General features: G+C 36.8%; 59 protein-coding genes, 1 tRNA gene, 1 pseudogene and 2 riboswitches (2 of these 63 only partly in view). Of the genes and pseudogenes, 51 read left to right on the top strand and 10 right to left on the bottom strand.

Annotated elements, in window-relative coordinates:
• The 24 genes and pseudogenes from prmA to AB1284_RS16670 form a co-directional block, all read left to right on the top strand.
• Nucleotides 1–574 carry the 3' portion of a 50S ribosomal protein L11 methyltransferase gene (prmA, locus tag AB1284_RS16785; protein ID WP_429753826.1) on the top strand. It extends 365 nt beyond the left edge of the window, so 574 of the gene's 939 nt are visible here — the last part of the coding sequence; its start codon lies off the left edge, out of view; it ends in the stop codon at nucleotides 572–574.
• Nucleotides 575–751: 177 nt separating this feature from the next.
• Complete coding sequence (locus AB1284_RS16780) at nucleotides 752–1,501, top strand: 16S rRNA (uracil(1498)-N(3))-methyltransferase (RefSeq protein WP_429753827.1); 750 nt, start codon at nucleotides 752–754, stop codon at nucleotides 1,499–1,501.
• Nucleotides 1,502–1,507: 6 nt separating this feature from the next.
• Nucleotides 1,508–2,860 (top strand): tRNA (N(6)-L-threonylcarbamoyladenosine(37)-C(2))-methylthiotransferase MtaB, encoded by a 1,353-nt coding sequence (gene mtaB / locus AB1284_RS16775; protein ID WP_429753828.1) that lies wholly within the window; start codon nucleotides 1,508–1,510, stop codon nucleotides 2,858–2,860.
• A 164-nt stretch (nucleotides 2,861–3,024) separates the two neighbouring features.
• Entirely contained in the window at nucleotides 3,025–3,690 is a 666-nt protein-coding gene (gene deoC, locus AB1284_RS16770) for a deoxyribose-phosphate aldolase (RefSeq protein ID WP_429753829.1), read from the top strand.
• A gap of 435 nt (nucleotides 3,691–4,125) precedes the next feature.
• Nucleotides 4,126–4,299: a 30S ribosomal protein S21 gene (gene rpsU, locus AB1284_RS16765; protein ID WP_020062243.1), complete on the top strand. Its 174-nt coding sequence runs from the start codon at nucleotides 4,126–4,128 to the stop codon at nucleotides 4,297–4,299.
• A 15-nt stretch (nucleotides 4,300–4,314) separates the two neighbouring features.
• Nucleotides 4,315–4,758 carry a GatB/YqeY domain-containing protein gene (locus AB1284_RS16760; RefSeq protein WP_429753830.1) on the top strand — a complete coding sequence of 148 codons (444 nt, stop codon included), beginning with the start codon at nucleotides 4,315–4,317 and terminating at the stop codon, nucleotides 4,756–4,758.
• A 106-nt stretch (nucleotides 4,759–4,864) separates the two neighbouring features.
• Nucleotides 4,865–5,158, top strand: coding sequence for a sporulation protein YqfC (gene yqfC, locus AB1284_RS16755; protein ID WP_154710175.1), 294 nt, complete (start codon nucleotides 4,865–4,867; stop codon nucleotides 5,156–5,158).
• 189 nt (nucleotides 5,159–5,347) lie between these two features.
• Entirely contained in the window at nucleotides 5,348–6,547 is a 1,200-nt protein-coding gene (gene yqfD, locus AB1284_RS16750) for a sporulation protein YqfD (protein WP_429753831.1), read from the top strand.
• Between the two features lie 7 nt (nucleotides 6,548–6,554).
• Entirely contained in the window at nucleotides 6,555–7,514 is a 960-nt protein-coding gene (locus AB1284_RS16745; RefSeq protein ID WP_429753832.1) for a PhoH family protein, read from the top strand.
• A 179-nt stretch (nucleotides 7,515–7,693) separates the two neighbouring features.
• Nucleotides 7,694–9,835, top strand: coding sequence for an HD family phosphohydrolase (locus AB1284_RS16740; RefSeq protein ID WP_429753833.1), 2,142 nt, complete (start codon nucleotides 7,694–7,696; stop codon nucleotides 9,833–9,835).
• Entirely contained in the window at nucleotides 9,836–10,306 is a 471-nt protein-coding gene (gene ybeY / locus AB1284_RS16735) for an rRNA maturation RNase YbeY (RefSeq protein ID WP_429753834.1), read from the top strand.
• Nucleotides 10,303–10,656: a diacylglycerol kinase family protein gene (locus tag AB1284_RS16730; protein WP_429753835.1), complete on the top strand. Its 354-nt coding sequence runs from the start codon at nucleotides 10,303–10,305 to the stop codon at nucleotides 10,654–10,656. The genes ybeY and AB1284_RS16730 overlap by 4 nt, the downstream gene beginning before the upstream one ends.
• A 55-nt stretch (nucleotides 10,657–10,711) precedes the next feature.
• Entirely contained in the window at nucleotides 10,712–11,110 is a 399-nt protein-coding gene (locus AB1284_RS16725) for a cytidine deaminase (RefSeq protein ID WP_336481694.1), read from the top strand.
• Nucleotides 11,103–12,011, top strand: coding sequence for a GTPase Era (era, locus tag AB1284_RS16720; RefSeq protein ID WP_336481693.1), 909 nt, complete (start codon nucleotides 11,103–11,105; stop codon nucleotides 12,009–12,011). Before AB1284_RS16725 ends, era begins: the two co-directional genes overlap by 8 nt.
• A 260-nt stretch (nucleotides 12,012–12,271) precedes the next feature.
• A complete protein-coding gene (locus AB1284_RS16715; protein WP_429753836.1) occupies nucleotides 12,272–12,415 on the top strand; it encodes a YqzL family protein in 144 nt (47 codons plus the stop codon).
• A 33-nt stretch (nucleotides 12,416–12,448) separates the two neighbouring features.
• A complete protein-coding gene (gene recO, locus AB1284_RS16710) occupies nucleotides 12,449–13,195 on the top strand; it encodes a DNA repair protein RecO (RefSeq protein WP_429753837.1) in 747 nt (248 codons plus the stop codon).
• Between the two features lie 104 nt (nucleotides 13,196–13,299).
• A complete protein-coding gene (locus tag AB1284_RS16705; protein ID WP_429753838.1) occupies nucleotides 13,300–13,932 on the top strand; it encodes a helix-turn-helix transcriptional regulator in 633 nt (210 codons plus the stop codon).
• 29 nt (nucleotides 13,933–13,961) lie between these two features.
• Nucleotides 13,962–14,774, top strand: a complete 813-nt coding sequence (locus tag AB1284_RS16700; protein WP_336481691.1) for a pyruvate, water dikinase regulatory protein — start codon at nucleotides 13,962–13,964, stop codon at nucleotides 14,772–14,774.
• Nucleotides 14,775–15,029: 255 nt separating this feature from the next.
• A pseudogene (locus tag AB1284_RS16695) lies at nucleotides 15,030–15,487 on the top strand (YaiI/YqxD family protein).
• Nucleotides 15,488–15,525: 38 nt separating this feature from the next.
• Nucleotides 15,526–17,322 carry a DNA primase gene (dnaG, locus tag AB1284_RS16690; RefSeq protein WP_429753839.1) on the top strand — a complete coding sequence of 599 codons (1,797 nt, stop codon included), beginning with the start codon at nucleotides 15,526–15,528 and terminating at the stop codon, nucleotides 17,320–17,322.
• A gap of 59 nt (nucleotides 17,323–17,381) precedes the next feature.
• On the top strand, nucleotides 17,382–18,503 hold the full coding sequence (gene rpoD, locus AB1284_RS16685; protein ID WP_230574877.1) for an RNA polymerase sigma factor RpoD: 1,122 nt from the start codon (nucleotides 17,382–17,384) through the stop codon (nucleotides 18,501–18,503).
• Nucleotides 18,504–18,888: 385 nt separating this feature from the next.
• Nucleotides 18,889–19,248, top strand: a complete 360-nt coding sequence (cccA, locus tag AB1284_RS16680; protein WP_429753840.1) for a cytochrome c550 — start codon at nucleotides 18,889–18,891, stop codon at nucleotides 19,246–19,248.
• 588 nt (nucleotides 19,249–19,836) lie between these two features.
• Nucleotides 19,837–20,544: a tRNA (adenine(22)-N(1))-methyltransferase gene (locus AB1284_RS16675; RefSeq protein ID WP_429753841.1), complete on the top strand. Its 708-nt coding sequence runs from the start codon at nucleotides 19,837–19,839 to the stop codon at nucleotides 20,542–20,544.
• Entirely contained in the window at nucleotides 20,541–21,662 is a 1,122-nt protein-coding gene (locus AB1284_RS16670) for a Nif3-like dinuclear metal center hexameric protein (protein WP_429753842.1), read from the top strand. The genes AB1284_RS16675 and AB1284_RS16670 overlap by 4 nt, the downstream gene beginning before the upstream one ends.
• Before the next feature lie 79 nt (nucleotides 21,663–21,741).
• Here AB1284_RS16670 and AB1284_RS16665 read toward each other — a convergent pair whose 3' ends face one another.
• Both AB1284_RS16665 and vrrA read right to left on the bottom strand, forming a co-directional pair.
• The gene (locus AB1284_RS16665) at nucleotides 21,742–22,683 is read right to left on the bottom strand and encodes a 4-hydroxy-3-methylbut-2-enyl diphosphate reductase (RefSeq protein ID WP_429753843.1); all 942 of its coding nucleotides are present in this window, start codon (nucleotides 22,681–22,683) and stop codon (nucleotides 21,742–21,744) included.
• 90 nt (nucleotides 22,684–22,773) lie between these two features.
• Nucleotides 22,774–23,469 (bottom strand): VrrA/YqfQ family protein, encoded by a 696-nt coding sequence (vrrA, locus tag AB1284_RS16660; protein ID WP_429753844.1) that lies wholly within the window; start codon nucleotides 23,467–23,469, stop codon nucleotides 22,774–22,776.
• Nucleotides 23,470–23,647: 178 nt separating this feature from the next.
• On the opposite strand from vrrA, the gene AB1284_RS16655 reads away from it, so the two are divergent.
• The gene (locus AB1284_RS16655; protein ID WP_429753845.1) at nucleotides 23,648–24,958 is read left to right on the top strand and encodes a DEAD/DEAH box helicase; all 1,311 of its coding nucleotides are present in this window, start codon (nucleotides 23,648–23,650) and stop codon (nucleotides 24,956–24,958) included.
• Between the two features lie 97 nt (nucleotides 24,959–25,055).
• The gene (locus AB1284_RS16650; RefSeq protein WP_429753846.1) at nucleotides 25,056–25,952 is read left to right on the top strand and encodes a deoxyribonuclease IV; all 897 of its coding nucleotides are present in this window, start codon (nucleotides 25,056–25,058) and stop codon (nucleotides 25,950–25,952) included.
• Between the two features lie 22 nt (nucleotides 25,953–25,974).
• On the opposite strand, the gene AB1284_RS16645 is transcribed toward AB1284_RS16650, so the two are convergent.
• A complete protein-coding gene (locus AB1284_RS16645; RefSeq protein WP_429753847.1) occupies nucleotides 25,975–26,229 on the bottom strand; it encodes a DUF2624 domain-containing protein in 255 nt (84 codons plus the stop codon).
• Between the two features lie 146 nt (nucleotides 26,230–26,375).
• On the opposite strand from AB1284_RS16645, the gene AB1284_RS16640 reads away from it, so the two are divergent.
• The 4 genes from AB1284_RS16640 to AB1284_RS16625 all read left to right on the top strand — a co-directional run bounded on the left by AB1284_RS16640 (nucleotide 26,376) and on the right by AB1284_RS16625 (nucleotide 29,443).
• Complete coding sequence (locus tag AB1284_RS16640; protein ID WP_429753848.1) at nucleotides 26,376–27,254, top strand: YitT family protein; 879 nt, start codon at nucleotides 26,376–26,378, stop codon at nucleotides 27,252–27,254.
• Nucleotides 27,255–27,412: 158 nt separating this feature from the next.
• The gene (locus AB1284_RS16635; protein ID WP_429753849.1) at nucleotides 27,413–28,186 is read left to right on the top strand and encodes a metal ABC transporter ATP-binding protein; all 774 of its coding nucleotides are present in this window, start codon (nucleotides 27,413–27,415) and stop codon (nucleotides 28,184–28,186) included.
• Nucleotides 28,183–29,016, top strand: a complete 834-nt coding sequence (locus AB1284_RS16630; RefSeq protein WP_429753850.1) for a metal ABC transporter permease — start codon at nucleotides 28,183–28,185, stop codon at nucleotides 29,014–29,016. The genes AB1284_RS16635 and AB1284_RS16630 overlap by 4 nt, the downstream gene beginning before the upstream one ends.
• A gap of 13 nt (nucleotides 29,017–29,029) precedes the next feature.
• A complete protein-coding gene (locus AB1284_RS16625) occupies nucleotides 29,030–29,443 on the top strand; it encodes a Fur family transcriptional regulator (RefSeq protein WP_098308046.1) in 414 nt (137 codons plus the stop codon).
• 53 nt (nucleotides 29,444–29,496) lie between these two features.
• Here AB1284_RS16625 and ispG read toward each other — a convergent pair whose 3' ends face one another.
• From ispG to AB1284_RS16610, 3 genes are all read right to left on the bottom strand, one after another.
• On the bottom strand, nucleotides 29,497–30,588 hold the full coding sequence (gene ispG / locus AB1284_RS16620) for a flavodoxin-dependent (E)-4-hydroxy-3-methylbut-2-enyl-diphosphate synthase (protein WP_413789174.1): 1,092 nt from the start codon (nucleotides 30,586–30,588) through the stop codon (nucleotides 29,497–29,499).
• Between the two features lie 155 nt (nucleotides 30,589–30,743).
• Nucleotides 30,744–31,085 carry a hypothetical protein gene (locus AB1284_RS16615; RefSeq protein ID WP_429753851.1) on the bottom strand — a complete coding sequence of 114 codons (342 nt, stop codon included), beginning with the start codon at nucleotides 31,083–31,085 and terminating at the stop codon, nucleotides 30,744–30,746.
• 65 nt (nucleotides 31,086–31,150) lie between these two features.
• Complete coding sequence (locus AB1284_RS16610) at nucleotides 31,151–31,918, bottom strand: DUF1189 domain-containing protein (protein ID WP_429753852.1); 768 nt, start codon at nucleotides 31,916–31,918, stop codon at nucleotides 31,151–31,153.
• Between the two features lie 226 nt (nucleotides 31,919–32,144).
• Between AB1284_RS16610 and AB1284_RS16605 the strand changes: the two genes are divergently transcribed.
• The 15 genes from AB1284_RS16605 to AB1284_RS16535 all read left to right on the top strand — a co-directional run bounded on the left by AB1284_RS16605 (nucleotide 32,145) and on the right by AB1284_RS16535 (nucleotide 47,956).
• Nucleotides 32,145–32,218, top strand: a tRNA-Ile gene (locus AB1284_RS16605).
• A 224-nt stretch (nucleotides 32,219–32,442) separates the two neighbouring features.
• Nucleotides 32,443–33,054: a superoxide dismutase [Mn] gene (gene sodA, locus AB1284_RS16600; protein WP_429753853.1), complete on the top strand. Its 612-nt coding sequence runs from the start codon at nucleotides 32,443–32,445 to the stop codon at nucleotides 33,052–33,054.
• Between the two features lie 188 nt (nucleotides 33,055–33,242).
• Complete coding sequence (locus AB1284_RS16595; protein WP_429753854.1) at nucleotides 33,243–34,520, top strand: MFS transporter; 1,278 nt, start codon at nucleotides 33,243–33,245, stop codon at nucleotides 34,518–34,520.
• Between the two features lie 108 nt (nucleotides 34,521–34,628).
• Complete coding sequence (locus AB1284_RS16590; protein WP_429753855.1) at nucleotides 34,629–36,761, top strand: peptidoglycan D,D-transpeptidase FtsI family protein; 2,133 nt, start codon at nucleotides 34,629–34,631, stop codon at nucleotides 36,759–36,761.
• A 409-nt stretch (nucleotides 36,762–37,170) separates the two neighbouring features.
• Nucleotides 37,171–38,061, top strand: coding sequence for a PstS family phosphate ABC transporter substrate-binding protein (locus AB1284_RS16585; RefSeq protein ID WP_429754437.1), 891 nt, complete (start codon nucleotides 37,171–37,173; stop codon nucleotides 38,059–38,061).
• Nucleotides 38,062–38,088: 27 nt separating this feature from the next.
• On the top strand, nucleotides 38,089–39,039 hold the full coding sequence (gene pstC / locus AB1284_RS16580) for a phosphate ABC transporter permease subunit PstC (protein WP_429753856.1): 951 nt from the start codon (nucleotides 38,089–38,091) through the stop codon (nucleotides 39,037–39,039).
• 1 nt (nucleotide 39,040) lies between these two features.
• Complete coding sequence (gene pstA, locus AB1284_RS16575) at nucleotides 39,041–39,907, top strand: phosphate ABC transporter permease PstA (protein ID WP_429753857.1); 867 nt, start codon at nucleotides 39,041–39,043, stop codon at nucleotides 39,905–39,907.
• Nucleotides 39,908–39,937: 30 nt separating this feature from the next.
• Complete coding sequence (gene pstB / locus AB1284_RS16570; protein WP_429753858.1) at nucleotides 39,938–40,753, top strand: phosphate ABC transporter ATP-binding protein; 816 nt, start codon at nucleotides 39,938–39,940, stop codon at nucleotides 40,751–40,753.
• 104 nt (nucleotides 40,754–40,857) lie between these two features.
• On the top strand, nucleotides 40,858–41,514 hold the full coding sequence (gene phoU, locus AB1284_RS16565) for a phosphate signaling complex protein PhoU (protein WP_429753859.1): 657 nt from the start codon (nucleotides 40,858–40,860) through the stop codon (nucleotides 41,512–41,514).
• A 550-nt stretch (nucleotides 41,515–42,064) separates the two neighbouring features.
• Nucleotides 42,065–43,255, top strand: a complete 1,191-nt coding sequence (locus tag AB1284_RS16560; protein ID WP_429753860.1) for a glycosyltransferase family 4 protein — start codon at nucleotides 42,065–42,067, stop codon at nucleotides 43,253–43,255.
• 6 nt (nucleotides 43,256–43,261) lie between these two features.
• The gene (locus AB1284_RS16555) at nucleotides 43,262–45,619 is read left to right on the top strand and encodes a sugar phosphate nucleotidyltransferase (protein WP_429753861.1); all 2,358 of its coding nucleotides are present in this window, start codon (nucleotides 43,262–43,264) and stop codon (nucleotides 45,617–45,619) included.
• 70 nt (nucleotides 45,620–45,689) lie between these two features.
• Complete coding sequence (rpmG, locus tag AB1284_RS16550; protein ID WP_012095458.1) at nucleotides 45,690–45,839, top strand: 50S ribosomal protein L33; 150 nt, start codon at nucleotides 45,690–45,692, stop codon at nucleotides 45,837–45,839.
• A 50-nt stretch (nucleotides 45,840–45,889) separates the two neighbouring features.
• On the top strand, nucleotides 45,890–46,468 hold the full coding sequence (locus AB1284_RS16545; protein ID WP_429753862.1) for a 5-formyltetrahydrofolate cyclo-ligase: 579 nt from the start codon (nucleotides 45,890–45,892) through the stop codon (nucleotides 46,466–46,468).
• A 152-nt stretch (nucleotides 46,469–46,620) separates the two neighbouring features.
• Nucleotides 46,621–46,815: a YqgQ family protein gene (locus AB1284_RS16540; protein WP_141524992.1), complete on the top strand. Its 195-nt coding sequence runs from the start codon at nucleotides 46,621–46,623 to the stop codon at nucleotides 46,813–46,815.
• Between the two features lie 163 nt (nucleotides 46,816–46,978).
• Nucleotides 46,979–47,956 carry an ROK family glucokinase gene (locus AB1284_RS16535; protein ID WP_429753863.1) on the top strand — a complete coding sequence of 326 codons (978 nt, stop codon included), beginning with the start codon at nucleotides 46,979–46,981 and terminating at the stop codon, nucleotides 47,954–47,956.
• 136 nt (nucleotides 47,957–48,092) lie between these two features.
• On the opposite strand, the gene AB1284_RS16530 is transcribed toward AB1284_RS16535, so the two are convergent.
• Entirely contained in the window at nucleotides 48,093–48,266 is a 174-nt protein-coding gene (locus AB1284_RS16530; RefSeq protein WP_429753864.1) for a DUF2759 domain-containing protein, read from the bottom strand.
• Between the two features lie 162 nt (nucleotides 48,267–48,428).
• Here AB1284_RS16530 and AB1284_RS16525 point away from each other — a divergent pair, with 162 nt between their 5' ends.
• Both AB1284_RS16525 and AB1284_RS16520 read left to right on the top strand, forming a co-directional pair.
• Nucleotides 48,429–49,058: an MBL fold metallo-hydrolase gene (locus AB1284_RS16525; RefSeq protein WP_429753865.1), complete on the top strand. Its 630-nt coding sequence runs from the start codon at nucleotides 48,429–48,431 to the stop codon at nucleotides 49,056–49,058.
• Nucleotides 49,059–49,069: 11 nt separating this feature from the next.
• A complete protein-coding gene (locus AB1284_RS16520) occupies nucleotides 49,070–50,185 on the top strand; it encodes a class I SAM-dependent methyltransferase (protein WP_429753866.1) in 1,116 nt (371 codons plus the stop codon).
• Nucleotides 50,186–50,343: 158 nt separating this feature from the next.
• Here AB1284_RS16520 and AB1284_RS16515 read toward each other — a convergent pair whose 3' ends face one another.
• On the bottom strand, nucleotides 50,344–50,634 hold the full coding sequence (locus tag AB1284_RS16515; protein ID WP_000894376.1) for an ArsR/SmtB family transcription factor: 291 nt from the start codon (nucleotides 50,632–50,634) through the stop codon (nucleotides 50,344–50,346).
• 353 nt (nucleotides 50,635–50,987) lie between these two features.
• Between AB1284_RS16515 and AB1284_RS16510 the strand changes: the two genes are divergently transcribed.
• Nucleotides 50,988–51,833, top strand: coding sequence for an MBL fold metallo-hydrolase (locus AB1284_RS16510; protein WP_429753867.1), 846 nt, complete (start codon nucleotides 50,988–50,990; stop codon nucleotides 51,831–51,833).
• A 78-nt stretch (nucleotides 51,834–51,911) separates the two neighbouring features.
• A complete protein-coding gene (locus AB1284_RS16505; protein WP_429753868.1) occupies nucleotides 51,912–52,358 on the top strand; it encodes an N-acetyltransferase family protein in 447 nt (148 codons plus the stop codon).
• Between the two features lie 337 nt (nucleotides 52,359–52,695).
• Here AB1284_RS16505 and metC read toward each other — a convergent pair whose 3' ends face one another.
• Together metC and AB1284_RS16495 are read right to left on the bottom strand one after the other, a co-directional pair.
• Nucleotides 52,696–53,859, bottom strand: a complete 1,164-nt coding sequence (gene metC / locus AB1284_RS16500; protein WP_429753869.1) for a cystathionine beta-lyase — start codon at nucleotides 53,857–53,859, stop codon at nucleotides 52,696–52,698.
• Nucleotides 53,856–54,968, bottom strand: coding sequence for a methionine biosynthesis PLP-dependent protein (locus AB1284_RS16495; protein WP_429753870.1), 1,113 nt, complete (start codon nucleotides 54,966–54,968; stop codon nucleotides 53,856–53,858). The genes metC and AB1284_RS16495 overlap by 4 nt, the downstream gene beginning before the upstream one ends.
• 73 nt (nucleotides 54,969–55,041) lie before the next feature.
• Nucleotides 55,042–55,161, bottom strand: a riboswitch (SAM riboswitch).
• Between the two features lie 201 nt (nucleotides 55,162–55,362).
• A riboswitch (SAM riboswitch) is annotated at nucleotides 55,363–55,473 on the top strand.
• A gap of 72 nt (nucleotides 55,474–55,545) precedes the next feature.
• Between AB1284_RS16495 and AB1284_RS16490 the strand changes: the two genes are divergently transcribed.
• The gene (locus AB1284_RS16490) at nucleotides 55,546–57,381 is read left to right on the top strand and encodes a bifunctional homocysteine S-methyltransferase/methylenetetrahydrofolate reductase (RefSeq protein ID WP_429753871.1); all 1,836 of its coding nucleotides are present in this window, start codon (nucleotides 55,546–55,548) and stop codon (nucleotides 57,379–57,381) included.
• A protein-coding gene (metH, locus tag AB1284_RS16485) for a methionine synthase (protein WP_429753872.1) crosses the window boundary here: on the top strand, nucleotides 57,378–57,671 show its 5' end (the start). It continues 3,108 nt past the right edge of the window; 294 of the gene's 3,402 nt are visible here — the first part of the coding sequence; the start codon lies at nucleotides 57,378–57,380; its stop codon lies beyond the right edge, outside the window. Before AB1284_RS16490 ends, metH begins: the two co-directional genes overlap by 4 nt.

The raw sequence follows: 57,671 nt of genomic DNA, 5'->3' as shown, positions 1-57,671 counted from the left end.
AATTTCTGATACATTTACAATTGTGCCAACATGGGAAGAGTATACACCTTCTTCATCAGAAGAGAAAATTATTGAGTTAGATCCAGGGATGGCATTTGGTACAGGAACGCATCCAACAACAACGATGTGTATTCGTGCTTTAGAAAAAACAGTACAACCTGGTGATACTGTTATTGACGTTGGAACAGGCTCTGGTGTGTTAAGTATTGCTGCTGCCAAACTAGGTGCTGCGTCTATTCAAGCATACGATTTAGATCCAGTTGCAGTAGAGAGTGCTGAGATGAACGTTCGATTAAATCATACAGAGAATGTTGTAACTGTTGAACGAAACAGTTTACTAGAAGGAATTGAAGGCCCTGTTGATTTAATTGTCGCAAATTTACTAGCGGAAATTATTTTATTATTCCCAGAAGATGCAGCAAAAGTTGTTAAGCAAGGTGGATTATTCATTACATCTGGTATTATTGCTGCGAAAGAGAAAATTGTAACAGAAGCGTTAGTAAATGCAGGTTTTACAGTAGAAGAAGTGTTAACGATGGAAGATTGGGTAGCAATTATTGCGCGTAAAGGATAAGTTAGAATTTTCCCTATTTCGGAGTTTTATTGCCCGTTTGTACGGGGGAATGTAAACGAAAAGTCTCTCGCTGACAGTAGTGAGGGACTTGCCGTTTGTTCAATCCAAATCAAACTGTTTAGCTCTTTTCGTAAGCATTTGTTTACGAAAAGAGCTAAACCTTACTAAGGTGATATGATGCAGCGTTATTTTGTAGAAGAACAAAATATAAATGAAACAACAATTCGTATTGTAGGAGATGATGTGCATCACATCGGAAGAGTGATGCGTATGACGCCTGGTGATCACATTTATTGTTGCACAAATGGGAGAACAGCAATTTGTACAATTGCTGAAATTACCAATGAATTTATAAATACAACTATTGTAGAATGGGTAGAGATGTCAAGTGAACTACCTATATTTGTGACAATTGCTAGCGGACTGCCTAAAGGAGATAAGCTTGAGTTGATTTTACAAAAAGGAACTGAGCTTGGAGCAGCCGCCTTTTTACCGTTTGAGGCATCTCGATCTATTGTAAAATGGGATGCGAAAAAAGCTGGAAAAAAAGTAGAGCGTTTTAATAAAATCGTAAAAGAGGCAGCCGAGCAGTCTCATCGCAGTGAGATTCCTACTGTGTATGCACCTGTTTCTTTTAAAGAGCTTCTTGCGATGAGCAAAGGCTATGATAGTTGTCTTGTTGCATATGAAGAAGAAGCAAAGCAAGGTGAAAAATCAAACTTTGCTAAGGCTTTAATGAAGTTAGAGCCTGGACAAAAGGTACTCATTGTATTTGGGCCAGAAGGTGGTTTAACAGAAGGGGAAGTATCTTCTCTATCTGAGCATGCTTTTGTACCTTGCAGTTTAGGACCAAGAATATTGCGGACAGAAACAGCGCCTTTATATGCGCTAAGTGCCGCGTCTTATCATTTTGAATTAATGGGGTGAATATATATGGCAACTGTTGCGTTTCATACGTTAGGTTGTAAAGTAAACCACTACGAGACAGAAGCGATTTGGCAACTGTTTAAACAAGGTGGTTATGAGCGAACTGAATTTGAGAAAACAGCTGATGTATATGTAATTAATACATGTACTGTAACAAATACAGGGGATAAAAAAAGTCGTCAAGTCATTCGTCGTGCCGTTCGTCAAAATCCTGATGCGGTAATTTGTGTAACGGGATGTTATGCACAAACATCTCCAGCAGAAATTATGGCAATTCCAGGTGTGGATATTGTTGTCGGAACGCAAGACCGTGAGAAAATGCTTGGCTATATTGAAGAATATCGTAATGAACGTCAGCCAATTAATGCTGTACGTAACATTATGAAAACACGTGTATATGAAGAATTAGATGTACCGTACTTTACAGATCGTACACGTGCATCTTTGAAAATTCAAGAAGGATGTAACAACTTCTGTACGTTCTGTATCATTCCGTGGGCTCGTGGTTTAATGCGTTCTCGTGATGGAAAAGAAGTTATTCGTCAAGCGCAGCAATTAGTAGATGCTGGCTATAAAGAAATCGTCTTAACAGGTATTCATACAGGTGGATACGGTGAAGACATGAAAGATTATAATTTAGCAGGATTACTTCGCGATATGGAAGCGCAAGTAACAGGTTTAAAACGCCTTCGTATTTCTTCCATTGAAGCAAGTCAAATTACTGATGAAGTGATTGAAGTACTGCGCGACTCTAAAGTTGTTGTACGTCATCTGCACATTCCACTTCAATCTGGATCTAATACAGTATTGAAGCGTATGCGCCGTAAATATACGATGGAGTTTTTCCAAGAGCGTTTAGATCGCTTAAAAGAAGCGTTGCCAGGACTAGCAATTACATCTGATGTTATCGTTGGTTTCCCTGGTGAAACAGAAGAAGAATTTATGGAAACGTTCAATTTCATTAAAAATAATCATTTCTCTGAACTCCATGTATTCCCGTATTCAAAACGTACGGGAACACCAGCAGCGCGCATGGACGATCAAGTGCCAGAAGAAATCAAGAACGAGCGCGTACACCGCTTGATTGCATTATCTGATCAATTAGCGAAAGAATATGCATCTCAGTTTGAAGGTGAAGTTCTTGAAATTATTCCAGAAGAGCCATTTAAAGAAGCTGATCGTGAAGGATTATATGTAGGTTACACAGATAATTACTTAAAAGTTGTCTTTGAAGGGTCTGAAGAATTAATCGGTAAATTGATTAAGGTAAAAATCACGAAAGCTGGTTATCCTTATAATGAAGCGCAATTTGTTCGTGTTCTAGAAGATGCATCTCCGAAAGAATCAGCAAGCGCATAATCGAAAAGCATGCAAACAGTTTTGTTTGCATGCTTTTTTATTTGCTGGAGAAGTTAAAATATGAAAACGCTATACTTTATGATATAATGCTGAAGATTAAGGTTGTCAGACAACTGATAAGTACGAAAATATTGAGTATAAGTTAAGAAAGGGGCAATTTTTAAATGAATTATGCAAAATTAATTGATCATACGTTATTAAAGCCAGATGCAAAAAAAGAGGCAATTGTTACTCTATGCGAAGAGGCAAAACAACATGATTTTGCCTCTGTATGTGTAAATCCAACATGGATTGAAACAGCGGCAGAAATTTTAAAAGGGACAGACGTAAAAGTTTGTACTGTAATTGGTTTTCCTCTTGGAGCAAATACACCAGAAACGAAAGCATTTGAAACAAAAGATGCAATTGCAAAAGGCGCAACAGAAGTTGATATGGTGATTAACATCGGTGCATTAAAAGATAAAAACGACGAGTTAGTAGAGCGTGATGTTCGCGCAGTTGTAGAAGCTGCAAAAGGACAAGCGCTTGTAAAAGTAATTATTGAAACATGCCTATTAACAGAGGAAGAAAAAGTTCGTGCTTGTGAGTTGTCTGTAAAAGCAGGTGTTGATTTTGTAAAAACATCAACAGGATTTTCAACAGGCGGTGCAACAGTAGAAGATGTTGCATTAATGAGAAAAACAGTAGGACCAGAAATAGGTGTAAAAGCATCAGGCGGTGTTCGTGATGAAAAAGGCATGGACGCAATGGTAGAAGCTGGTGCAACACGCATCGGTACAAGCTCTGGTGTAGCGCTAGTAAGCGGAAAAACAGCAACAACTGATTATTAAAATCAAAGCGGAAGCCGCTCGTTTAGAACATGAGGGCGTTGGAGCTCTTGACGTAGAGGCGTTTTTTGCCTCGTAGGAAAGAGTGAAACGACCGATTGTTCTAGCGGATGTAGATGGATAAAAATAAAAGCGGAGCCGACTGTTTAGTCCTGCCGGCTAAGGTTATTTGACACGAAAAACTGGGGATATTGTATCCAGATGATGAAAAGTGGAAGCGAACATTTTGGTAGAATAATGTCGCATTGATATAGAATTTTATATCGGAATTGAACGTATCGTGAAAAAAGAAGAGCGATTGCTCTTCTTTTCTTTTATCAGATAGTTGACCTAAAAGTATAAAATGTATTATAATCTTAAAAGACATGCTGAGAAAGTGTTTCTTTTTGCATGCTGAATTTAGGATGTAAGTGGATGTTTCGGAGGGAGGGAAAGAGAATGTCAAAAACAGTCGTTCGTAAAAACGAGTCTTTGGAGGATGCACTTCGCCGTTTTAAAAGATCAACTTCTAAAGCTGGTACGCTTGCTGAAGCAAGAAAGCGCGAGTTCTATGAAAAGCCAAGCGTAAAACGCAAGAAGAAATCTGAAGCGGCAAGAAAACGCAAATTCTAAGAGAGGGTGTAATTTATGAGTCTTCTCAGTCGTTTAAACGATGATATGAAACAAGCGATGAAGAATAGAGAAAAAGAAAAATTAACCGTTATTCGTATGGTTAAGGCTGCTTTACAAAATGAAGAAATTAAACTGCAACACTCTCTTACAGAAGAAGAGGAATTAACAGTTTTAACTCGTCAAGTAAAACAGTATAAAGACTCCCTCCTTGAATTTGAAAAAGCGGGTCGTGAAGACCTTGTTGATAAACTGAAAAGCGAAATTCAGATCTTAGAAACATATTTGCCAGAGCAATTAACAGAAGAAGAATTGACTGCTGTTATTCAGCAAACTATTTCTGAAGTTGGTGCAGCTTCTAAAGCTGATATGGGCAAAGTGATGAGTGCTGTTATACCGAAAGTAAAAGGTAAAGCAGATGGCTCACAAGTGAATAAGCTTGTTTCACAACTATTAGCATAAAAAAGCGTCTCATTATAAATGAGACGCTTTTTTATGTTTTTTTTCAATTTGGACGTGATATTACAAGCCTTTTTTTCATACATATGGGATGAGAGGGGGGTCTTCGATGAGAAAGTTGCAGCAAATGAAAAATTGGATTACTAAGCAGATAGACCTACCTGCAGATGTATTCATGGATCTGCCGAGAATTACACTTGTTGGGCAGGTACATATTTATATAGAAAATCATCGTGGATTATTAGTATTTAGCGATAAAGAGGTGCGGCTTTTGTTAAAACAAGGACAATTATTAATAAAAGGAGACTCTTTTGTTATTAAAACGATTCTTCCAGAAGAGCTTTTACTTGAAGGGACCATTGAGCAAGTCTTGTTTTTAGAAGAAGAAAAGAAAGATAGATAAAGTGAAGCTTCCATTCGTGAGACGCTTTTCCTTACGAATGGTTAGTTGAACGAATCGGGTTCTTACAGTCGGTAAGCCTTCACTTCTTAGTTTTGCTACTACCGACTGTTTGAGCGGGATAAAGTGATAAAGAGGGTGCAGGTCTCTAAGCGGGCTGCGCCTTTTTCAGAAAGCTGATGGGGGCGAGTTATGAAAAATCAGTGGTTTACAAGATGGATTGGGTATGTGAAGGTGCGAATTCAAGGAAGAGGAGTAGAACGATTTGTTAATGAATGTGTAAGGCGTGATATTCTTGTTTGGAATGTGAAGAAAGTTGAAGATAATACACTTGTATTTTGCATGCCACTTCGTGATGTAAAACGATTACGTCCGATTTACCGTAAAAATGAATGCAAACTGTATTTTATTGGACGTTATGGGTTACCGTTTTGGAATAAGCGTTTACTTCGAAATAGCGGTTTTCTTGTTGGTTTTTTACTTTTTTTAGTAAGTGTTATCGCCTTATCAAACATGGTATGGAAAATAGAAATAACAGGGGCAAAGCCAGAAACGGAATATATTTTGATGAAAGAATTGGACAAAATGGGTATTAAGAAAGGGAAGTTGCAATTTCAAATGCCGAGTGTAGAGACTGTACAGCGTTATTTGACTAATAATATTAATGCTATTACATGGGTTGGTTTGGAAGTGAAAGGAACGACATATCACTTTAAAATAGTCGAAAAAAATGAACCAAAAAAAGAAAAAGAACAGGTACCACAACATTTAGTTGCAAAAAAGGAAGCAATTATTACGAAGATGTTTGTAGAGATTGGAAAGCCAGCAGTTATGAAAAATGATTATGTACAAAAAGGACAACTTCTTGTATCGGGGGTGTATGGGAAAGAGGATAGCCCGACGATTGTTTCTGCCAAAGGGGTTGTATTTGGGGAAACTTGGTACAAGTCTGAAGTGGAGGTACCTTTGAAAACGACATTTCAAGTTTATACAGGGAATTCATATAGAGAGCATTATTTGACTTTCGGAAACGCAAAAATAAAAATATGGGGATTTCAGCATGATAAGTATAAGCAGTCTAAAACGGAGATAGTAAGACATGATGTTAAGCTGCTTGGTTTTACACTGCCGATTGCTTATGAAAAAGCGATTGTACGTGAAGAGGAAGAAGCAAACCGTGAATATACAGAAAAACAGGCAATGGCGGTAGCGGAGGAAATGGGACAAAAAGAATTAAAGAAAAAATTGGATGAACGTGCTATGATTATAGGGAAGAAAGTTTTGCATAAACAGGTTGAGAATGGGAATTTAAAATTATTGTTACATTATACAGTGATTGAAAATATTGCAGAGGCTCAACCGATATCTGAATCCGATATTCAAGGAGATTGAGTAATTAATGGCTGAACAATTAGTAGAGATGAATCAACAATTGGAAAACCATAATGAAGCAATTGCTTTGTTTGGAGTAAATGATGTGCATTTAAAAGTAATTGAGAACGAGCTCGAGGTATCGATTGTTACGAGAGGGGAATCTGTTCGTGTATCTGGAACAGACGAAGCGATAGCTCTTGTTGAAGGTATATTAAAACAGCTTCTAGCTGTTATTCGCAAGGGTGTATCGATTTCTGAGCGTGATGTAGCTTACGCAATTCAACTTGGTCGTCAAGGGAAATTGGCTCATTTTGAAGAGTTATATGAAGAAGAAATTTTTAAAACAGCAAAAGGTAAGTCCATCCGTGTGAAAACGATGGGACAAAGGCAATATATTCATGCTATTAAGAAGAATGATATTGTTTTTGGAATGGGACCAGCAGGTACTGGTAAAACATACTTAGCTGTAGTAATGGCTGTTCGAGCATTAAAAAATGGTTATGTAAAAAAAATTATTTTAACCAGACCTGCTGTTGAAGCTGGAGAAAGTTTAGGTTTTTTACCGGGAGATTTGAAAGAAAAAGTGGATCCGTATTTACGCCCTCTTTATGATGCTCTTCATGATGTGCTTGGGCAAGAACATACACAAAGAATGATGGAACGCGGTATCATTGAAATTGCTCCATTAGCATATATGAGAGGCCGAACACTCGATGATGCCTTTGTTATTCTAGATGAAGCGCAAAATACAACAGGAGCACAAATTAAAATGTTTTTAACACGTCTTGGATTTGGTTCAAAAATGGTTGTTACGGGAGATCCATCTCAGATTGATTTACCGAAAGGTGTGAAATCTGGTCTCTCTATTGCAGCGAATATATTAGACGCCGTACCTGGACTTTCGTTTATTAAACTTGAGCAATCGGATGTTGTTCGTCATCCACTTGTACAGCGAATTATTGAAGCATATGATAAAATGGAATGATCCTGCTTGTAAGGATCATTTCTTTTTATCCTGCTCCAACAATCGGTAGTAGTAAAGCAAAGAAGAGAAAACGAACCGATTGTAAGAGCCCGATTGGTTCAACTAACCATTCGTGAGGAAAAAGCGCCTCAAGAAAGGAAGTTTCACTTTATATCAGGAGAGGAGAAGGTATTGTAATTATGTCAAGGTTTCAAGAAGTTGCTAAGTGGTTTCGCAATATACAACATTCGAAAAAACTGAGCTGGATTTCTTATGTTTTAGTAGGAGCAGTGCTATTTTTTGCGCTGATGAATAATGTAAAACCGGAACAATTAGATGTCAAAATGCTGTCTATTTCAAAAAAGACAATCCATTCTCCTGTTAAAATTGAAGATAAAGTAACAACAGAAAAGAAAAAGAGAGAAGCTGCTCAAAAGGTCGAGGATCAGTATACGTATCGAAGTGAATATAAACAAAATCGAATTGATGTTGTAAATTCGGTCTTTGATGCAGTTAAAGAAGTGGATTCAGAGACCAATGCTTCGGCACCAGATGCACAAAAAAACTTATCGACTTCAGAACGATTGGATAAGTTAAAAAAGAAATTGCCAACGGATTTAACGAAAAGTTTGTCTGATCAAGTGCTATTGCAATTTTTAAATGCGGCAGAAGATCAGCTTCTTGTGGCGAGGGAATCAACCGTCACAGCCGTTAATAATTTAATGAGTTCTCATATTAAAATGAATGAAGTGGATCAGTTTAAAGATCGTATTTCTAACGAGTTAAAAAATGTATTTGTTAGCAATGAATTGAAACAAGCAATTATTGCCCTTGGTCAGTATGCGATCGTACCAAATTATTTTTATGATTCGTCTGCTACGAAGGAACGAAAGCAAATGGCGATGGATCAAGTGGCCCCTGTTTATATTTTACAAGGTCAAATTCTTGTGAAAGAAGGCGACACAATCACAAGAGAAATATATGAACAGTTGAAGCTAGTAGGATTACTGGATCAAAGTAATTCATTTCAACCATTTTTGGGACTAGCTATTTTTATTGGTGTTCTTTTATTTTTTATGCATAAGCAATTTGAGGCGTTTTTAAAGCCGAAAAGAGAGGACAAGCCATATATCCTAGCATATACAACAATTGTTGCTATTACAGTTGTTTTAATGAAAATTATTAGTTTGTTTCAAAAGTTAGAATACGCTGGTATTGCTTATATTGTTCCAGTTGCAATGGGAACTATATTAGTGAAGTTGATGATTAGCGATCGGTTTGTTTTCATAACGAGTGTGATTTTTTCGGTGTGTGGTAGTATTTTATTTAATGAAGGGGTAACGAGTACACTGAATTTTTCAGTTGGGATTTATGTATTGCTTAGCTCGCTTTCTGTTAGTATTTTCTTGCGGGAAAAAAATCGCCGTACAATGCTGCTGCAAGCTGGGGTGCTTGTATCTATTTTAAATGTGGTTGTATTAGCAGCTTTATTGTTACTGCGCAACGGAAACTTTTCACCGCTTGAGATTGGAACACATTTATTAATGGCAGCGGCATCTGGGATTATTTCATCTATTTTAGCAATGGGGATTTTGCCATATTTAGAAAGTGCTCTTGGTCTTGTTTCTAGTATGAAGTTGGTGGAATTAGCGAGTCCAAATCATCCATTGCTTCGCAAAATTTTATTAGAAGCACCAGGAACGTATCATCATAGTGTCATGGTTGCAAATTTATCAGAAGCGGCATGTGAAGCTGTAGGAGCAAATGGTGTGTTAGCACGTGTAGGGGCATACTATCACGATATCGGGAAAACGGTGCAGCCGCATTTCTTTATTGAAAATCAAATGGGAATCTCAAATCCTCATGATCGGTTAGATCCTGAAACAAGCAGAGATATTATAATTGCCCATGTTACAAATGGAGTGAAAATGTTAGAAGAACACCATATTCCGCAAGAAATTATTGATATCACGGCACAGCATCATGGAACCACTTTGTTAAAGTATTTCTACTATAAAGCAATGCAAGAGGATAAAGAGAAGTACACAGAAGAGATGTTTCGTTATCCAGGTCCAAAAGCAACATCAAAAGAATCGGCAATTGTCGGCATTGCCGATAGTGTAGAAGCGGCAGTGCGTTCGATGAATGCACCAACGCCGGAGCAAATTGACAATCTTGTTCGTAGTATTATTAAGGATCGTCTACAAGATGGACAATTTAGTGAATGTAATTTAACATTTAAAGAACTGCAAATTGTGGAGAAAACATTATGTGAAACATTAAATGGAATTTTCCATTCTCGGATTAAGTATCCGAAATTATCAGAAGAAAAGGTGAAGTAAATGGGGTTAATAATTGACTTTTTTGATGAAACGGGAGAAGTAAAAGAAGAGTATGTTGACATGATTCAGCAGTTAGTTGAAAAAGCTGCAGATACAGAATCTGTAGAAGATGGAACAGAACTTTCGATTACATTTGTAAATAATGAGCGTATTCAAGAAATTAACCGTGATTATCGTGATAAAGATCAGCCAACAGACGTGATTTCTTTTGCCATGGAAGATATGGGCGAAGGAGAAATGGAAATTGTCGGTGTGGAAATGCCTCGTATGTTAGGGGATATTATTATTTCTATTCCGAGAGCGAAAGAGCAGGCTGAAGAATATGGCCATTCCTTTGAGCGTGAGCTTGGTTTTTTAGCAGTGCATGGCTTTTTACATTTACTTGGTTATGATCATATGACAGAAGAAGAAGAAAAGGTTATGTTTGGAAAGCAAAAAGAAATTCTCGATACTTTTGGATTGGGTAGATGAAAAAAGGGAAACTAATAAATAGTTTTCGCTATGCATTTGCTGGAATTTTCTTTTGTCTTCTCCATGAAAGAAATGTACAAATTCATTGTTTGGCAGCGTGCGTTGTTAGTGGCCTTGGCTTTTATTTTCATATTACGAAAATAGAGTGGCTTATTTTACTGTTGACAATTGGCGTTGTATTTGCATTGGAAATCGTTAATACAGCGATAGAGAAAACAGTTGATTTAGTAACGACTGATGTGAAACCCCTTGCTAAAATAGCGAAAGACGCAGCAGCAGGCGCGGTATTGTTTTTCTCGATTATTGCCGTTGTAATTGGCGCTATTATCTTTGGGCCGTATATGATATAGTTGCATTCCAAAGATTTTTATCTTTTCATAATGTGAATGGAAAGGACGAGACACGATGAACAGCAAAGAATTAATTCAAGAAGCGATCGAAGCGCGTAAACAAGCATATGTACCGTATTCTAAATTTCAAGTCGGTGCTGCCTTATTAACGAAAGACGGGAAAGTATATCGTGGTTGCAATGTTGAGAATGCATCATATGGTTTGTGTAACTGCGCGGAAAGAACGGCGCTATTTAAAGCGATTTCGGAAGGAAGTACAGAATTTACTGCAATTGCAGTTGTAGCAGATACAAAACGCCCAGTGCCTCCTTGTGGAGCGTGTCGTCAAGTTATGGTAGAATTGTGTGAGTCAAATACAAAAGTATATTTAACAAATTTAAGCGGTGACATTCAAGAAACAACAGTAGGAGAATTGTTACCAGGAGCATTTTTAGCGGAGGATTTACATGAATAGAGAAGGTTTTAAATCAGGTTTTGTCTCTATTATTGGGAGACCAAACGTTGGGAAATCAACATTTTTAAACCGAATTATCGGGCAAAAAATTGCGATTATGAGCGATAAACCACAAACAACACGTAACAAAATTCAAGGTGTTTATACAGAAAATGATGCGCAAGTTGTATTTATTGATACACCAGGTATACATAAACCAAAGCATAAACTTGGCGATTTTATGGTTAAAATGGCTCAAACGACAATAAAAGAAGTAGATATTGTTTTGTTTATGGTCAATGCAGAGGAAGGCTTTGGACGCGGTGAAGAGTTTATCATTGAAAAATTACAAGAAACGAAGCGACCAGTATTTTTAGTGATTAATAAAATTGACCAAGTTCATCCAGAGGAGCTGCTTGGGCTTATTGATAAATACCGTACGTTATATGATTTTGCTGAAATTGTACCTATTTCAGCATTAGAAGGAAATAATGTGGAAGCGTTAATTGGGGCGATTAAAAAATATTTACCAGAAGGCCCACAATATTATCCGGAAAATCAAGTGACAGATCATCCAGAGCGCTTTATTATTGCAGAACTTATTCGTGAAAAAGTATTACATTTAACACGTGAGGAAGTGCCGCATTCTGTTGCGGTTGTTATTGATGCAATTCAAAAGCGTGAAGGCGGAGCAATTTATGTTAATGCAACAATTATTGTAGAACGTCCGTCACAAAAAGGAATTGTGATTGGGAAACAAGGTAAGATGTTAAAAGAAGTTGGGAAAAGAGCGCGCTTTGATATTGAGTCACTTCTTGGTTCAAGAGTATTTTTAGAGTTGTGGGTAAAAGTGCAGAAAGATTGGCGTAACAAAATGTCACAGTTACGTGATCTTGGCTTCCGCGAAGACGAATATCTATAAAGTGAAACTGCCATTCGTCAGATGTTTTTCCTCACGAATGGCTAGCTGAACCAACTGGGCGCATGCCAGCAATTATCCCCCACCTATTTTTTCACTTTTCTCTGAATATTGGAGTGGGGTTTTGCTGCCCGCGAATAGAGAGATAAAAACTGTATAATTTAGAAAAAATTTTCTCACATGAAAATGAACAAAATGGGTCATTTTAATAACAAAGCAAGAAATTGGACTACATGTAAGCTTACTGAGAAAGGTGGATTCTTATGTTAGATTTTACCTGGAAAGTTTTCTCGAAAACAGGAAGCATTGAAACGTATCTTCTTTTGAAGGAAATGGAAAAAAATGTAGAAGATGAAATGCAGCAGCATGAAGAAGTACAAGTAGAGCTAGATTCTCCAATTTCCTAACCCATTTTGTTCGAACCTTGGATGGTGACGAACATGTTTCAAAAAATTGAGGGAATTGTCATTCGAACGATTGATTATGGAGAAACAAACAAAATTGTAACTATATTTTCCCGCGAATTAGGAAAAGTTAGTGCAATGGCCAGAGGAGCTAAAAAACCTAAAAGTAGACTGGCATCCATTTCTCAATTATTAACTCACGGTCATTTTCTCATTCAAATGGGTTCCGGTTTAGGGACATTACAGCAAGGTGAGATTATTTCTTCTATGCGAGAAATCCGTGAAGATTTATTTTTAACTGCTTATGCGTCATTTATTGTTGAACTGACTGATAAAGCGACAGAAGAGAAAAAACATAATCCGTATTTATTTGAAATGTTATATCAAACGTTGCATTATATGAGTGAAGGGGTTGACCCAGAAGTTCTAGCGCTAATTTATCAAACGAAAATGTTGCCAGTTTTCGGGCTTAATCCATACTTTGATACATGTGCGATTTGTCACCAGTCAACAGACTTTGTCGCCTTCTCTATTAGGGAAGGCGGTTTTCTGTGTAAACATCACGCTGAGCAAGACCCGTACCGTATTGTGATTGGAGAAGCTGTTCACAAGCTGTTGCGGTTATTTTATCATTTTGATTTAGCGCGTCTTGGAAATGTATCTGTTAAAGACGAAACAAAAAAACAAATGCGCACAGTATTGAATATGTACTATGATGAATATTGCGGGATATATTTAAAATCAAGACGTTTTTTAGATCAGCTTGATAAATTTCAAATATAGAGGACCAAATGAGGTCCTTTTTACATACTTTCTTTTTCGAATGACATATTTAGTATATAATATTTAAGAGATAGTATAACTCTTTTCGTGTTGTAATGAAGGTGGTGATTATCATAGAACTAAATAAGCGCCAAGAACATATCATCCAGATTGTAAAAGATAACGGTCCAATTACAGGAGAAGCGATTGCTGAGCAATTAAATTTAACGAGAGCAACGCTTAGGCCAGATTTAGCTATTTTAACAATGGCGGGTTATTTAGAAGCACGTCCGCGTGTTGGTTACTTTTATACTGGAAAAACAGGTGGACAACTGCTTTCTGAGGCGGTTAAAAAAGTTATTGTACAAGATTATCAATCTAGGCCGGCTGTAATTGATAAAAACGTTTCTGTATATGATGCAATCTGTGCAATGTTTTTAGAAGATGTCGGTACTTTATTTATCGTTGACCAAAATACATTGTTAGTCGGTGTTGTTTCTCGAAAAGATTTGCTGAGAGCAAGTCTAGGAAAGCAGGATTTGACGTCATTGCCGGTAAATATTATTATGACAAGAATGCCGAATGTTACGATGTGTCGCAAGGAAGATAGCTTGTATGATGTCGCAATGGATTTAATAGAAAAGCAGATTGATGCTGTTCCGGTTGTAAAGGACACAAAACAAGGATTAGAAGTTGTCGGTCGCATCACAAAAACTAATATTACGCGTGCATTCGTTGATTTAGTGAATCATGAGTAAGTGCAATTCGTTTAAAGTGAGGTAATGCAATGAATAGTAAAATCGTATATGTCGTATCTGATTCGGTTGGAGAAACAGCTGATTTAGTTGTTCGAGCAGCTATGGGGCAATTTCCATTTGCGCCGGACATTAGACGTGTACCGTACGTAGAAGATACAGGGACATTAAAAGAAGTTATTTCTATCGCCAAAAGTAATGATGCGCTTATTTGTTTTACGTTAGTAAAGCCTGATATGCGAAAATATTTACGGGAAGAAGCGGCAAAAGAGGGTGTAGAGGCTTATGATATTATCGGTCCTCTTATCGACCAAATTGAAGAGGTAACAGGGCAAATTCCAAGATATGAGCCAGGGGTTGTACGAAAGTTGGATGAAGAGTATTTCAAAAAGATTGAAGCGATTGAATTTGCTGTGAAATATGACGATGGTAGAGATGCACGTGGTCTTTTAAAAGCTGATATCGTATTAATCGGAGTGTCTCGTACATCAAAAACACCACTTTCACAATATCTTGCACATAACAAGCGATTAAAAGTAGCTAATGTTCCTCTCGTGCCTGAAGTGGATCCGCCGGAAGAATTATATCGCGTGCCGAAAGAAAAATGCTTTGGCTTAAAAATAACACCTGATAAATTAAATCATATTCGCAAAGAACGTTTAAAGTCTCTTGGGTTAAGTGATGGAGCGAGTTACGCTAATATTAATCGTATTAAAGAAGAGATTGAACACTTTGAACGTGTAGTGAGTAAAATCGGTTGTCCTGTTATTGATGTATCCAATAAAGCGATTGAAGAAACAGCAAATATTATTGTGAATGCAGTGCAAAACCGACAGAAGTTTTAGCACATTTACCAAAGGTGAATGTGCTTTTTTCACTCAATTATGAAAATTTAACAGATGTGTAGCTAAGTTTAGAAAAATATATTATAATAAAAAATTGTGATAAAAACATTCATTTTACGTTTAGACTTTAATTTTTCAGAATAAACTAGGGATAAGATTTGTGAAGGAAATACTTTTACGTAAAATCGACAAAAATCTAAACAAGAAAACAGACATTATGGAAGGATTCACAGAAGGGATGTAGAATAGAGAAATATGCAAAACATCACTAAAATTTTTGTTGATGCAGATGCATGTCCAGTGAAGGAAGAAATTTTGCACATCGTACAAAATTTCATGTCGACATTTGGTTTGTCGCATCCTACGCCCATCAGTCAAGAAGCCAAAAAGGAAATTGGGTATATGTAGATTCTGCACAAGATGAGGTGGATTTTTACATCTATCAGCGTGCAAAGGCAGGAAATCTCGTTATCACACAAGATATGGGGCTTGCTGGTCTTCTTGTTAAAAAAGGAGTGTACGTATTATCTCCGCGCGGCACATTTGTAACCGATGAGCATATGGATACAATTTTATATAATCGATATGTATCTGCGAAGTTACGTAGACAAGGAACCTTTACAAAAGGGCCAAAAACGTTTGCTAAGCGTGATCGACAATGTTTTTTGTCTAGTTTAGAAAAAATATTGTCGAATTATAAAGGAATTCTTTAGTTTGTATCGAATACAAAATACGACACGGAGATGGAGTTATGGGAAACAAAATTCCCGAGGAAGTTGTAGAACAAATTCGTACATCGTCTGATATTGTTGATGTGATTGGTGAATATGTGCAGCTTAAAAAACAAGGTCGAAATTATTTTGGACTTTGCCCTTTTCATGGCGAGAACTCACCGTCGTTTTCTGTTTCCTCTGATAAGCAAATTTTTCATTGCTTCGGATGCGGAGAAGGAGGAAATGTTTTTTCCTTCTTAATGAAAATAGACGGACTGTCTTTTGTGGAAGCTGTACAAAAATTAGGTGAGCGAAATGATATTCCTGTTGCTAACTTTACATCAGAACTAGAGCAAAAACAAAACATATCTGATGATAGTACGATTATGTTGCAAGCTCATGAGCTTTTGAAAAAGTATTACCATCATCTCTTAGTAAATACAGAAGATGGGAAACAAGCACTTTCGTATTTGCTAGAGCGAGGTATTACGAAAGAAATGATTGCAAAGTTTGAAATTGGGTATGCCACTCCCGCTTGGGATGCAGCGGCGAAAATCTTGCAAAAGCGGGGATTCTCACCAGCTGTTATGGAACAAGCTGGCTTACTTATTCGCAGCGAGAAGGATGGCAGTTATCATGATCGTTTTCGTGGACGAGTTATATTTCCAATTCATACCTTGCAAGGAAAAGTAGCTGCTTTTAGTGGACGGGCATTAGGAGATGATACACCTAAGTATTTGAATAGCCCAGAAACACCTATTTTTCATAAAAGCAAGCTGTTATATAATTTTCATCAAGCAAGGCCATTTATTCGAAAACGAGGGCAAGTTCTTCTCTTTGAAGGATATGCGGATGTTTTAGCAGCTGTGAAAAGTGGGATTGAAGAATCTGTTGCAACAATGGGCACTGCTTTAACTGAGGAACAGGCGAAGCTTCTGCGGCGTAATGTTGAAACTGTTGTTCTTTGCTATGATGGTGATAAAGCAGGACAAGAAGCAACGATGAAAGCAGGACAATTGTTATTGCAAACCGGTTGTGAAGTGAAGGTTGTCTCTATGCCAGATAAATTAGACCCTGACGAATATGTGCAGCGATACGGGATAACACCGTTTCAAAAACTTGTACATGCAAGTATAAGTTTTGTTGGATTTAAAATAAATTATCTTCGTTTAGGGAAAAATTTACAAGATGAATCTGGAAAAGAAGCTTATGTGAAAAGTGTTTTAAAAGAGTTAGCTTCATTGCAAGATGCAATGCAGGCGGAATCGTATTTGAAGGCATTGTCACAGGAATTTGCTTACTCAATGGAAACACTACTTGGGCAATTGCACCAATATCGCAAAGAACAAAAGGTACAGCAAAAACAGACAAAGCCAATTTCGCAGCCTTCTCAAATTGTTCATGCGAAGCCGAAATTTTCTGGTTTTGAAAGAGCTGAAAGAGAGCTTATTTATCATATGTTGCAAAGTGTAGATATCGCTTTTCGTATCGAGCCTCATATAGAAGATTTTCATACAGAAGAACATAAAGGGATTTTATATGAGCTATACGCATATTATGAAAAGGGAAATGAACCGTCAGTCGGAAACTTTTTAAGCTGGCTTTCTGACGAAAAGTTAAAAAATATTGTAACTAATATTTCAACAGATGAGATGATTAATCCCGAATTCTCAGAAGAATTGCTTCATGGTAACGTAGATGCTTTACGTCGGCATAAGCAAAAAATAAAGAAAATGGAAAATATTTTTATGCTCAAGCAAATGGAAAAAGAAGACCATTTGGCAGCAGCGCGTTTTTTCCAAGAGTATTTACAAAAGCGAAAAGCAAGAAAATAGCTTTTTGTATAAAAACTTATTATAATCATTGTTTGTATCTCGCGTAAGGAGGGGAACAAATGGCTGATAAACCAGCTCGTTCTAAACAAATTGAAACTGATATAACACTTGAGCAAGTGAAAGAGCAACTCACAGAGCTCGGAAAAAAACGTGGCGTTCTTACATATGAAGAGATTGCAGAACGCATGAGCGGATTTGATATTGAATCCGAACAAATGGATGAATATTATGAATATTTAGGTGAACAAGGAATTGATTTAGTTGGCGACAGCGATGAAGATCCAAATACACATCAATTAGCCAAAACAGAAGAAGAGTTTGACTTAAATGATTTAAGTGTACCGCCAGGTGTGAAAATCAATGATCCTGTGCGCATGTACTTAAAAGAAATTGGTCGTGTTGACTTACTATCTGCTGAAGAAGAAATTGCTCTTGCAAAACGTATTGAAGAAGGCGATGAAGAAGCGAAGCGCCGCCTTGCAGAAGCAAACTTACGTCTTGTTGTAAGTATTGCAAAACGTTATGTTGGCCGCGGTATGCTTTTCTTAGACTTAATTCAAGAAGGGAATATGGGTCTAATTAAAGCAGTTGAAAAGTTTGATTACCGCAAAGGGTATAAATTTAGTACGTATGCAACATGGTGGATTCGCCAAGCGATTACACGTGCAATTGCAGACCAAGCAAGAACAATTCGTATACCAGTTCATATGGTTGAAACAATTAATAAATTAATTCGTGTTCAACGTCAATTATTACAAGATTTAGGTCGTGAGCCGTCTCCTGAAGAAATTGGTGAAGAGATGGATCTAGCTCCTGAAAAAGTACGCGAAATCTTAAAAATTGCACAAGAGCCAGTATCTCTTGAAACACCAATTGGTGAAGAGGACGACTCTCATTTAGGTGACTTTATTGAAGACCAAGAAGCAACATCTCCTGCAGATCATGCAGCATATGAGTTATTAAAAGAGCAATTAGAAGATGTACTAGATACATTAACAGATCGTGAAGAAAATGTTCTTCGTCTTCGTTTCGGTTTAGACGATGGACGAACTCGCACGCTTGAAGAAGTTGGAAAAGTATTCGGCGTTACGAGAGAGCGTATTCGTCAAATTGAAGCAAAAGCGCTTCGTAAATTAAGACACCCAAGCCGTAGCAAACGTTTGAAAGATTTCTTAGAATAGAGATTTGCTTAAAGTTTACTTCAGTAATATGAAGTAAACTTTTTTCTTTTGTTAATTTTTGTTAAAATTTAGCTATCAAAAGCAATTACAATTCTTGTAATTTATTTTACAGAATTGTCTTTTGATTTGCAAATGGTCATTTTTCGATTTTTCGATTAATTTCGTGTATTCCTAGCAAAAATATGTGGAAAATATAACTGTTTATGATGAGAAAAGTGGATATTTATCAAAAATTTACGTGATTTTGTAGCGGAATAATTGATTGAATATATGGAATATTTTAAACTTATTGTAGTTTGGTCTTTTCTGGTAGAATATTTTCAAGTACAATATAAATGACTGAATCATCAAACTATTAAGGGGTATAGAGGGGGAAAAAGAAAAAATGAAGCGTAATCCGTTAATTCCATTTGCTCTTATTGCCGTATTAGGAATTATTATGATGTTTGTATTTTCATTTCAAGGTATGAATAAATCAAAGGAGCTAGCTGAGGCGAAGAAGCCCGGGGGAAAAACGACGCAGACAGCAGCAAAACCTGAAGATATTGTAAAGCAAAATTGTACAAGTTGTCATGGTGATCAGTTGCAAGGAGCAGTTGGTCCTAATTTGCAAAAAGTAGGTGACAGACTTTCGAAAGATCAAATCCAAGAAGTTATTTTAAAAGGAAGAGGAAACATGCCATCAGGTATTATTCCAGCGGATCAAGCGTCAAAGGTTGCAGATTGGTTATCAAAGAAAAAATAATATATTGTTACATGGCAACTCTTTGCGTCTTAGCGAAGGGTCTTTTTTTGTCTTGATTTAATGAGCAGTAAGATTCCAGCTTCAAGATCTTGAGAAGTTAAAGAAGATAGATGGGAGATGATTGCTGAGTACTTCAATTAACTATTAGTCGGGATGAAGAAAATCCTCCATTGATGGAAGTTTCACTGTATTATGTTTGCTTTCTGTTTACCTTCTTTTTAAAATAAAGAGGATCAAGATAATTTCAAAAAAGACATGTGGTGACTACATGAAATAATTATTTTATGATATATGGAAGTTTCACTTTATCCCGCTATTTGCGGGCAGTAAGGTCCCACCTAAAAATTGAGAGAAAAGCGCGAAGAAGATAGGTGAGACTAACTGCCCATAAAAGCCCGATTGGTGAGGGCTAACAATCAGTGGGGGAAAGAAAACCCCCACTGATTGTAGTTTCACTTTATCGCCTAAAATGTTGAATTCGAAAAAAACGGTTTGTAAGGTAAGTAAAATAATTTATTCCCTTGCAACAACAACTATAAATTCTTTATCATGGAGACAGACTGAAAAGAGAAGGAGCAATTGAAACAAATGAATGAAGTAAAGCTTTCAAAACGATTAGAAGAAGTGGTGCTTGAAATTCCAAAGGGTTCTACTGTTGCAGATATTGGTTCGGATCATGCTTATTTACCTTGTTATACGGTTTTACATAATATTGCCACACAGGCGGTAGCGGGAGAGGTTGTAGAAGGTCCGTTCCGTTCTGCCCAAGCTACGGTAGCAGAGTGCGGATTGCAAAATAAAGTGAACGTACGTAAAGGAAATGGCTTAGAAGTAATCGCGCCAGGTGAAGTAGATGTAATTACAATTGCAGGTATGGGTGGTGCGTTAATTCGTGATATTTTAGAGAATGGAAAAGAGAAACTTAGTGGTGTAACCCGTTTAATTTTACAGCCTAACATTGCTGCGCACCATATTCGCGAATGGTTTATTGAAAATGGCTGGGAATTAATAAAAGAAAAAATTATAAAAGAAGACGGCAAGATTTACGAAATTTTAGTAGGGGAACAGGGAAACACCCTTGCACCGTACAGTGAAAAAAAAGAAGAAGCTTTGTTAATGGGACCATTTTTAATGAAAGAGAAAAATGAAGTGTTTGTAGAAAAATGGGAGAGTGAACGTAAAAACTTTAAAAATATTTGTAAGCAATTAGAACTTGCGACAGAAACAGAAGATACAAAAGTGAAGCGTGCAGAAGTGTTAGAGAAGATCCGTATGATTGAGGAGGTTTTATCATGAGTAAAACGCCGAATGGATATGAAATCATTTCTTTATTTGAAAGTATGTACCCAAAACATTTAGCGATGGAAGGCGATAAGGTTGGATTGCAAATTGGGGCATTGAATAAAACGGTAGAGAGTGTTTTAATCGCACTTGATGTAACGGAAGAAGTTGTACAAGAGGCGATAGAAAAAGGGGCGAATTTAATTATTGCCCATCATCCGCTTATCTTTAATCCATTAAAACTAATTCATACAGAGCAAGCATATGGACGGATTATTGAAATGTGTATAAAACACGATATTGCAGTTTATGCTGCTCATACAAATGTGGATATTGCCAAAGGTGGTGTGAATGATTTACTTGCAGACGCTTTAGGATTGCAGGAAACAGAAGTGCTTGTTCCTACTTATGCAGAAGAAATGAAAAAGGTAGTTGTATTTGTTCCTTCTTCTCATGCAGAAGTGGTACGTCAGGCGATTGGTGATGCGGGAGCGGGTCATATCGGGAATTATAGTCATTGTACGTTTAATAGTGGGGGCACTGGTACATTTATGCCGCAAGAAGGAACAAATCCGTATATCGGAAAGACAGGGCATTTAGAACAGGTGGAAGAAGTTCGTATTGAAACTATTATTCCTGCTTCCCTGCAGCGTAAAATCATGAAAGCAATGCTACAGGCACATCCGTATGAAGAAGTAGCATATGATATTTACCCGCTAGAGAACAAAGGTGAAACATTAGGACTTGGGAAAATCGGGTATTTACCACAAGAAATGACATTACAACAGTTTGCAGAGCATGTGAAGGAATCTCTTGAAGTGAAGGGAGCTCGCGTTGTTGGAAACTTACATGATACTGTGAAAAAAGTAGCGGTACTTGGCGGGGATGGGAATAAGTATATAAAGCAGGCGAAGTATAAAGGAGCAGACGTATATGTGACAGGAGATATGTATTATCATGTTGCGCATGATGCGATGATGCTTGGATTAAATATTGTAGATCCGGGACATAACGTAGAAAAAGTGATGAAAAAAGGTGTACAAAAACAATTACAAGCAAAAGTAGATGAGAGAAAATTTACTGCGCGTATTCATGCTTCAGAATTACATACAGATCCATTTACGTTTGTATAACGTGGACTAGAATAAAATCCGTTATCTTATAAGATAACGGATTTATTTATATTATCCCGCTATTGATGGGAGTTTCACTTTATTTTGCCTTTACTTTCGGTAAGATTTTTTGTAATGGTACGTTTCGTTTGCGCTCCCACGTTGCAGGATTTGTTGGATCGTACTGTTCAAAAAATGCGATTACCTCTTTTGTGATAGGTGTTGGTGTAGAAGCACCCGCTGTAATAGCTACTGTTTCTACGCCTTGTAGCCATTCTAATTGAATTTCACTTACATCGGCAACGCGGTATGCTTTTGTGCTAGCAATTTCTTCAGATACTTGTGCAAGGCGGTTAGAGTTATTACTTTTTGGATCACCAACAACAATTGTTAAATCAGCAGCAGTTGCTTGTTTTGCGACCGCTTCTTGACGCACTTGTGTAGCAAGGCAAATCTCTTTATGAAATTCTGCTGTCGGAAACTTTTTTTGGATTTTCTCCATAATATGTTGAACATCCCATTGACTCATCGTCGTTTGGTTTGTGACCAAAATTTTATCAGTTGGAATGGTAAGTGTTTCAAGGTCTGTTTCTTTCTCAATGAGATGGACAATATCTGGGGCAATTCCAATTGCACCTTCAGGCTCAGGATGTCCTTTTTTGCCGATATAAATAATATGGTAGCCTTCTTCTTTTTTTGCCTCAATTAAGTCATGTGTTTTTGTTACGTCAGGACATGTCGCATCAATTGTTGTTAGGCCCTTTTCCTTTGCACGTTGTTTTACTTCAGGAGATACACCGTGAGCTGTAAAAATAACAGTGCCAGCCTCAATTTTTTCTAGAATATCTAAGCGGCTTGGACCGTCAAGCGTAATAATGCCATCTTCTTCAAATGCATCTGTTACGTGTTTGTTATGGACAATCATACCTAAAATATAAATTGGTCTTGGTAAGGTCTTATCCAGCGCTGCATTGCGCGCAATAACCATCGCGTCTACAACACCGTAGCAATAGCCGCGAGGAGAAATTTTAACAATTTTCATATAATTAATCCGCTCCTTTAAAAAAGGATTTGTTTGATAAAGTTAATCCTTTTTATTATAAAGGAGAAGGAAGCGGATGACAAAGAAATGTTACACATATAACTTTGGTTTAGGGGTAGTTGACTGTAAGGTTTCTACGTTTGCATCATCTTCAAGTATGATTTGAGAAGTAAGTGGTTTGTTTGTAATGGGTATTTGTTCAGATGGAGTGGGAAGTATTGTTTTAACTTCTTCTGTTTGTTTTTCCTCAGTATTTTTTCCGGATGTAAGTATTTTCATTATGTTAGGAATACTGCGGACAACCGGGCCGTATTGCTGCACGACGGGTCCAAAGGATTGGGCCATTTGGACAACTTTTTCAACGTTGTTTAGCATTCCAGTGGGGTTTGAAATGAAGTTAGTGAAAAAGCTGCCAATCCCACTAGGTGTACTTCCTGCTGCTGCCGCTGCTCCGCGTGTTTCATTTGGTGCCATCATTTGAGGTTGCATCATTCTTTGCTGCTGCTGCGGTTGCATATATGGGTTGTTTTGCTGCTGCTGCATATATGGACGGTTTTGCTGATATGGTACATTTGAGTAGGTTTCCATTTGTCTATAAGGGGGCATCATATGCATATAATCTGCAGCTGGGTCGCTTTTTTTAAATAATTTTGCAAGAAAGCCTTTCTTTTTAGGCATCATCGGTTGCATGCCTGGTGATGGTTGCATACCTGGTGACGGATACATCGTATAAGGATAGGGAGGCTGACCGTACATTTGTTGATATGGAGGAGATTTCATACGCATTAGGAAATCCTCCTTTCTTCAATTTGGTAATATACACCACAATATGCAATTGACAGTAAGAAGGTTAGTTTTTCCTCTGAAAAGCTAAACTAAAGATAGATTTTACTGGTAGATTTCGATATAATGTTAACTTGACTGATTAATGAACGCAGTAGAAATAAGGAAGAAGGTGGAATGTATGTCAGTGCAAACATTTACACAGTATGATTTTCAACCATTTTTAATAGATGCAATCCGTGAATTGCGTTTTTCAGAACCGACAGAAATTCAACAGAAGATTTTCCCTGTTGTGAAAAAGGGAATTAGTATTATCGGACAATCACAAACGGGTTCTGGAAAAACACACGCGTATTTACTTCCAACGTTAAATCGTATTGATACAAATCGAGAGGAAGTACAGCTTGTAATTACAGCTCCAACTCGTGAATTAGCACAACAAATTTATGCGGAAATTGTAAAGATAACAAAGTTTTGTGAAGAAGACAAAATGATTACAGCACGTTGTTTTATCGGTGGGACAGATAAACAGCGTTCGATTGAAAAGCTGAAGAAACAACCGCATGTTGTTGTCGGAACGCCTGGTCGTATTAAAGATTTAGTGGAAGAGCAAGCGCTATTTGTACATACGGCTTCTGTTATTGTTGTCGATGAAGCAGATTTAATGCTTGATATGGGCTTTATTCACGATGTAGATAAAATTGCATCGCGTATGCCGAAAAATTTACAAATGCTTGTTTTCTCAGCGACAATTCCGCAAAAGTTAAAACCATTTATGAAGAAATATATGGAGAACCCAGAGCATATTCATATTAATCCAAAGCAAGTAGCAGCAGTTAACCTTGAACATCATCTTATTCCATCAAGACACCGTAATAAAGTTGAGCTTGTGAAAAATATGTTACTGCAATATCAGCCGTATTTAGCGATCGTGTTTACAAATACAAAAAAAATGGCTGATGAAGTAGCTGATGGTTTAGTGGAGCGCGGTTTAAAAGTTGGTCGTATTCACGGTGATTTATCCCCTCGTGATCGTAAGAAAATGATGAAACAAGTTCGTGATTTAGAATTCCAATACATTGTAGCTACAGATTTAGCTGCACGCGGTATTGATATCGAGGGAATTAGTCATGTTATTAACTATGAAATTCCGTCCGATTTAGATTTCTTTATTCATCGTGTTGGCCGAACTGCACGTGCTGGATACTCTGGTATTGCAGCAACAATTTATGATCCGGCTGATGAAGAAGCATTAGATACTTTAGAGAAGCAACGCCATATTGAATTCCAACACGTTGATTTGCGTGCAGGTGAGTGGATTGAATTAGGACCTCGACGTCGTCGTCAAAGTCGTAAGAAACCGAATGATAAATTAGATGCTATGGCGCAAAAAGTTGTGAAAAAACCGAAAAAAGTAAAACCGAACTACAAGAAAAAGCTTGAATGGGAACGTGAAAAAATTAAGAAAAAATATAGCAAGAAGAAAAGATAAGGACTTTCCTTATCTTTTTTTGTGGGGAAGCTAACAGTGTCAGATTTCTACAAATTATGCTATTATTATAGCTATTGTATTTATAAGAGGTGATTACATGTTGAAAATTGGATCTCACGTTTCGATGAGTGGAAAGAAAATGCTATTAGCAGCGAGTGAGGAAGCTGTATCCTATGGTGCAACAACGTTTATGGTTTATACAGGGGCACCGCAAAATACGAGAAGGAAACCAATTGAAGAGTTAAATATAGAAGCTGGACGTAAACATATGGAACTTCATGGGATTGAAGAAATTATTGTTCATGCACCTTATATTATTAACATTGGTAACACAACGAAACCTGAAACGTTCCAACTAGGTGTTGATTTTCTTCGCATGGAAATCGAAAGAACATCAGCGTTAGGAGTTGCAAAACAAATTGTGCTTCATCCTGGAGCACATGTTGGAGCAGGTGCAGATGCAGGAATTCAAAAAATTATTGAAGGATTAAATGAAGTGTTAACAGCTGATCAAACGGTGAACATTGCGCTAGAAACAATGGCTGGAAAAGGAACAGAGTGCGGGCGCAGCTTTGAAGAGCTTGCTAGAATCATTGATGGTGTAACACATAATGAGAAATTATCTGTCTGCTTTGATACGTGTCATACACATGACGCTGGTTACGATATTGTTAATGATTTTGACGGTGTTTTAAACGAGTTTGATAAAATTGTAGGTATTGATCGTTTGCAAGTATTACACATTAATGATAGTAAAAATGAGCGCGGTGCTAGAAAAGACCGTCATGAGAATATTGGATTCGGTCATATTGGTTATAAAACATTGCATCACATTGTACATCATCCACAATTACAGCATGTACCGAAAATTCTTGAAACACCATATGTAGGTGAGGATAAACAAGATAAGAAGCCACCGTATAAATTTGAAATTGAAATGTTGAAAAACGGTATGTTTGATGAAGAAATTCTTCAGAAAATTAAGGGGCAATAAAAAAAGGGGGAAATCCCCTTTTTTATTTTAGTAATTTTTGGAACAAAGTATTGATTTGCTGTGCAGTAGCAGGAGAAGTAACCTTTGCAATTTGTTTTAAGAGTTGCAATCTTTCTTGGACATCATAAATATTAATATGTTTTCCTTGAATTAATGTGACGATTTTATCTGCTTGTTCGCTTGTAATAGATACTCCATATTCTGTACTATATTTTAATAATTCTTTAGAAGTCATATTGTTTAATTTTTTATTTACAAACTGCTGAATGAGGTTCATGTTGCTGCCTCCTTTGTTTTGTCCTCATATCCGAATATATGTGGAATATGCTTGTGTATATTCCAAAGCAGGCAGTTTTCTCAGCAAAAAAAGGTGAGTGTGCTATAATAAAAGGACAAAACTATAAAGATACTTGAGGAGGTAGCATGGAAAAAAAACAACATAGAAGAGAAAGTATAATTCATCTTGTGTATCGTCTTATTATGATTGTAATCGGTGCTGGTTGTGCAGCGGTTGCACTCGAATTGTTTTTAATTCCAAACAAAATTATTGATGGTGGTATTATCGGTGTTTCCCTCATATTAGATTACCTTACACCAAATGTTTGGTGGCTAAGCTTTTCCACTTTAGTTGTAATCCTCAATTTACCATTTATGTACTCAGGTTATAAGCAAATCGGAAAAACATTTATGTTATCTTCTGTTTTTGCAGTTGTATGTTTAGCTTTCATTGAGTCAACATTGCATTCTATTCAGCCCTTTACGACAGAGCCGATTTTAGCGACTGTCTTTGGCGGATTAATTTTAGGTGTTGGTGTTGGACTGGTAATTAGGCATGGTGGTTCATTAGATGGAGCGGAAATTCTAGGTATTTTGCTAACAAAAAAATTACCGTTCTCTGTTGGTGAATTTGTGATGTTTATGAATATTTTCGTCTTTTCTTGGGCGGCATTTGTGTTTGGAGTAGAACAAGCAATGTATTCTGTCATGACATACTATATTGCCTTTAAAACGATTGATACAGTTATTCAAGGTTTAGATGAAACAAAAGCAGTTATTATTGTGTCAGACTATTATGAAGAAGTATCAAATGCAATTTTACATCGACTTGGTCGCGGAACAACGAAGCTAGTTGGAAAAGGTGGCTATACAGATAAAGAAAAAGAAGTCATCTATGCAGTTATTACTCGTTTAGAGGTAACGAAACTAAAATCAATTGTTCATGAAGTAGATGAAAATGCTTTTATTACTATTATGAATACACAAGAAACAAAAGGTGCAAAATTTAAATCAGCAATTCACTAAAAGCAGAGAGATTTTCTCTGCTTTTTGCTATAATAGAAGGGTTGTCTAAAATGAGAGGTATATTTTAGGACAGATTGGTTTACAACTCGTAATGAGCTATAATATAATTCAAAGAGAAATAAATCGGAATCATTCTGAATTAAAATAGGTGAGATATGATGGAATATATATTAGAAATCGAGAATTTAACCTTTCGTTATGAAGAGCGAAATGTGTTAGAGAATATTCAATTACAAGTTCCTAAAGGAGCTTTTTTAGGTTTAGTAGGCCCAAATGGATCGGGGAAATCTACATTATTGAAATGCATATTAGGTATTTTAAAACCGAAACAAGGGACGATTCGGTTGTTTGGTGTTGATAGTAAGAAATTTAAAAATTGGAATAAAGTTGGATATGTTTCACAAAAGGCAAATAGCTTCAATTCTGGCTTTCCAGCAACTGTATTTGAAGTTGTTTCGATGGGACTTGTTTCTAAAAAGGGCTTATTTCGCTTTTTATCCAAATCTGATAAAGAAAAAGTAAGACAGGCTATCGCCGATGTTGGAATGAGTGATTTTATAAATCGGAACATTGGAGAGCTTTCTGGAGGGCAACAGCAGCGCGTCTTTATTGCAAGAGCACTTGTCAGCGACCCAGAGCTGTTGATTTTAGATGAACCAACAGTGGGGGTAGACGTGAAAAATGTTGAGAGTTTTTATGAAATGCTTGCACATTTAAATAAGAAATTAGGAATTACACTGATTCTTGTGACGCATGATATTGGCGCGGTAACAGAAAAAGTGACGCATGTGGCATGCTTAAATCAGCAGTTACATTTCCATGGAAATATAGAGACATTCCGAGAGTTAGAAGATACTGAAATGTCGTTATTATATGGTCATCATGTTCATCGTTTAGAGCATGATCACGAGCATCACGGGGGGATACGATGATACAGGATTTTTTGCAATATGACTTTTTACGAAATTCTTTATACGCTGGAATTTTAATTGGACTTGTTGCCCCGCTGTTAGGTGTTTTTGTTGTAATTCGTCGTTTATCATTTATTGCTGATGCGTTAAGTCATGTTACGTTATCAGGTATTGCAGCGAGCTTATTACTAGAAAAGACAGTGTTTACCGGTGGTTTTTTAAATCCATTATATATGGGAATGGTATTTTCTATTGGCGGTGCTTTACTCATTGAAAAATTAAGAGCGGTATATAAACATTATCAAGAGTTAGCAGTTCCAATTATTTTATCAGCTGGTATTGGAATTGGTGTTGTGTTCATTTCGCTTGCAAATGGATTTAATACAGATTTATTTAGTTATTTGTTTGGTAGTGTGAGTGCAGTAACAAGCAGTGATTTACTTATTATTGGATTGGTTGCTATAGTTGTTCTTGCTGTCATCATTTTATTATACAAAGAACTGTTCTTATTATCTTTTGATGAAGAATATGCTGTAGCAACAGGTTTGCGTGCAAAATGGATTCACTTTATTTTTGTTATTTTAGTTGCACTTGTGATTGCGGTTTCAATGCGTGTTGTCGGTATTCTTCTTGTTTCATCGTTAATGACATTACCAGTTGCAGCGAGTATCCGCATCGCGAAAGGATTTAAACAAACGATTTTCTACTCTATTGTATTTGGGGAAATTTCGGTAGTCGGAGGTATGTTAGCTTCTTATCAGCTAAACCTCGCTCCAGGTGGTACAATTGTTGTGTTAGCAGTTCTTATTTTAATTGGTGCAATCTTATGGGAGAAGAAAAAAACTGCGTAAAGTAGGGATGATTATGAATCTTACAGAAGCTTTACACCTTATGAAGGAGAAAGGCTATAAACATACTGGTAAAAGAGAAGAGATGCTTCGCCTATTTGCAGCTCACAATAAATATTTAACAGCGAGAGATGTTTTAGCTAATATGAAAGATGATTATCCGGGATTAAGCTTTGATACCATTTATCGCAATTTAACTGTATTTGTAGAAATTGGTATTTTGGAACAGACTGAATTAAATGGTGAAAAGCATTTTCGCTTCAAATGTTCTACTACAGAACACCATCATCATTTCATTTGTTTAGATTGCGGGGGAACGAAGGAAATTACTTCGTGTCCAATGGAACTAATGAATAAAGATTTTAAAGGATTTGAAGTAACTGGGCATAAGTTTGAAATATATGGACGCTGCCCAAAGTGTGCACAATAAAAAGCTTGTCAGTTTTGAAACTGACAAGCTTTTTTTATTAGAACTTTTTCACTTTATTTTTCTTGTTTTGCCGCATATTCTGCTGCAATTTTATCAATTTCTTTTTTTAATTCTTCTACCATTGTTTCTTCTGGTACTTTACGCACAATTTCACCTTTACGGAAAAGTAAACCTTCTCCGCGTGCTCCAGCAATCCCGATATCAGCTTCACGTGCTTCACCAGGACCATTTACTGCGCAACCAAGTACCGCAACTTTAATCGGTGCTTTAATTTTTGAAATATACTCCTCTACTTCATTTGCGATGCTAATTAAGTCAATTTCAATACGTCCGCATGTTGGACAAGAGATTAATGTAGCAGCGTTTGAAGCAAGACCAAATGATTTTAATAGTTCACGTGCTACTTTTACTTCTTCAACTGGGTCTGCACTTAACGAAATACGTAGTGTGTTACCGATGCCTTTGCTTAAGATAGCTCCAAGACCAGCTGCACTTTTTACAGTTCCAGCAAATAACGTTCCAGATTCCGTGATTCCAAGGTGTAATGGATAATCGAAAGCACGTGATGCTTTTTCGTATGCTTCAATTGCTAAGTTCACATCGGACGCTTTCATCGATACGATGATATCGTGAAAATCTAAGTCCTCTAAAATTTTAATGTGATGCAATGCGCTTTCTACCATGCCATCTGCTGTTGGGTATCCATATTTTTCTAAAATATGACGTTCTAATGAACCTGCATTTACACCGATGCGAATTGGAATGCCACGTTCTTTTGCAGCATTTACAACTGCTTCAACTTTATGGCGGCGACCGATGTTGCCTGGATTGATACGAACTTTGTCAATACCGCCTTCAATTGCTTTTAATGCTAGGCGATAGTCAAAGTGAATATCAGCAACAAGAGGGATATTAATTTGTTTTTTAATATCAGCAATTGCATTTGCAGCGCGCTCATCTGGAACGGCTACACGAACAATTTGACAACCTGCTTCTTCTAAACGTTTAATTTCAGCAACTGTTGCTTCCACATCATGCGTTTTTGTTGTTGTCATACTTTGTATAATTAATTCATTATTACCGCCAATTGTTAAATTTCCAACTTTAACAGGACGTGTTTTTGTACGATGAGTTATTTCATTCACGAATAGATCGCTCTCCTTATAAAAGAAGTTTCTTATTTTATAGACAAATACATTTATATTATATACAGTATTTATCTAGTGAAGCCAAATGTCTAGTTTCACTTTTTCTATTGTATCAGCGCTTTGCTGCAGTTGACAAGAATTATGTAATGCTATTATGGATAAAGAGGGAATTTGTATTTTTTTCCGATTTGTATTTTTGGAGGAGATTCATTTTCGTTTAATCCTTTAAAATCTGTCACAACCTTTTCAATAGAAGGAATTTTTTTTTTGTTAATTTCTTCTGTAATGGATAGAACGGTATCACCTGTTTTTACCTCAATGATTTTATATTTTGCTGATAATATTTTTTCTTTTTGGTCGTTCTTTGAAGCTTTAGCTGAAGTTTCTTTTGTTTTGGGATATGTATGAAGTAATGGCAAAGTGCCGATTGTAATATCGTAGTACAGAATGTAACCGAGGACAAGCAATAATAAAACACCGCCAAGTCTTTTCATATTTCTCCACTCCTTTGTAGAGAAATATATGCTTGTCCAAAAAAAAAATGCCTTGAAGGCATTTTTTATAGTGAATTTTTTTCTTTTGGTTTTGGTACTTCTTTTATTGTTAAGTAAAGAACAATGAGGACAACAGCAATAAATAGAAGTAACGGGCTTGGGACATTAATTTTTAACAAGTCCATGATCATAAAGAATATTGTTGGGATTGTATAACTGTAAGCAGTTAATGTCCAAACTTGTTTGTAAGATAGCTTGCGCTGTCCGCTCATTGCAGAGCCGATAAATGCTAATAGCGTAACACCAAGGAATGTAATGAAGAGTTGGAATAAGTAAATAAATATCCCGATAACGAACATAGCAATTGGATATATGCTATCGATAAATGTAACCAATTCTTGAATATCTTTCTTTTCAAAAGTTGTATTTCCAAAGTTACTATATGGAAATGATTGTGGTTTTTGTTCTGATATTGAAATCACTTTATCTTTTAAGATGAACACACCATCTCGGTTTGGATATGCACTTGTATCTGTTGCGTTTGGATCAAATACAAAAATAGAATTTGTGTCATCTTTTACAATGGGCTTGTTGATGTCTGCGTGAAGTTCGCCATTTTCAATTTTAAAATCAGGCACATCTTTTTCGATAGAACGATCAACCAGACTGATACCATCTTGAATGAAATTTCCAAATAGAATTGTTTTTGGAACGGTAGCCAATAAACATAACAACATTATGTAAAGAATCGTTTTTCCGATTTTTTGAAAACGAAAGAGTGCCATCTCTTTTGGTGCATATAAGCTTTTGAATAGTTGTGTAAATACGGACATGAATTCACTTCCTTCTTTATAAATATACTGATTTATCACCTCATTGTAACGTACGTTTCTAAAGAATCACAAGATATATCATGCGTGATATGGAAAATACAATTGACACATTTCTTTTCAATATGGTAAATTTATCTTACATTTTTATGTGTAATCATACATTCCGTAGTAGTTTAACTGACTAGAGCACATAAGATACCTTGGCAGTTATTCATATATATATTGTGGACCCTTAGCTCAGCTGGTTAGAGCAGACGGCTCATAACCGTCCGGTCGTAGGTTCGAGTCCTACAGGGTCCATACCCATTTCACATATTCATACATAGCACATATGCTTCCTTATAGAAGGAAGCTTTTTTTACGAAATACATGAGCATTTCGTTTGAAAAGAAATGGGAAATTTGCTACTTTAATGTTAGCGAGGCAATACGTTAAATTTGTTTTCACCCCCTATATAATTAGGGTAAAATAAATTTGTATGCCAAGTCATTATCGGCAATACATACAATGGGAGGAATATAACAATGGCAAAACATGAATTACCAAATTTACCTTATGCGTATGATGCATTAGAACCTCATTTTGACAAAGAGACAATGAACATCCATCATACAAAACATCACAACACATACGTAACAAACTTAAATGCTGCATTAGAAGGACATGCAGCATTAGCAGAAAAAAGCATCGAAGAGCTAGTTGCAAACCTAAACGAAGTGCCAGAAGCAATTCGCACAGCAGTACGCAATAACGGTGGTGGACATGCAAACCACTCTTTATTCTGGACAATTCTTTCTCCAAATGGAGGCGGACAACCAGTAGGTGAACTTGCAAGCGCAATTGAAGCAAAATTCGGCAGCTTCGATGCATTTAAAGAAGAATTTGCAAAAGCAGGCGCAACTCGCTTCGGTTCTGGTTGGGCATGGCTTGTTGTAAACAATGGTGAGTTAGAAGTAACAAGCACACCAAACCAAGATACTCCATTAATGGAAGGTAAAACTCCAATTTTAGGATTAGACGTTTGGGAGCATGCATACTACTTACATTACCAAAACCGCCGTCCTGACTACATCGGTGCATTCTGGAACGTTGTAGATTGGAACGCAGTTGAAAAACGTTACCAAGACGCAAAATAATTATAATTGTAAAAGCTAGGAGATGTTTCTCCTAGCTTTTTTTGTTTCTCACATCGGCTTGATGGGTTCAACTAACCGCCAATGGAGAAAAACATTCCATTGACGGAAGTTTCACTTTATCCCTTCTTCTTTACATAATTGTGGTCTTCTTTGGAAGACTAGAACATGTGAAGTAAAGGAGAGTTCATATGAAATGGAAACATTTAATTGGCGATGTTGAGGTGAATCGTGACTTAGTATTATTACTGACAATTGGCGGGTTATATGCGTTGGCTATTTCGTTGTCGAATACGTTTGTTAATATTTATTTATGGAAACAAACAAAGGATTTTGTGAATATTGGTCTCTATAATTTAGCAAGCGTTGTTTTACAACCGCTGACATTTCTTGTTGCTGGAAAATTAGCGAAACGAGTGGATCGTACGATTTTGCTCCGAATTGGTGTGACAACATTAGCTATTTTTTTTATTGTTGTATTACTAACAGGAACAAATGCTTCGCAGTATATTTTACTTATCGGTAGTTTGCTTGGAATGGGATATGGGTTTTATTGGCTCTCATTTAATTTATTAACATTTGAAATTACAGAGCCGGAGACACGGGATTTTTTTAACGGATTTCTCGGATTGCTTAGCTCATTTTCGGGCATGATTGGTCCGATTGCATCCGGATTTATCATTTCGCGTATGGAAAAGTGGAGTGGTTATACATTCGTTTTTTTTCTGTCTTTAACCTTATTTACTATTGCAGTTGTGGTCAGTTTTTTTCTCACAAAGCGTGAATGTGAAGGACGTTATGAACTGGTTGAAGTAATGAAAGAGAGAAAGAATAATAAAAACTGGGGAAGAATTACACTTGCTCACTTCTTTCAAGGTCTACGGGAAGGTACATTTATATTTGTTATTTCTGTATATGTGTATTTAGCTTCTGGAAGTGAATTAGCGCTGGGGAAATATGGACTTGTAAATTCTGCTGTTTCTTTCATTTGTTACTATTTAGTAGCGCGTGTAATGAAAAAGGAATGGAGAAAAAAAGCCATTTTAATTGGTGGAATTATTTTATATGCCGTTGTATTTTTAGTTGTCTTTCATGTTACGTATACGAAATTGCTCATTTATGCAGCTTGTATTGCTGTGGCGTATCCAATTCTTCTTGTTCCATACGGTTCGATGACATATGATATAATTGGCAGAGCCAAACAAGCAAAAGAGCGGCGAGTAGAATATATTGTTGTTCGTGAACTATGGTTAAACGGAGGAAGAATCTGTTCCGTTTTAAGTTTCCTACTAGCGGTTTCATTATTTCCGGCAGAAAAAAGCTTGCCTGTTTTATTATTAATATTGGGTGCTGGACATTTACTCATCTATTTTGCAATTCGAAATGTCAAATACGATGATGAAAAAGCGCATTCTACAGGGCTAGAAGTTGTACAAACGACTCAAAATACAACTGAAGGAGAAGGTTAACTTCTGCCCTATTTTATGTTAGAATAATAAAACGTATATGACAGTAGCGAGGACACCTGAAGAAGGTGTCCCTTTCCGCTTGCATAGCTGTTGGCAGAGGGGGTTCGTATGAGTAAGAACAAGAAAGAGAAAAAGAAGAAAGCCGCGATTCCGTTTCGGTTAAATGTGTTGTTTTTTTGTGTGTTTTTACTGTTTTCGACAGTTATTGTCCGCTTAGGAATGGTACAGATTGTACATGGTGAAGATTATAAAAATGAAGTAGATAGAAAGGAAAACTTAACGGTAAGTACTCCTGTTCCACGCGGAAAGATTTTTGACAGATACGGTCGTGCAGTTGTAGATAATACACCACTTCGAACGATTACGTATACAAAAGTGAAGGGGTCAAAACCTGAAGAACGTTTAGAAACCGCAAAACAACTTGCGAAACTAATCGATGTACCGACTGATAAGTTAACAGAACGAGATAAAAAAGATTTTTGGATTCTGTTAAATCCAGAGCGGGCAAAAGAAAAAATTACGAAAAAAGACAAAGAGGATCTCAAAGCGCAAAAAATTGACGATAAGCAACTGGCACAGCGTCAACTTGACCGTATTACAGAAGCAGAATTAAATGAATTAACTGCTCAGGATTTAAAGGTGTTAGCAATCAAGAGTAAAATGGACAGCGGTTATGCAATGACACCGCAAATTATAAAAAAAGATGTTACACCTGAAGAATATGCTGTAATTAGTGAGAACTTAGACAAGTTGCCAGGAGTAGACACGACGGTTGATTGGGATCGTCACTATGCTTATGATGATATGTTCCGCACTGTACTTGGCGGTGTAACGAGCTCTGATGAGGGATTACCGCGAGAGAATCTAGATTACTACTTAGTTCGTGATTACGATCGTAATGATCGCGTCGGAAAAAGTTATATTGAACAGCAATACGAAGATGCATTGCATGGTACAAAAGCAGAAGTGAAAAATATTACAGATTCAAAAGGTAATATTATTGAAACAGATTACGTATCTAAAGGAGAAAGTGGAAAGAATTTAACTCTGACTATTGATATGGAGCTGCAAAAACAGGTTGAGCAAATTATTGAGGATGAAATGAAAAAAGCGAAAGCCTCAGGCTCAGCAGGTTATATGGACCGGGCGTTCGTTGTTATGATGAATCCGAAAAACGGAGAAATTTTATCAATGGCTGGTAAACAATTTGTGAATGAAGATGGACAGCCTACTCTAAAAGATTATGCACTTGGCACGATGACGAGTTCATATGAAATGGGTTCGACTGTAAAAGGGGCAACTCTTTTGACAGGATATCAAACAGGAGCTATTACGCCAGGAGAAGTACTTGTCGATGAACCACTGAATTTTAAAGGTACGAAGGTGAAAAAATCATGGACAGGAAATGGAATGGGACCAATCGATGACTTAACCGCCCTGCAGCGATCTTCAAACGTATATATGTTTAAAACGGCGATGGCAATTGCTGGTGCACCATATGTGCCGGGTGGTACGTTAAACGTTAAACAAAAGACTTTTGATGACATGCGTAAATACTATGGTGAATTTGGTCTTGGAGTACCGACTGGAATAGATTTACCGAATGAAGTGTATGGAGTAAAAGGACCAGCAGGGGAACCTGGTAAGCTACTTGATTTAGCGATTGGACAGTTTGACACTTATACACCTTTGCAATTGGCACAATATGTATCAACGATCGCAAATGGTGGTTATCGCATGAAGCCGCAAATTGTAAAGGAAATCCGCAGGCCAACTTCAAAACCAGAAGATATAGGGCAAGTTGTGCAGTCGATGGAACCAGTTGTCTTAAATCGAGTAGATATGAAAGAGGATTATATTAAACACGTCCAAGATGGCTTTAAAATGGTAATGCAAACACAAAACGGAACAGGTCATGGTGCTTTTGGTACTGCCACATATGATCCGGCAGGAAAAACAGGAACAGCACAGGCAGCTTATGCAGGTCCTGACCAAAAAGAAGTAAGAGCAAGGTTAGGTGGTCAATTGCCAACTACGTATAATTTAACGATGATTGGATATGCGCCGGCATCTGATCCGGAAGTTGCATTTTCTGTTGTTGTTCCGTGGCTGTCTGATGAACACAATCCAGTCAGTAAAAATATTGCACGCCGAGTTATGGACGCATACTTTGATTTGAAAAAGCAAGAAGCTAATGGAAACGCTGGAGCATTAGAAAATACTTCAAAAACAAATCAATAAGAATAAAAATATGCAAGGTTGGCACACTATCTGTGAAGATAGTGTGCTTTTTTTTATATGTGCCGCATATAGTGATGACAGAAGTGTACAAGCTTATGGAATATGGCTTGTGTTTTCGTAAAATTATAAATGAAATGGAATTCATCCTGCTATTCACAGATAGTAAGATTCTTGCCCCAAGATTCAGAGGAAACAAAGAAGATAGGAGGGGAAGCATTCGCTAATGAAAGTCTCGTATACAGACGCATAACTGCTTGTTCATTAGCGCATAGAAAATGTGGATATTTACAAAACTTTTACAAACTATTAAAACCGAGTTAATAGTTCGGCATTATTCTTATATGTGTACTTCTGTTATCAGAAGGCTCCTAGGAGGAAATATTACGTGAGACGTAATAGAACATACACCATGGTTATATTATCGATATTTTTTTTATCTGCTCATACGTTACCTATTTCTGCTGCGAATATTGTAGGGAAGGTACAAATTGATGGATCTTCTACAATTTTTCCGATTATGGAAGCAGTAGCAGAAGAGTATACGAAAAGAGAACCCTCTGTAAAAATTTCCATTGGTATATCTGGAACAGGGGGAGGATTTCATCGTTTTGGAAAAGGCGAAGTGGATATGACGAATGCTTCTAGGCCAATGAAAAGAGAAGAAGAGCAACTTGCTAAGAAGCATCATATCACGTATACGCCACTTCAAATTGCTTATGATGGTCTTACACTTATTGTGAATCGTGAAAATACGTGGGCAGATAATCTTACAATAGAAGAATTACAAACAATATGGAGTGAAAGTGGAACAACGAAAAAATGGTCACAAATTCATCCGAAATGGCCGCAGGAAACGATACAATTTTACGCACCAGGGGTAGATTCTGGTACGTACGATTATTTTCAAAATGTAGTGTTACAAAAAAAACTCATAACAAAAACAGTCACGTTATCTGAAGATGACAATGTTCTAATAAGAGGTGTTATGAGTAATAAACACGCAATTGCATTTGTTGGATATGCATACTATGCCGCGAATCGTGATAAAGTAAAGGCTGTAAAAATTAACGGTATTGCCCCAGCGAAAGAAACAATTCAATCCGGGGCATATAAGCCGTTGTCTAGGCCGCTCTATGTATATATAAACAATTCTTCTATTCGAGCGAAAACAAGCGTTGCGAATTATGTATCTTTTATGATGGAGCACGCAGGAGAGCTTGTAGAGGAGATTGGATATGTGAAGCTACCGCGATATAAATATAATAAACAGCTGCAAATGTTAACAGAAATACAAAAATAATGTCAGGATGGAGAGGGGTTTTCATCTTTGGCTCGTAATGATAAGAGTCGCGTTACGGTTTCTGTTCAACATTTGATTGAAAGAAATATAGGCAAGCGAAAGAAAGCACAGCGAATCAATCAAATGGTTCCTTTCGTACTACGAATAATCGCCAGTATTTCTATTGTTACAACGATAGGAATTATTGTAACTTTAGCAAATGAAACATTTATGTTTTTTGAAAGAGTACCAATGGTTTCTTTTTTTACAGAAAAAGAATGGCTTCCTTTTTTTGAAAATCCTAAGTTTGGTATTTTACCGCTTATATATGGAACTGTGCTTGTTACTATCATTGCAATGGTGGTTGCGATTCCGATTGGATTAGGATGTGCGATATTTTTAAGTGAATACGCTTCTAATGCAGCAAGAAAGGTATTAAAACCGGTATTAGAACTGCTGGCGGGGATCCCGACAATTGTATACGGTTTTTTTGCTTTAACAGTTGTTACACCTATTTTGCAGCGCGTCGTTCCGGATTTACAGTTTTTTAACGCACTTAGTCCAGGGATTGTAATTGGTATCATGATGATTCCAACGATTGCATCTCTTAGTGAGGATGCGATGCGTGCTGTACCGAATCAGGTGCGAGAAGCTTCCTTTGCGATTGGGGCCACTCGTTTTGAAACGGCAAAGAACATTGTATTACCAGCAGCTTTTACGGGAGTTGTAGCAGCGATTGTGTTAGCCGCCTCAAGAGCAGTTGGAGAAACGATGATTGTTGTCATTGCGGGCGGTTCAACACCAAGCTTATCATTAGATCCGACACAGTCTATTCAGACGCTAACGGCTTATATTGTGCAAGTTAGCTTAGGGGATGCTCCTTATGGTACGTTGACCTATTACAGTATGTATGCTGTCGGAGCAACGCTATTTATTTTTACATTGATCATGAATATGATTGCGCAGTATATTATGCGTCGCTTTAAGGAGGCGACATAATATGCGCATGTTAAATGAGCGAAATATACAAGAACATATGTCTTCTCGATTCCGGAAAGATCGTGTATGCAAGGTTGCATTTCGTATAACTATGTTATTTTCACTTTGTATATTAATTTTTTTGCTGTACCAAATTTTCCGACAAGGCATAACATATATCTCATTTGATTTTTTTATCAATTTTGCATCGCGAAATCCAGAGAAAGCTGGTATTGCAGCGGCTTTATCGGGAACGATTTTATTTATGAGTGTTGTTACTCCTACTTCTTTTTTATTAGGAGTGGGAACAGCTCTTTATTTAGAATACTATGCCAAGCAATCATTGTTTACACGAATGATAAAAATCAACATTCAAACATTGGCAGGAGTGCCATCCGTTGTTTTTGGATTATTAGGATTAACAATGTTTGTATATGGGCTGCAGTTAGGTGAAAGCATATTGGCAGCAGCATTAACGATGAGTCTTCTCGTTTTGCCGACAGTTGTTGTAGCAGCGCAAGAGGCACTTCGATCTGTACCAAGATCTTTGTTAGAAGCTTCTTATGGAGTGGGGGCAACGAAGTGGCAAACGATGTCTCGTGTTGTTATTAAGGCAGCAATGCCAGGGATTTTAACAGGTTGTATTTTGGCATTATCACGAGCGATTGGAGAAGCAGCTCCATTACTTGTCATTGGGGCACTTGCTTTTGCAAACTATGTACCGCTGGATGTATTTGATAAATTTACAGTTTTACCAATTCAAATTTTTAATTGGATGAGCAGGCCGCAGGAGGAGTTTCAACATGTAGCAGCAGCTGGAATTATTGTGTTACTACTGTTGTTGCTTTTTATAAACACTTTTGCAATATGGCTACGAAATCGTAAGTAAGAAGTACATGGATGAAAGGGGAATTTCAAAATGGTATCTACAGTAGTAAATGTACAGGTGAAAAATGAAGAAAAGACTATCCCTCAGACAAAAAAGGTTGTATTTGATACGAAAAATTTAAACTTATGGTACGGAGAAGATCATGCGTTAAAGGATATTAATTTAAGTATTTATGAGAATGAAGTGACAGCAATTATTGGGCCAAGTGGTTGCGGAAAATCTACGTATTTAAAAACATTAAATCGTATGGTTGAACTAGTACCAATCGTTAGGACAACAGGGGTGATTGAATATCGTGATCGTAACATTTTCGATAAATCTTATCCTGTTGAGGAACTACGTACACATGTTGGAATGGTATTTCAGAAGCCAAATCCATTTCCAAAATCAATCTACGAAAATGTTGTGTATGGCCCGAAAATTCATGGTATTCGCGATAAGAAAACATTGGACGAAATTGTTGAGAAGAGTTTGCGCGGTGCGGCGATTTGGGATGAATTAAAAGATAGATTACATGATAATGCGTATGGACTATCAGGTGGACAGCAGCAACGTTTATGTATTGCACGTTGCTTAGCGATTGAACCAGATGTTATTTTAATGGATGAACCAACATCAGCGTTAGATCCAATTTCTACATTAAAAGTAGAAGAGTTAATTCAAGAGTTAAAGAAAGATTTCAGTATCGTTATTGTTACACATAACATGCAACAAGCAGCACGTATTTCTGATAAAACTGCTTTCTTCTTAAGCGGAGAAGTAGTGGAATATACAGAAACGAATAAATTATTTACAACTCCAACAGACAAACGAACAGAAGATTATATTACAGGCCGATTCGGTTAATAGTGTCGGTTTGAGAGAGAAATGAATGTTCTTATCAATTGGAATAATTCGGTGAGAGCTTCATCTTATATTGGGGCACGTGTAACGAATAAAGGGGGACCAACATGGTACGCGAACAATTTCAGTATGATCTGCAAGCATTACAGCAAAAAATTATTGAACTAGGTGAATTAGCAAAACAAGCTCTTGAAATTGCAATGGAAGGATTGCGTACAAGAGATGTAGAGAAGGCGCTTGAGGTAATCGATGGTGATTATCGTATGGATAATTTGGAAGAAGAAATTAATGATTTTGCATTAATGTTGATTACGAAACAACAACCTGTTGCTAGTGATTTACGAAGAATTTTTATTTCTATTAAAACTGCAACAGATTTAGAACGTATTGCAGATCACGCAGTAAATATTGCTAAGTCGACAATCCGTCTTGGTGAAAAAGAAGTATCTGTATCATTACAAAACCTTGAAGATATGTTCAAAATTGCAATAGATATGTTGCAAAATGTGATTCAATCTTATAGAGAAGAAAACTTAACATATGCGAAAAAGATTGCTGAGATGGATGATGAAGTCGATGAACTTTATGGGAAAGCAATTCGTGAGTTTATTTCTTCTATTCCAGATCAGCCAGAGACGATTGGACAAATCACACAGCTGTCGTTTATTGCACGTTATATTGAACGAGTAGCTGATCATAGTACAAACATTGCCGAAAATGTTTTTTATCTTGTAAAAGGAAAGCATTATTTATTAAATGAATAAGAATTGTTAAGAGAGGAATGCAAAATGTTCCTCTTTTTTTAGTCAAAATGTTACAAAAAAGGATTATTGTTACTTTGTTGTTGCAGTGGTAAGATGGATTATAATGCAACCGAAAGAAAACGCTTACTTTTTACGTTCATGAAAGGAAGTTTCACTTTACCCCGCTCAAACGGTTGGTAAGAAGTATAAGCAAGAAGAAAATCAAACCACCCGTAAGAGCCCGATTGGTTCAACTAACCTTTCATGAAAAAAAGCGTTTATGAAAGGAAGTTTCACTTTACCCCGCTCAAACGGTTGGTAAGAAGTATAGCAAGAAGAAAATCAAACCACCCGTAAGAGCCCGATTGGTTCAACTAACCTTTCATGAAAAAAAGCGTTTATGAAAGGAAGTTTCACTTTACCCCGCTCAAACGGTTGGTAAGAAGTATAGCAAGAAGAAAATCAAACCACCCGTAAGAGCCCGATTGGTTCAACTAACCTTTCATGAAAAAAAGCGTTCATGAAAGGAAGTTTCACTTTATTCTTCTACGCGAAGAGAAAAGAGGGATGTATGGAGCCTTTGCATATTTTAATGTTGGCATGGGAATATCCCCCGATGATGGTAGGTGGCCTTGGAAGGCATGTATATGAATTATCCCGGGCTCTTGCACATAATGGACATTACGTGCATGTAGTAACGGTACACGAAGAGCGTTGCACGACATATGAAAAGATACAAGATGTACATGTGCATCGTGTTTCAGTTGATGATCGTGAAAAGTATCATTTTTATGAATGGATTGCTCAGTTAAACAAGTCTATGTTTGCTTATACACAAGAATTGTGTAAATGTTATACGTTTGATGTGATTCATGCTCATGATTGGCTTGTTGCTATTTGTGCAATGGAACTGCAAAAACAGCAACGTTTGTCACTCGTTACAACAATTCATGCAACGGAACATGGACGCAATGGTGGGATTTATACATCACTGCAATGGAAAATACATATGCATGAAAAGGAGCTAGTAAAAGAATCTAACATTGTGATTGTTTGCAGTCAGTTTATGAAAAATGAGGTTGCGCGGGATTTGGAAATAAATGGTGAATGTGTTGTTGTACATCCAAATGGGATTGACCGCCATTTCTTTCATGCTGTTACGCCTTCATTAGAAATTACACAGCGTTATAATTTAGCAGAACGATTGGTTGTATTTTCAATTGGCCGTATTGTCAATGAGAAGGGTTTTTATACGATTATTGAAGCTGCGCCGCAGATTATTAAGCTATACCCACAGGTTATATTTATTATTGCAGGTCAAGGGCCCATGTTAGAGCAGTACCGTGCAGTTGTTCAAGGAAGAGGACTGCAACACTCTATCTTTTTTCTCGGTCATATTACAGAAGAAGAACAACGAGCTTTTCTCCAAAGGTGTGATGTATTATTAATTCCAAGTTTGTATGAACCTTTTGGGATTGTTGCATTAGAGGGGATGCTTGCAAAGAGACCAGTTTTGGTTTCGCGTGTGGGTGGTCTGCAAGAGATCATTATAGATGGTGTGAATGGGTTTCAAATGAAATCAGGCTGCTCGCAAAATTTGAGTGAGAAATTACTATTTATTATAGAACAACAAGAAGTTGCTCAGTGCGTGGCAAACAAAGGATATGAAGATGTTCTTGTTCACTATAATTGGGGTGAAATTGCAAGAGCAACCGCACACACGTATGAAAAAGCAGTTCAACATCATAAATGTGGAGGTTGAATGCCGATGAAGGGGGTTATTTTAGCAGGAGGGAAAGGGACGCGTTTACGTCCGTTAACATGTAACCTTCCCAAGCCCATGTTGCCTCTACTACAAAAGCCAGTGATGGAATATAGTATTGAACTATTGAAAGAGCATGGTATTCGAGAAATTGCTATTACTGTTCAATATATGAGTTCCGTTATTCAAAATTATTTTGGTGATGGTAGTAAATGGGGAGTAAAGCTCTATTATTTTGAAGACACTCCTCCTCTTGGTACGGCGGGGAGTGTGAAACAAGCAGAGAAGTTTTTAGATGAGCCATTTGTTGTGATCAGCGGAGATGCGCTAACAGATTTTCAGCTATCTAAAGGGATTGATTTTCATAACAGTCATAACGGAATAGTTACAATGTTTGTTAAAGAAGTAGCTAATCCGTTATCGTATGGATTAGTTGTAACAAATCAGCGTCATGAAGTTATTAAATATATTGAAAAGCCAAGTTGGAACGAAGTAATTTCCAATACAGTAAACACTGGTATTTATATTATGAACCCCGAGATTTTTTCTTATATTACACCTCATACGTTTTTTGATTTTAGTCATCATGTATTTCCTTTATTAGAAAACAAAGAAGCCATGTATGGATATGTAGCGGATGGATATTGGCTTGATATTGGAACATTTTCTCAATATCGTCAAGCTCAATTTGACTTGCTTACGAAAAAAGTTCATGTACCTATTCCATATACAGAAGTGTTGCCAATGGTATGGATTGGTGAAGATGTAACAATTGAAAAAGGAACAAAGATCCACGGTCCTGCTTTTATTGGTGAAGGAACAACAATACAAACAGGAGCTGTAATTGAGCCGTATTCTATTATCGGTAAGCATAGCATAATTTCTGCATATACCCGTCTTCAAAAAAGTATTTTACTCCCCCATACGTACATAGGAAAGCAATGTGAGTTGCTTGGAACAACAGTTGGGGCAAGTACAATTATTGAAGATGGAGTTACTTTATTTGAAAAGAGTGTTGTGGCTGATCAATGTCGAATTGGACGGAATGTAGTGATCAAGGCGAAGGGAAAAGTATGGCCAGAGAAAGTTGTTGAAAATAGTACAATTATTGCTTCATCTGGAATTAGAGAGCATGAAAATATTTCGTGTTTTCTACAGAAAAGTCGTATGTGTGGAAGATGTAATTTAGATATTACACCGCAAGTTGTTGTGAAATTGGCAATGGCATACGGTTCTTTATTAGAAGAAGGAGGAAATTTGCTGATTGGCAGCAGTGCACATACAGAAGTAGAAATGTTTAAACATATTTTTTTACATGCTGTTCATACAGTGGGATTGCATACAATGGAATGCCAAGAAATAAATGAGTCTTGTTTTCGATATGCGGTCGGGCAAACAAATGTCGTTGGCGGTGTGTATTTTTATAAGGGGCAAGATGAGAAACTAGTCATTCAATTTTATAATGAAGAAGGAATGGGATTAACATATAAAAAGCAAAAAGAAATAGAAAATTTGTATATGGCGGAGTCATTTCGATATGTCGATTGTAAAAAAATCGGTAATAACGAAGTCATACATGTTTGTTCAAAAATGTATATTGAATCTGCTCTGCAATTAATAGATGTACCAGCTATAAAAAAACAAACATTCCATCTTCTTATAAATAAGTGCGATGAAATGTTTCAGTCTTTGTTACTATCTTTTTTACAGAAAATTGACTGCACAGTAACGTGGATATATGCCGCTGAAAAAAAAGAGCATATTAAGTCATTAATGAAATCGAGTCAAGCAGATATGGCTATTATGTTTCATGAACAGGGAAATACATTTGAGTTATATGATTCTTACGGGAATATTTACAAAAATACAAATTGTGAGGAGATCGATATTCCAAATTTATTATTTGAAAAAGATGAATGTGTCTATCCATTATCATTAAAGTTAGGGGAATGTTATCTTCTTTTCTATATGCAGAATGAAAATAAGAAATTATTTCAAATGAGATGGCAGCAAGATATTTTATTTCGAATTGGTAAATTATTGGAGTTAATCGTTCTTCAAGGGAAAACACTTCCGGCAATGTTAGAGCAATATCCACCACTTTACTTATTATGTGACGAAGTAGTTTGCTCGTGGAATGAGAAAGGAAAAGTGTTAGGGATGTTGCTGCGAGACATGGCACAGCGTGAGTTTGAGGTATTAGAAGGAATTAAGTTTACACATGCGGAAGAAGAGTGGTCTTATGTTGTTTCTGATGTAAATCAACCGAAATTTCTTGTGTATTCTCAAGCAAGAAATCCAGTCATAGCAAAGGAAAATATGAATACCCTTATAGAAAAAATTAGACAATATCAAAAGGTGTAGAATTTTTATTTTAAAAGTGGTATTATAGTATAGTCTGATTTAAGTTATTAGTGACTGGAGGGAAATAAGAATGCGTGTAAATATTACTCTAGCATGTACAGAATGCGGAGATCGTAACTATATCTCAAAGAAAAACAAACGTAACAACGCTGAGCGTCTTGAGCTTAAAAAATATTGCAAGCGTGACAAGAAGTCTACGTTACACCGCGAAACAAAGTAAGCAGTAGGATATTTTCCTACTGTTTCTTTTGTATATAGGGGGAATCTATGATGAAAGAAGAGAAAAAAAGATTACGAAAAGAAATATTGCAGCGTATGAATGCTTTATCGGAAGAACAGTATACGACTTTATCAGCAAAAATTGCGGATTCTTTATATAAACAACGAGAATGGATTGAGGCAAGAACAATCGGGATTACACTTTCTATGGAACGTGAAGTAAATACATATGCAATTATTGAAAAGGCATGGGAAGAAGGGAAAGCAATTGTTGTCCCAAAATGTAATCGCGAAACAAAAGCAATGACATTTCACCAAATTACGAATTTTGAACAACTGGAAACAGTTTATATGAATTTACGAGAGCCAGATCCGTCTATAACAGAAGAGGTATCAGCAGAAGAGATTGATTTACTTCTCGTGCCAGGTGTTGCGTTTACGCGAAAAGGAGAGCGTGTAGGATATGGTGGAGGATATTATGATCGTTATCTTGTGAACTATAAAGAGAAAACGCTATCATTAGTTTTTGATTTTCAAATTGTCTCTCATATCCCAGTTGAACCGTTTGATAAAACTGTACAAAAAATTATTACAGAAAAAGAAACGATTTCTATGTTAGAACTTATATAGTGTAATTATAAATTGACGATTCTTTTTTATGTTTATTATAATAAAGTGAAACTTCCATTAGTGGGGGATCTTACTGCCCGTTAATGCGGGATAAAATATGTGAACGTTTTCTTATTATGTTTTTATAGTAAGTGGACATAGAAGGTGAAAGAATGATATCTGTTTATGATATTCAACAATTATTAAAGAAATTTGGAACGATTATTTATACAGGAGACCGTGTTGCAGACCTACAATTAATGGGCGATGAGCTTCGTGAATTATATAAATCACAGCTGATTGAGCCAAAAGATTATCAAACTGCCTTATTTTTATTAAAGCAGGAAATTCAAAAAGAGATAAAGTGAAACTTCTATCATTGGGGCATCCCCCACTGATGGAAAGCTCTCACCAATCGGGCGCATGCCAGCAGTTATTCCCCATCTAACTTCTTTGTTTCCTCAGAATCTTGAGGTGGGGGTCTTACTGGCCGCGATTAGCTAAAGAAATCGATGAAGGAAGGATAGTAAAATGGAAGAGAAATGGTTGGTTGGTGTTGATCTTGGTGGAACAACAATTAAGTTAGCGTTTATTAACATTTACGGTGAGTTTTTACATAAGTGGGAAATTCCAACGAATATAAGTGAACAGGGAAAACATATTACACTTGATATTGCGAAAGCAATTGATAAAAAGTTAGAAGAATTAGGTGAGTTAAAAAGCAAATTAATTGGAATCGGGATGGGGGCCCCGGGTCCTGTTCATGTTGCTTCTGGAATGATTTATGAAGCAGTAAACTTAGGATGGAAAAACTATCCTCTTAAAGATTTGTTAGAAGTAGAAACTGGTTTACCAGTGGTCGTTGATAATGATGCTAACATTGCAGCACTTGGAGAAATGTGGAAAGGTGCTGGAGAAGGTTCAAAAGACATTGTTTGCATGACACTTGGAACGGGTGTTGGCGGCGGTGTTATCACAAATGGTGAAATCGTACATGGTATAAGCGGAGCAGCTGGTGAAATCGGTCATATCACAGTTGTAACAGAAAATGGCTTTGCTTGTAATTGCGGGAAATCAGGATGCTTAGAAACAGTTTCTTCAGCAACTGGTATTGTACGCGTTGCGATGCAAAAAATGCAGGAAACAGATGAAGCAAGTGTACTACGTTTGATGCTAAAGCAAGAAGGAAGCATCACATCGAAAGATGTATTTGATGCACTTGCACAAGGTGATGCATTAGCAGCAAAAATAGTAGACAAAGTAGCTTCTTATTTAGGGCTAGCGGTAGCAAACATTGCTAGTACATTAAATCCAGAGAAAATTGTTATTGGTGGCGGTGTATCAAAAGCAGGTGATGCATTGTTGCAACCAATTCAGCGCTATTTTGAACAATATGCATTTTTACGTGCTGTTAAAAGCACAAAACTAGCAATTGCGACACTTGGAAATGATGCCGGAGTAATCGGTGGTGCGTGGCTTGTGAAAAAGTATATGTATGAAGCAAAGTAATGTGAATTTTTATATGTGTTGAAGATTAATAAAATGAATAATCTTTTACGAGTATGATAAGAAAAAGGAAGGGAGATCCCTTCCTTTTTGCATATGCTAGAAATCATGATGTATGTAGAGAGTTTAAACAAGTTGCTTAATGTGCTGTTGGATAGCCACTGTTTATAAAAGTCATGACTGTAAACCAACCGAAAACAAGTGCAGTTGCAACGGAAAAGCCTCCAGCAAGAAGGTTCTTATCTCGCAACGTTTTAAGAGAAGAGTATAAACCTAACAGAGTGACTAACGCAAAAATAATAACAAGACCCATACATATCCCCCTCTACTCCCTCATTTTTGTTTGAGTTTTTGTAATATTTTTTCATTTTAATTGTACATGTTTTCTATATTGTTGTCGAGGTATCGTTTCTTTTCTTATGAGAAGAAAATGTTGTATGATGAAAATGAATGTAATGACTGGAGGAGATTAAGAGTGAATTGGATTCAAATGCCGTTAGGCCCACTACAAACAAATGCGTATATTTTAAGTAATGATCAAAAAGAATGTATTATTTTTGATCCAGGTAGTGAAGGGGAGAAACTTGTAAATTATGTAAAACAAGAGCAGTTAAAGCCATTAGCTATTTTATTAACACACGCACATTTCGATCATATTGGTGCGGTAGATGAGGTACGTACTGCTTTTCAAATTCCGGTATATATTCATCAAGAGGAGGCTGATTGGCTAGGCGATGCTACTGTTAATGGTTCGCAAATTTTTATGATGAACCGTAGTATTACGGCAAAACCGGCGGATCACATCATTGAGGAAGAAGGAGTATTAACAATTAGTTCATTTACATTTGATATGTACGAAACGCCAGGTCATTCACCAGGAAGTATTTCATACTATTGCAAAGAAGCGAATGCTGTATTCTCCGGAGATGTTTTATTTCAAATGAGCATTGGTCGTACGGATTTGCCAGAAGGTAGTTTCCAAGAATTAATTATGAGTATTGAAGAGAAGTTATTTGTACTGCCGGATGATACGAAAGTGTTATGTGGACATGGTCCAGAAACAACAATTGGTTTTGAAAAAGAAAATAATCCATTTTTACAATAAGGGGTACGAGAATGGAACACGTTCTAAAACAAGCAATGGAAAAAGAAATAGATCAGTCTATTTCTTATAGTACATATATGAGCCTTGCATTATATGATGTAAATAATGGCTATTATATGAAAGAACGTGAAAAAATCGGAAGGCAAGGAGATTTTTTTACAAGCAGTAACGTGTCTTCTATTTATGCAAAAACATTTGCTCATTTTTTTATTCAGCTTGTGAAATCAGGAGTTGTTTCACCGCATATATGTGAAGTTGGTGGTGGAACAGGAAAATTTGCATATGACGTATTACAAGAGTGGCAAACGATATCTCCCAATACGTTTGGAAATATGCAATATTCAATTATAGAGGTGAGTCCGTTTCATAGAGAGTTGCAGAAACAACAACTTATTTCCTTTCCAAATGTTTCGCAATATGCATCCTATGAGGAATTAGGAGTTTCCTTTACAGGGATTGTTTTTTCAAATGAGTTGTTTGATGCGTTTCCTGTAGAAGTGATTGAGAAGCGAGGAAGAATGTTATATGAAGTGCGTATAAGGTATAACAGTGAAGGTAAGCTTGTTGAAGTATTGCGACCGCTAGATAGTGAAAGTGTTATAAAGTATTTGCAAAGACATCAAATCTCACTTTATGAAGGACAACGATTTGAAGTACCGTTACAAATGAATGCTTATGTAAAACAACTGATAAGTTGGCTGCAAGAAGGCTTACTTATAACCGTAGATTATGGTTATACAAATGAAGAATGGGCGCATCCAGCTCATCGTGAAGGAAGCATGAGAAGCTATTATAAGCATCAAATGATTCATGATCCTCTTCAATTCCCAGGAGAGATGGATATAACAACTCATATTCATTGGGATGCATTGAAGACAGTTGGGGAAGAGAACGGCTTACAAACAGTATGGCATACGAAACAAAGAGAGTTTTTACTGGCTGCAGGTATTTTAAAACAGCTTGTAAATCATGAAGATCGTAATCCATTTTCTGATAAACAGAAGAAAAACCGTGCAATTCGTTCTATGATTTTACAAGGTGGTATGGGAGATGCTTTTGATGTTGTCATTCAGCAAAAGGGGATTTCGTGTTTAAACTTAGAACATTATCTACATGTTTTTTCATAAAATAAGGCGCAGAGTAAAATTCTGCGCCTTGTTTTATAGGTTAATACGACGTCTTTTAGGATTATGTAGTATTTTTATATTTCCTCTCATGATATATATTTATATTAAAGATATGAGATCAAAAATATACAATACGACCTATTTTTATTTGAATACCCCTAACCTAGTAATACGCGAACTAATTGAATAATCGTTTCATTTTCTACTTTGTAGTAAATTTCTAGCCCTTTTCTTTCGCTTGAAACAATTTTAGCGCTTTTTAACTTTGCTAAATGTTGGGAAATCGTAGATTGGGGCATATTTAAACCTGTATACATTGTAGAAACGTTACTTGGGCCTCGTTCAATCAATCCTTTTACAATACATAAACGAACTGGATGAGCAAGTACTTTCAATAATTCTGCATTGTTTTCATACAATTCTAATTCCTTTTGAAAGGTTTCTAACATATTCTTTCCACCTCCATGCGTGCTGTTATACCATAATATACATAACAAAATTTTAAAGCAAAGAAAACAGTTGTTGCAAAAAAAATGCTCTAAAGTAAAGAAACTGTAAGAAAAGAGAACATGGTGTAAATAAACTAGATAATTTTGGACGTTTTTCCAATGAGATAAATCAAGGTTTGTAAATTAAAATTATGGATATTTTCGTTCTTAATAAAAAACATTTTCATTTATATCACAATTTTACCATATTTTATGTTTCTTTCAATAATATAAACTAAAATTTTTAGAATAATTAGAAAAGGTATTATATATAGCAATCTAGAAATTAGTAAGGATGGAAAGAAGGGATATTCATGAAGATAGAATTTTTAGGAACAGGTGGTGCCACGCCGATTCCAAGACCAGGGAGTTATAGTAAAGTAAGTAAAGAGGCGAGAGAAAAAGGTTTACCATATAGTAGAATGGGGCCAAGTATTTTTATTCACGACCTTCACTTATTAATTGATACACCAGAGGAAATACGATTGCAATTAGAGCGATCTCACATTTCAAAAGTAGAAGCCGGGATTTACTCACATTGGCATCCTGATCATACGATGGGGCGGAGAATTTGGGAAACAATGGCGTTTGAAACGAATAAAGCTTGTGCTACTACTGTGTATGTACCAGAGCAAGTAGCAGAAGATATGAAACAATTTCTAGGATCATGGGATCATCTTCAATTTATGCAGCAACAAGGATGGATTGATTTAATCGTATTACGAGATGAGCAACCTTTCGAGAAAAATAAAGTGAAAGTTACTCCGTTTCGTTTATATGAACAATATGTGTATGCATTTTTATTAGAAGAAAAAGAAAAGCGAGTATTAATTGCAATGGATGAATTATATAAATGGGAACCGCCTGCTCACTTAATTGATAATTTAGATGTAGCAATCTTACCTATGGGAATCGTCGAGTTTGATTGGAAGACGAAAAAGCAGATAAGAGATCGTACTTTTATTGAACGCATACGCGAGGCGACGTTTGAAGATACACTAGAAGTAGCGAAGCAATTACAAGCAAAACAAACAATTATTACGCACATTGAAGAAGTAGATAACCATGGATATGATGAACTGAAAGAAATCGAAGCTGAATTACGAGCAGAAGGTATGAATATAACGTTTGCTTACGATACGATGAAAATCGATGTGTAGAGGTGCAAAATACATGGCTACATCAAAAGGAAATCTCTATGGAAACTTATTTTAATAGCGATGGGAGAGAAAGTATATATGATGTCACTTCCAATTCTAAAAGCTAATAATCAAGATGTGGGCGTTATTTTAAAGCATTCTGCAGCTGGGGTATATGAAAGTACTGGTAAGACAGTTAATCCTCCGGAAGAAAAGGTATATGCAATGTTTACCGCTATACTGGAAAAAGGGGGATATTATCTAGTAGCCAAAGAAGAGGATCAAATACAAGGATGGATTCTTCTTGGTCAAAATAAAGATTACTTTACTGATGTAATTCATGGATTTATTTATGATATATTTGTCTTACCTGAATATCGTGGAAAAGGACTATCTAAAGTGCTTATCCAGCACGGAATTGAGGAATTAAAATTAAAGGGCTATGATGAAATAGGTTTAAATGTATTTGCATCGAATACGGTGAAAGAATTATACAAAAGATTAGGATTCAAAGAAACCCAAATTTTAATGAAATTATCAGTTTAATACTTTAAAGTTAGATGAGCTTTCATCTTCTATTTCCGCTAACGGGGGTTATATGAAAAAAAGTTCCTTCAGCCTTCTGAAGGAACTTTTTAGGTCTATAATTCTTTTTCGGAATACCAATAATTACAGTTTTGATTTTTCAACATGTAAGTTCCTGTTATGCAGAACAAAACATGACCTGCACTCGCTTTCTCCCTTTGTTTTAACCTTTGTACGTGGTAGGAAAAGGCTCTGACCGCTTCTATGCATAGCCAGATGCTCTTGCTCACCTAAAAAGAAAGGGGTTTTATGTCGGTTTGTTAATTTGTATTTATATTATTCTCTAGTTTACCCCTTTTTAAGAGATAACAACTTCTTCTACATACGTAAGCGCATGCTCAAAGTCTGCAATTAAATCATCTGGATTTTCTAATCCAACAGATAAGCGCAGCAGTGAATTTGAAATCCCTCGTTTTTCGCGTTCTTTTTGTGACATTGCAGCATGGGACATTTTTGCTGGATATGAAAGAATGGATTCAACAGCTCCTAAACTAACGGCGAATACAGGGAGCTGAATGTGGGCCAAAAACTGTCGTAATGCATGTTCAGATTCTAGTGTAAAGGAAAGGACAGCTCCTGCTGATTTTGCTTGATTGTGCTGCGCTTCATATCCGGCGTGGGACGGTAATCCAGGATAATAGATATCTTTAATTTTTGGATGCTCTTGCAAATAAAAGGCAATTTTTTCAGTGCTTCGTGAAGAGTGCTCTAAGCGAACATGTAATGTTTTTAAGCCGCGAAGGACAAGGGAGCAATCTTGCGGTCCCAATATAGCACCAAAAGCATTTTGTAAAAAGCTAACTTTTTTTGCAAGCTCTTCATCTTTTACAACTGCCAATCCTGCGGTAACGTCGCTATGGCCTGCAATAAATTTTGTTGCACTATGGAGAACGATATCAGCTCCAAGTTCTAACGGTTTTTGAAATAGGGGTGTTAAAAATGTGTTATCAACAAAAGTGAGTGCCCCAACAGATTTTGCAAGCTCACAAACGGCTTTAATATCTGTTACTTTTAATAATGGATTTGAAGGTGTTTCAACATAAAAAATTTTTGTATTCGGCTGAATCTTCCGTTCTACTTCTTCTAAATTTGTCATGTCAACGAATGTGTGAGAAACGCCGTAACGAGAGAGAACTTCAGTTATAATTCGATATGTACCTCCGTACACATCTTCAGAAATAAGAACATGATCTCCTTGTGATAAAAGAAGAAACGTTGTTGAAATAGCAGCCATGCCAGATGAGAAGGCAAACCCTTTGCTTCCACCTTCTAGTGAAGCAATTATTTCTTCGAGAGCTTCGCGCGTTGGATTTCCAGAGCGACTATAATCATATTTCCCAAATGTATCTACATCAAATTGATGAAATGTGGATGTATTATAAACAGGAACATTGACAGCCCCTGTTTGTTTATCATGCTTAAAACGATTATGAAGTAAAAGCGTATCTAGTGAATAACTCATATTCTCACTCCTTCTTTTACTTGTTTTAGTGCTTGCTGTAAGTCTTGAATTAAGTCATCTTGGTTCTCAATTCCTACGGAAAAACGGAGCAGACGGTTACAAACGCCGCGGGCAGTGCGAATGTCTTCTGGTATATCGGCGTGTGTTTGTGTTGCTGGGTATGTAATGAAGCTTTCTACGCCGCCAAGACTTTCTGCAAACGTAATAAGAGAAAGAGATTGTAAGAATGGATCAATCCATGCTTCTTTTTTTAGTTTAAAAGAGATCATACCGCCTTTTCCTGGATAAAACAAATCAGTTATAGATTCTTCTCTTTGTAAATAGGCAACAATTGCTTTTGCGTTTTCTTCATGCTGCTTCATACGCAGTGCTAATGTTTTCATGCCGCGTATTAAAAGCCAAGAATCAAATGGGCTTAATACAGCTCCGGATGCATTGTGGTAGTGAGCGAGTTCCTCACATAACTTTTCACCCTTAGCAACGACAAGTCCGCTCAATACATCGTTATGACCACCTAAATATTTTGTAGCACTATGCAGGACAATATCAGCACCTGTTGTTAAGGGTTGTTGTAAATACGGTGTGTAGAATGTGTTATCAACAATAAGAAGCAAGTTGTGACGTTTTGCAACGGTAGCAACTGCTGCGATGTCCGTTACTTGCATAAGTGGATTTGTTGGTGTTTCTATGAAAATTGCTTTTGTCTTTGGTGAGATTGCTTTTTCAATTTCTTGTATATGCTGTGTATCTACGTATCTGGATCGAATATCCCATTTTTGTTCGTGCTCTGTAAATAAACGATATGTTCCGCCGTATAAATCTTCAGATACAATAAGTTCGTCACCAGAACGGAATAGTGAAAGGACAAGGAGAACGGCAGCCATTCCTGAGCTACAGGCATAGCCTTGCTCTCCTTGTTCTAAGTCAGCGATTGCGCGCTCTAATAGAAGACGTGTTGGGTTTCCTGTTCGGGAATAATCAAACCCTGTTGACTTTCCAATTCCTTCGTGGCGATACGCAGTGGAGAAGTAAACAGGTGGGTTCACTGTTCCTGTTGTTGTTTCACTGCGGTTTCCAATTTGGGCAAGCTTCGTTTCAATTGTAGACATAATAGAATTCCTCCCTATACAAAATAAAAAAGCCTTCTAAGAAGAAGGCTTATATATGACGAATATAGTCTTCTTCTTATCTGTCAAATCATTTCTCAATTTGCTGGAATTAGCACCTTATTAACAAATAAAAAGCTTGTTAATGGTTGCTGAGGCGTCAATGGGCCAGTCCCTCGACCTCTCTCGATAAGAATTCGAAATATGAAGTTTTTTATTATGTTTTTTACTTTACAACAAATTTAGAAAGAAGTGCAACTATATTTTGAATAATTTTATTTTTCTTTATTTTCGTTGACTTTCTTACTTCGACATGCTAAATTAATGAAAAAATTAACAAAGATTGTTAATGAGTGAACGGATGATGTTTACTTTTGGCATTCACAATAGAATGAAACTCTTATCAAGAGTGGTGGAGGGAAAGGCCCTGTGAAACCCAGCAACCTTCAAACAACATGTTTGAGACGGTGCTAAGACCTGCAGAACAAATTGTTCTGAATGATAAGAGGAGGATGAAATGCTGTCCCCCTCTTCATTGAGAAGAGGGGGTTTTTATATTGAAAAGAAAAGAGGGAGATATGTGAAATTACTAGATTTATTGCAAAGAGGAGTTGTTATTGGGGACGGAGCAATGGGAACATTGTTGCACTCTCATGGTTTACAAAGCTGCTTTGAAGAATTGAATTTATCTGAGCCGGAGCGGATTATTTCGATTCATAAACAATATGTTGCTGCTGGGGCAGATGTTATTCAAACAAATACATATGGAGCAAATGAAGGAAAACTTCGGATGTATGGGCTTGAGGATCGCGTAAGAAAGATTAACCGTGCTGCTGTAAGACATGCAAAAGAAGCAGCGACAGAAAAGAATGCAATTGTTGGAACAATCGGTGGTATGAAACACATTGGAGCAGTTACAACGACTGATATGGAACGAGAATTTATGCTCTTAGAGCAAGCAAATGCTCTGCTAGAAGAAAATGTTGATGGGATATTATTAGAAACCTTTTACGATGAATTTGAATTGCTTCATGCAGTGAAAGTATTACGAAAGCAAACAAATGTCCCTCTTATTGCACAGCTTGCTCTTCATGCGGCTGGTACAACTCAAAATGGAAATAGTGTAGATAGTGTATTGAAGCGGCTTATAGAGTATGGTGCAAATGTGGTCGGATTAAATTGTCAATTAGGGCCGCTTCATATGATTGAATCTTTTAAAACAATAGCAATTCCTGAATATGGTTATTTATCTGCATATCCAAATGCCGGTCTTCCTAAGTATGTAGAAGGTCGTTATGTATATGAAGGAAGCCCTGCTTATTTTGAAGAGATGGCGCCAGAATTTATTAAGCAAGGAGTTAGGTTACTAGGGGGGTGTTGCGGTACAACCCCTGCTCATATCGAAGCGATGAAGGGAGCACTTGAAAATGAGCGTCCTGTAACAGCTAAAGAAGTTGTAAAGCATGCAGAAGTAATAACAACGAAGCGTGTACATACAGTGGATCGAATTACGTTAGCAGAAAAAGCGAAGAAAGAAACGACAGTGATTGTTGAGCTTGACCCGCCAAAAACTTTGGATACACAAAGGTTTTTTGAAGGAGCAAAAGCGTTGAAGCGTGCGGGAGCAAATGCTATTACGTTGGCAGATAATTCCTTAGCATCACCTCGTGTATCAAACATGGCAATGGGTGCGTTATTAACAAAGAATGATATTCCTGTATTAACTCATTTAACGTGCCGTGATCATAATGTGATCGGGCTGCAGTCTCATTTACTTGGATTAGCAGCGCTCGGTATGGAGGAAGTATTAGCATTAACGGGGGATCCAGCTCGCGTTGGTGATTTTCCTGGTGCAACATCTGTATATGATCTTTCTTCTGTAGAGCTCATTAAAATGATTAAAGAAATGAATAATGGGCGTTCTATTTTAGGGAAAACAATTGGAGAAGCTACCCATTTTTCAGTGGGCGGGGCCTTTAATCCGAATGTAAGACATATAGAAGCAGCTGTAAAACGAATGGAGAAAAAAATTGCAGCTGGAGCGGAGTATTTTTTAACGCAGCCTATTTATGATGCTGCAGTCATTCGAAGCGTATATGAAGCAACGAAGCATATTGAGCAGCCAATTTTTATTGGTATTATGCCACTTGTAAGTAAACGAAATGCGGATTTTCTACATTTTGAAGTGCCAGGCATTACCCTTCCAGAACAAGTGAGAAGGCGTATGGATGGACATAGAACGTCAGAAGAAGCAGTGACAGAAGGGATTCGTATATCTCAAGAGTTAATTGATGTTGCGATGGAATTATTTAATGGTATTTATTTAATTACACCATTTTTAAAGTACGAAGTGACAGAAGTACTTGTTAAGTATATTCAGGCGAAGAAAGAGCAGAAAGAAGGAATGAATGTATGAGACCAATCGAGGAAAGATTGCAGCAAGACATTTTAATTTTAGATGGTGCAATGGGGACGATGATTCAACAAGAAGACCTTTCGGCTGTAGATTTTGGCGGAGAAGAATATGAAGGATGTAATGAATATTTAGTAAAAACACGACCAGATGTTATTTTACATATTCATAAAGCGTATATTGAAGCAGGAGCAGATATTATTGAAACGAATACATTTGGTGCAACGAACATTGTACTAAGTGATTATAATCTCTCTCACTTAGATGAGGAGTTAAATGAAAAGGCAGCTCAA

This window comes from Bacillus sp. S2(2024), assembly GCF_050474045.1.
In the GTDB taxonomy this organism is placed as follows: domain Bacteria; phylum Bacillota; class Bacilli; order Bacillales; family Bacillaceae_G; genus Bacillus_A; species Bacillus_A yunxiaonensis.
Note: the sequence above shows the minus strand (reverse complement) of the source record. Positions and strands in the feature narration are given on the sequence as shown.

Coding starts and splice junctions, on each gene's coding strand:
- AB1284_RS16615 (WP_429753851.1), bottom strand. CDS start 31,085: ATGAAAAGACTTGGCGGTGTTTTATTATTGCTTGTCCTCGGTTACATT.
- AB1284_RS16585 (WP_429754437.1), top strand. CDS start 37,171: ATGGTTATATTATCGATATTTTTTTTATCTGCTCATACGTTACCTATT.
- rpoD (WP_230574877.1), top strand. CDS start 17,382: ATGGCTGATAAACCAGCTCGTTCTAAACAAATTGAAACTGATATAACA.
- AB1284_RS16520 (WP_429753866.1), top strand. CDS start 49,070: ATGGAACACGTTCTAAAACAAGCAATGGAAAAAGAAATAGATCAGTCT.
- vrrA (WP_429753844.1), bottom strand. CDS start 23,469: ATGCGTATGAAATCTCCTCCATATCAACAAATGTACGGTCAGCCTCCC.
- phoU (WP_429753859.1), top strand. CDS start 40,858: ATGGTACGCGAACAATTTCAGTATGATCTGCAAGCATTACAGCAAAAA.
- rpmG (WP_012095458.1), top strand. CDS start 45,690: ATGCGTGTAAATATTACTCTAGCATGTACAGAATGCGGAGATCGTAAC.
- AB1284_RS16560 (WP_429753860.1), top strand. CDS start 42,065: ATGGAGCCTTTGCATATTTTAATGTTGGCATGGGAATATCCCCCGATG.
- pstB (WP_429753858.1), top strand. CDS start 39,938: ATGGTATCTACAGTAGTAAATGTACAGGTGAAAAATGAAGAAAAGACT.
- deoC (WP_429753829.1), top strand. CDS start 3,025: ATGAATTATGCAAAATTAATTGATCATACGTTATTAAAGCCAGATGCA.
- AB1284_RS16655 (WP_429753845.1), top strand. CDS start 23,648: ATGTCAGTGCAAACATTTACACAGTATGATTTTCAACCATTTTTAATA.
- AB1284_RS16530 (WP_429753864.1), bottom strand. CDS start 48,266: ATGGGTCTTGTTATTATTTTTGCGTTAGTCACTCTGTTAGGTTTATAC.
- pstA (WP_429753857.1), top strand. CDS start 39,041: ATGCGCATGTTAAATGAGCGAAATATACAAGAACATATGTCTTCTCGA.
- AB1284_RS16595 (WP_429753854.1), top strand. CDS start 33,243: ATGAAATGGAAACATTTAATTGGCGATGTTGAGGTGAATCGTGACTTA.
- AB1284_RS16730 (WP_429753835.1), top strand. CDS start 10,303: ATGAAAAAAGGGAAACTAATAAATAGTTTTCGCTATGCATTTGCTGGA.
- AB1284_RS16700 (WP_336481691.1), top strand. CDS start 13,962: ATGAATAGTAAAATCGTATATGTCGTATCTGATTCGGTTGGAGAAACA.
- yqfC (WP_154710175.1), top strand. CDS start 4,865: ATGAGAAAGTTGCAGCAAATGAAAAATTGGATTACTAAGCAGATAGAC.
- AB1284_RS16630 (WP_429753850.1), top strand. CDS start 28,183: ATGATACAGGATTTTTTGCAATATGACTTTTTACGAAATTCTTTATAC.
- AB1284_RS16540 (WP_141524992.1), top strand. CDS start 46,621: ATGATATCTGTTTATGATATTCAACAATTATTAAAGAAATTTGGAACG.
- AB1284_RS16515 (WP_000894376.1), bottom strand. CDS start 50,634: ATGTTAGAAACCTTTCAAAAGGAATTAGAATTGTATGAAAACAATGCA.
- AB1284_RS16505 (WP_429753868.1), top strand. CDS start 51,912: ATGATGTCACTTCCAATTCTAAAAGCTAATAATCAAGATGTGGGCGTT.
- AB1284_RS16760 (WP_429753830.1), top strand. CDS start 4,315: ATGAGTCTTCTCAGTCGTTTAAACGATGATATGAAACAAGCGATGAAG.
- cccA (WP_429753840.1), top strand. CDS start 18,889: ATGAAGCGTAATCCGTTAATTCCATTTGCTCTTATTGCCGTATTAGGA.
- metC (WP_429753869.1), bottom strand. CDS start 53,859: ATGAGTTATTCACTAGATACGCTTTTACTTCATAATCGTTTTAAGCAT.
- AB1284_RS16545 (WP_429753862.1), top strand. CDS start 45,890: ATGAAAGAAGAGAAAAAAAGATTACGAAAAGAAATATTGCAGCGTATG.
- AB1284_RS16715 (WP_429753836.1), top strand. CDS start 12,272: ATGTTAGATTTTACCTGGAAAGTTTTCTCGAAAACAGGAAGCATTGAA.
- AB1284_RS16650 (WP_429753846.1), top strand. CDS start 25,056: ATGTTGAAAATTGGATCTCACGTTTCGATGAGTGGAAAGAAAATGCTA.
- AB1284_RS16610 (WP_429753852.1), bottom strand. CDS start 31,918: ATGTCCGTATTTACACAACTATTCAAAAGCTTATATGCACCAAAAGAG.
- AB1284_RS16645 (WP_429753847.1), bottom strand. CDS start 26,229: ATGAACCTCATTCAGCAGTTTGTAAATAAAAAATTAAACAATATGACT.
- AB1284_RS16625 (WP_098308046.1), top strand. CDS start 29,030: ATGAATCTTACAGAAGCTTTACACCTTATGAAGGAGAAAGGCTATAAA.
- AB1284_RS16665 (WP_429753843.1), bottom strand. CDS start 22,683: ATGAAAATTGTTAAAATTTCTCCTCGCGGCTATTGCTACGGTGTTGTA.
- AB1284_RS16510 (WP_429753867.1), top strand. CDS start 50,988: ATGAAGATAGAATTTTTAGGAACAGGTGGTGCCACGCCGATTCCAAGA.
- mtaB (WP_429753828.1), top strand. CDS start 1,508: ATGGCAACTGTTGCGTTTCATACGTTAGGTTGTAAAGTAAACCACTAC.
- AB1284_RS16555 (WP_429753861.1), top strand. CDS start 43,262: ATGAAGGGGGTTATTTTAGCAGGAGGGAAAGGGACGCGTTTACGTCCG.
- AB1284_RS16780 (WP_429753827.1), top strand. CDS start 752: ATGCAGCGTTATTTTGTAGAAGAACAAAATATAAATGAAACAACAATT.
- AB1284_RS16495 (WP_429753870.1), bottom strand. CDS start 54,968: ATGTCTACAATTGAAACGAAGCTTGCCCAAATTGGAAACCGCAGTGAA.
- AB1284_RS16725 (WP_336481694.1), top strand. CDS start 10,712: ATGAACAGCAAAGAATTAATTCAAGAAGCGATCGAAGCGCGTAAACAA.
- AB1284_RS16740 (WP_429753833.1), top strand. CDS start 7,694: ATGTCAAGGTTTCAAGAAGTTGCTAAGTGGTTTCGCAATATACAACAT.
- dnaG (WP_429753839.1), top strand. CDS start 15,526: ATGGGAAACAAAATTCCCGAGGAAGTTGTAGAACAAATTCGTACATCG.
- AB1284_RS16670 (WP_429753842.1), top strand. CDS start 20,541: ATGAGTAAAACGCCGAATGGATATGAAATCATTTCTTTATTTGAAAGT.
- AB1284_RS16535 (WP_429753863.1), top strand. CDS start 46,979: ATGGAAGAGAAATGGTTGGTTGGTGTTGATCTTGGTGGAACAACAATT.
- ybeY (WP_429753834.1), top strand. CDS start 9,836: ATGGGGTTAATAATTGACTTTTTTGATGAAACGGGAGAAGTAAAAGAA.
- AB1284_RS16640 (WP_429753848.1), top strand. CDS start 26,376: ATGGAAAAAAAACAACATAGAAGAGAAAGTATAATTCATCTTGTGTAT.
- rpsU (WP_020062243.1), top strand. CDS start 4,126: ATGTCAAAAACAGTCGTTCGTAAAAACGAGTCTTTGGAGGATGCACTT.
- AB1284_RS16590 (WP_429753855.1), top strand. CDS start 34,629: ATGAGTAAGAACAAGAAAGAGAAAAAGAAGAAAGCCGCGATTCCGTTT.
- sodA (WP_429753853.1), top strand. CDS start 32,443: ATGGCAAAACATGAATTACCAAATTTACCTTATGCGTATGATGCATTA.
- recO (WP_429753837.1), top strand. CDS start 12,449: ATGTTTCAAAAAATTGAGGGAATTGTCATTCGAACGATTGATTATGGA.
- era (WP_336481693.1), top strand. CDS start 11,103: ATGAATAGAGAAGGTTTTAAATCAGGTTTTGTCTCTATTATTGGGAGA.
- AB1284_RS16745 (WP_429753832.1), top strand. CDS start 6,555: ATGGCTGAACAATTAGTAGAGATGAATCAACAATTGGAAAACCATAAT.
- AB1284_RS16675 (WP_429753841.1), top strand. CDS start 19,837: ATGAATGAAGTAAAGCTTTCAAAACGATTAGAAGAAGTGGTGCTTGAA.
- yqfD (WP_429753831.1), top strand. CDS start 5,348: ATGAAAAATCAGTGGTTTACAAGATGGATTGGGTATGTGAAGGTGCGA.
- AB1284_RS16635 (WP_429753849.1), top strand. CDS start 27,413: ATGGAATATATATTAGAAATCGAGAATTTAACCTTTCGTTATGAAGAG.